The sequence below is a fragment of the Sphingomonas sp. PL-96 genome (assembly GCF_020707215.1).
In the GTDB taxonomy this organism is placed as follows: domain Bacteria; phylum Pseudomonadota; class Alphaproteobacteria; order Sphingomonadales; family Sphingomonadaceae; genus Sphingomonas.
This window is the reverse complement of the sequence record NZ_JAJFET010000009.1, coordinates 57,672-113,375: the sequence shown is the minus strand read 5'-3', so window position 1 is coordinate 113,375 and position 55,704 is coordinate 57,672. Positions and strand designations below refer to the sequence as shown.

Here is a 55,704-nt window from a genome sequence, read left to right as displayed (position 1 = left end):
CGGTCGGTCATGGACAAGCTCGTCAATCTGAAGGACCCGCGCGGTACCAGAACAACCGTCCAGTCGACCGACCTTACCCCGCGTGAGCGCGAGATCCTGGAACTCATCTGCGGCGGACAGGATGACCGAGTGATCGCCCAGACCCTGTCCTTGTCCAGGAACACGGTCCGCAACCATGTCGCAAGCATCTATGGCAAGATCGGCGTCAACCGGAGAGCTGCAGCCATCGCCTGGGCGCGGGAGCGTGGTCTGACCTGACGGTATTCCGTTGATGCGGGCGGCTCTCACCGCGACCCTGGTTGGCTGGCGCACAACGGACGCCCCATCCTTGCGGCGGCGACCTTGAACGGGTCGCGCCATGACCTGTCCAACCGGGATGCCGGCCGCTGTTCAGCGGCATGGCGAGCCGGTGGCCCTGATACAGGAAACAGATCCGGCCGTTACGCGACCCCTACCAGGGTGCTGCGACGCTCGACAAGCTGCGGCGGGATCAGCTGCTCGGCAGGGCTCGCCTCCAGGTCGCTCACGGTTGCCACCACCAGCGACGTCAGCTGATCCACCTGTTGATCAAAGCTGGTTAACGCATAGCCGGGCCAATCGGCCTGGACGATATTGTCGACGCCAGCGATCCGAAGCCCGGCGGGCACGGCGAGCTCAGCCTGATGGGCTGCGTCGATCGCGCCGCACGCTACCAGGTCGTTCACGCAGAACAGCGCGTTGATCGGCTCCGCTGAGAGCAGGCGCGTTGCCGCGTCGAACCCGCCTCGATGCGTGAACGAGGCGCTGCGCCCGACCACGACGGCATGGCCGAGGTCGCGAAGGCGCGCCACATACCCTTGCTCGCGGCGGCGCTGCGTCGGCGTATCCGGCCCAGCAAGGTAGCCGAACCGGGAGCCGCCACGGGCGAGCAGCAGATCGGCTGCCTGTCGGCCGACCGCGTGATTGTCGACGTTGACCGTCCAGATGCCCTTGCTGCGTACCCCATGCGCTAGCTGGATCACGGGGGTGCGCATCGCCGCGATCGTGTCTGCGGCAGCCCTGGTCTGCACGGCGAGCGCGCTCACCACGGCGTCGACGCGGTAGCGGGTCAGGTCCGCCACGACTGCGTCGAGGGCGGTGTCGCTGTCGACATTCACCAGCATCACCATTCGGCCCGCCTGGCGCAACGCCGCGGTCAGCGTTCCCAGCACCTCGGCATAGAAAGGATGGCTCAAGTCGCCGGTGACGATGGCGACGATCCCCGTCTGCTCGTTCTGCAACAGGCGAGGCAGCATATTGGGTTGGTAGCCGAGCTTCGTTGCGGCCGCGAGCACCTTGGCGCGGGTGGCAGGCGAGACGCTGGCGCCCGGCGTAAAGGTCCGTGAGACAGCCGACTGCGAGACCTGAGCCTCTCGCGCTACGTCGATCGAGGTGGGCCGCCGCAGGCTCATCGCGCCGTTGCCTCCGATCGCCGGACCATTTCCTCACCCCTGCATTGCATAGCTATGCAACTTCTCCGCCGTCTGGCAGTTCATTGTCAACCCAACCCTTGTTCGGAACCCTCCTTGCCCGCCCTGCTGATCGCGTTTTTGTCCTATGCCGCCTTCGCGATCAGCGATGCCTCGGTGAAGCTGGTGGAAGGCAGGATCAATCCGTTCGAGGCCGCCTTTGTTGGCGCATTGCTGGGCTTTGCGGCCTTGCCGTTCATCCGCAAGCCCGACGAGCGGCTGGGCGATCTGCTGCGCACAACCAACCGGCCTCTGTGGCTGCTGCGCGCTGGCGCCAGCGCCGCCTGCACCGTTTGCAGCGTCATCGCCTTTACCCGGCTGCCCATGCCCGAAGCCTTTGCGCTGATCTTTCTGATGCCGCTGTTTGTCACGTTGTTGTCGGTGGTCTTCCTCAAGGAAATCGTCGGTCCATGGCGCTGGGCGGCAGTGGTGCTCGGCTTTGTCGGCGTGCTGATTGTCCTGCGTCCGGGGTTGCGCGCGATCGGCCCCGGCCATGTTGCTGCGCTGGCAGCGGGCTTCACCTCGGCGCTGTCGATCATCAGCTTCCGGCTCGCCAGTCCCCAGGAGAAGCGGATGTCGCTGTTCGGTGCAGGGCTGATAGGTCCCTTGCTCGTCAATGGCGTGCTGATGCTGCCGGCCTTCACGGTTCCGGCACTTGCCGATCTGGTGCTGCTGGCCAGCTATGGGCTGTTAGCAGCGGCTGGTCAGGCGTTGCTGATGACGGCGACGCTCCGCCTCCCCGCCAGCCAAGTGGCTCCACCGCAGTACAGCCAGATGATCTGGGCAGTGCTGTTCAGCTATTGTCTGTTCCGTCAGCCGGTGGATGCGGCAACCTTCCTCGGCATTGCGGTGATCGTCCTTGCCGGCCTGCTCACCTGGCTCCGCGAGCGCGTGCGCCTGCCCGCATGGCGGCGACGCCTGCCGATGCGCCCGCGCTGATCCTTTCTTTCGTTTCCAACCAGGAGCTTCGACCCCTCTCCATGCAGATTGCTACGCCGCGTTCCACTGATCCTGTCCAACCGGCCGCCGCGGATGGCGCGCCCTCCCGCTTCTGGCTGGTTGCGGCCATTGCCTCGCTCGGTGGCCTCCTGTTCGGCTACGACACTGGGATCATTGCCGGCGCGCTGCTGTTCATCCGTGAGGACTTCGCGCTGTCGGAGTGGATGGAAGGCTTGGTCGCCGGGGCAGTGCTGGTGGGGGCGGTCGGCGGTGTTGCGATCGGCGGCCAGCTTGCCGACCGGTTCGGCCGGCGGCTGCTCATCTTCGCCTGTGCTGTGCTGTTCGTGATCTCGTCCGCGCTATGCGCTGTGGCCCCGGGTATCGGGATGCTGGTGGCTGGGCGGGTGCTTGTCGGCATGGCGGTGGGTGTCGCGTCGATGGTGACGCCGATCTACCTTGCCGAAATTTCACCACCGGCGCAGCGCGGCACCATCGTCACCTTCAACTCGCTGTGCATCGTCACCGGCATGCTCGGCTCCTACCTGCTGTCCTGGTCGATTGCAGATTGGGCGTACAGCTGGCGCTGGATGCTGGGTTTCGGTGTGCTGCCAGGCGCCTTGCTGGCGCTCGGCATCCTGTTGCTGCCGGCGAGCCCGCGCTGGCTCGCCGCGCAGGGGCGGTTCGATGAAGCCCGCGAGGTGCTTGCGCGAATGCGCCCGGACGATGCCATCGACGCGGAACTGAGGCTGCTGCGCCGCGATGCACGCGCCCAGGGCACAGAGGCACGCTGGTCGACGTTGTTGCAGCCGCGCTATCGCCGTGTGCTGCTGGTCGGCCTGCTGCTTCCCTTCTTCCAGCAGGCGACCGGGATCAACGCGGTGCTGTACTTCGCACCGCGCATCTTCGAGCGCGCCGGAGCCGACACCCCGGCGCGAGCCATCCTCGCCACCGCCGCGGTGGGCGCGGTCAATGTTCTCTTCACGCTGGTGGCATTGCGGTTGATGGACCGCGCCGGGCGCAGGCCGCTGCTGCTGTGGGGGATTGGAGGCATGACCCTCATGCTGACAGCCCTGTCCGTGGGCTCGGTCGCCGGAGCGTCGTCGCTGGTATTCGCGGCCACCTGCCTGTGTGGCTTTATCGCCTTTTTCGCATTCAGCCTGGGCGCCTGCTACTACGTGCTCGCCTCCGAGATTTTCCCGCAGGCGATCCGCGGCCGGGCAATGAGCCTGTCGGCCGGCATGATGTGGGTGACCAATCTCGCGGTTACCGTAAGCTTTCCCGTTCTCAACGACGCGCTCGGCAACGGCGGCGCCTTCGGGCTGTTCGCGGCGATCGGCGTCGCCGCCCTCCTGTTCGTGTGGCGGCGCGTACCCGAAACGCGCGGGCGATCGCTCGAACAGATCGACCGCCTGTTTTCCACCAACCCTCAAGCGAAGGTGTAACAATGACCGATGATCGTCCACGCGGAATCGAGCATGTCGGGATCACGGTGCCCGATCACGACGCCGCGATCCACTTCTTCAAGGAGGCGTTTGGCGCCGAGCCCCTGTTCTCGCTCACCACGCGTGATGGCGATCCGATGCGGGCACGGGAACTCGCGCCCAAGAACGGATTGGCGCAGGGCACCGCGATCGTCGCAGTGACCATGCTTCGGCTCGGCAACGGCGCCAACCTAGAGGTGTTCGAGATCGATCATCCGACAAGTCGGCGTTCGAGCGGCATCGCCGATCAGGGCATCAGCCACTTCAGCCTCACGGTCGACGACATCGATGCGACAACGGCACGCTTCGTGGCAGCCGGGGGCGCATTGCTGGAGGGGCCCTACGACCTTACGGGCCAGGAGGCCGGACCAGGCAATCGCGGCCGTTTCGGCCTGACGCCCTGGGGATTGTTGATCGAGTTCGAAAGCTTGTCGAGTGCAACGACCAGCGACACGGGAACAGACACTCAGCGCTGGCTGCCCGATTGACGCGACGCAAGCCACCGCCTGATCAATGCCGCGTCCGATGAACCCGGCCCAAGGACGACCGCTCTCGCTAGTCCCTTTCCGCAAGCAGACCGACCGCCAAGTCCCCACAATGGGCGATCCCAAGCGGCTGGCTGGGCTCGCCCAAGCGGTCGGTCCGCTCACAGGAACGAGCGGCAGGCTTCCACTGGCGCAATGGGACGCGTGAATGGCCGGGATTGGGTCCTTCTTCGATGTATTGCTGAGATCTGGCAGCTGCCATGCAGCCGACGTCATTCCGCTGCGCAACGGTGTCGAACTCGGCCCGCTGGTCTTGCAAGCGATGCAGCGTGTCCCCCAACATCCTGAATTGCGCGCCTTCGACGTGGAACTTGCGGCACCGCTGCGAGACGTGATCACTCGCTCGCCGAAGCTTTCCCCCGATTCCCGCTGCCTTTCCCGGATACCTGTTTGCACCTTCCTGCGAAATCAAGGTTAGCATGGCTGAGGCAATGGAGAAAGGACTTGCGTCCTCTTGTTTTCGAATCTGTTGGTGCAGATCAAATGTGATATGACAGAGATATTGCAATTCAAGACGGACTGAAAAGCAAGATAATGAGATACTTTGTCGTACTAACGGTCGCCGCACTCATAGCTGTTCCTGGGTGTGCGACAGCGGCTGGACCCGCGAGCGGACAGTTCGAAATGTTCGACGTAGCTGTACAGGGAAGCCGCATCGTTGGTCGCTACCTGGAGGAGCAAGGCCATCTTGGACCAAATGCGCCGGCTAGAACCTGTTCCTTCACCTTTTCAGGTACACTCCGTCCAGATGGGCGCGCCAACGTGACTGCAAAGGGGTTGGGCGCGCCCCCAGCGACAGGGACGCTCAGCTTGCGCGACGATGAACTCACGCTCGACGTACCTGACGTCAACCGGTTCGGCGGGTGCTTCGTGCCGAAGGGCGAGGCGTTGACGGGCTCCCGAACGTTGACCGCCGGATGGACCGACCTCGCGCAAGTGGCCGTCCCGCGCGCCAGGTTCCGCGCGTCACCTACTGGCAGACCGGGGGCCCGCTATGTGGTGAAGGGCGATCTGGTCGGGGTAATCCGCCAGAGCGGCAACGCGATGCTCGTAGAGTACGCCTCAGGCGAGGGGCCGACGACCAAAGGCTGGATCGGCACCGACGAAGCGCGATCGATCGGCGCAAACTGATTAGTTGAGCAGCGGCAAAGAGCATGCCGGGAATTCATTGCTGGCAACCACCCCGCGTCACCGCCCCATCCCTCCCGTGCGCCCTCAGATGGCGCTACCGCTGGGTCAGTTACCGTAGCATGCTGGCGGCCGATCGCGGGTGGATTTCGGGCGGGCAGCTTTCAGGCAACGGGGCACCGAAAGCAGGATAAGCGGGGCACAAGCTGGTAGTTTCTGGGTTTTGAGCTACCTTGCTTGAAACGGAGGTTGTCGAACACTTGTTGACGCTGGCTTCCTTCTGCGGGAGCCTCTCGGCGGGAGGACGAAGAATGCGCGCTCTAATAGCCGGGTTGGTTACGGCCTCTTGCTTGAGCGCCTGCGCGCCCGCGCCGGCAGATCCGCCTGCCGAGGCCGCCGTAAGCTCCATGGAACTTGATCAACTCGACCTTCGCGATGGCGGCGGCGTGTATAAGTCGACGCGTGATGGAGTGACTGTCGAAGTGCCGTTCGCGATCGACATCAGCAAGATCGACCCTGCCCGGCGGCACGACAGCGAGCGGATCGGGCAAACCGACGATGGCGTTATCGTGCTGCTCGACCGATACGCCAGCAGAGCGAGCCCGGATGGACATTGTGCCAATGGCATCGAGAGCTACGTGCGTGCGTTTTCTTTGCAAGAACGCAAGGAAGTGTTCGCAGCACTCGCGGAGAGTTGCTTGAGTGATAAAGCGGGACCCGACGCGGAGGTCGCGTGGGAGGCGCCCAGCGGCTTCCGCGTCGGCGAGCAACGTTACGCGGTTCAGGCACAGAAGGTCGTGCCGCTTGCAACCTGATGACTCGGAGTAGTTAGAGCATGCAAGATCAGCAGATTTACGTTCTCGACCGCGACGCAATGATGCGGCTTTGGCTGTCTGCAAAGGTGGCAGCCAATCAGGTGACGCAGCTCCAGGCTAACTAACTTTGGCGCCGCTACAAGACCGAGAGCCGGTTCGCAGCGAACTACTTCTCGACGGCGACTGACCTTGCCCTTCTGGCCAAGCTGGCCAAGGATTTGGGGACACCGATTGGGCGCGTCTATTTCAAGAACTATGGGGGCAAAGCGCACATCGTGTTTAAGGGGCATCCAGGATTGCGGCGAATCCTGACCGGCACCCGATACGGGGTGCAGAACGCGAAAGTGGTCAACATGGGGCTGGGGCTCGCCGGCGTCAAAGCATCGGCCAGGAGCGGCGGCATCGTATCGATTTTCCTGCTCACGGCTTGGAACATCGCCGACTATGTCATGCGGGACGAAGCCACACTGGGAGGTCTGCTCGGGGCCATTGCTAGCGATGTAGTGAAGGTTGCGATCGGCAGTGCAATCGGCGTTACCGCAGGTGCACTAGCCATGGGTACCGCGATCGGCACGTTTGCACTGGGTCCATTGGCGGTGGCGGTAGTCGTCGGCGTAGGCGCCGGTTTGGCGCTCGATTGGATAGACAATCGCTTTCAACTCACTGAGAAACTTCAGAACATGTTGGACCAAGGCATCGCCAGACTTCATCAGCGCTTCGAGCAGACGAAGGACAACATGATCGAAGTTGGAGTTGGCATTGCGGCTTCACTTGCCAGTCGAGTAGTCGACCTAGCTGTCGACTACGCAACAGACGCAGCGAAGCGCCAGCTTGACAAGCTGACCTGGCAATTCCTTCCCCGCTTTTGACGCCGGTGGGGAACAGCGACCGACGTGCGTCGGTGATCCTCGCATTGGCGATGACGTTGCTGGCCTTGGCGCTGGCGTGGGTGGCCTGGGACGGCACCGCTTCGTTTTGGCGGGAGCTGGGAGATCGTCGTTCTGTCGAAGTTCGCACCGGGGTCGGTGCTGCGGCCGTCGGCACGGTGCAACTTGCGCTGCTGGTCGGCATGCTTGCCCACACTTCGCCGAAGCGACAGGAGGGGTTTTTTCGCGCTATCCTGTGGCTCTCACCTCTCTTGGTACTGTTCCCATTAGCTATCTTGGTTGCTACTGACATTTTCCTGCCGCGTCAGGGTTACCATCGCTGTATGCCGATAAGCGGTCAGCGTTTTCTCAACCTGTTATGGGCACCAGCCGGAGCTACTTGCCCCCACATGATTACCGATGTGGGGCAGTAAGGCTCGCAGCGAATACATGTCAGCCTCAAGTATCAAGGCGGCACTGGTCTCTGCCAGAGGACGCTGGGGTTGCCGTCGAGAAGTGGAGAGTGATGCCGGTGGCAGGCGGTGAATGTCCGCTTCTAAGCATTGCGGCGAACACGTGGAATGGCAGTTCTTGGGCGTTTCCTGCCGCTGCCGTTCGGGGTTAAACATCACCCGCGGGGTGCTCCAGCAACGATGTATAAACCCGAGACCGGTACGCCTCCCCGGTGGACGCGATCACAGCAAGTTCGAAGGTGGCATTGCCGCGCGAGCTTTTCATCGCCGCGGTTGCGCGCGTGAATGAGTGGCGCGGCCGCTGCCTCGACGCCTTCACGCGAACCGAAGAGGCCGTAACCGAGTGCCTGGCATGCTTGGCGGAGGTGGAAGGACGTGGCGCTGATGTGCGCCTCCCTCACCTCGTCGGGCAGCGATTCGAAGCGCTGGCATCCGCGATCGGTCCAGGAGGTCCATTCGAGAAGGAGGCGGGCACCACCGCGGCGACGCTGGAGCAGTGTCGGGCACATGCAGAGGCTAGGAACATGCTTTGCCATGCGACGTGCAAAGTGACGCTCGACCCGTACGGGCAATGGACTGCGGTGTTTCGGCTGGTGTCTTTGCGGTCAAAGCGCCTCCAGCGGGACACGCTCGTTCTGACGGAAACAGAGGCAGAGCAACTACGGGAGAGCATCACCCGCAGCGGCAAGGACCTTTGCTCCCGGTTGGGTCAACTGAGATCGCGGTTCAGAAAACCGGCGACCGAGTAGGTGCTGCCGCGAGAAGTTGCCGCACGAGTGTCGTTCCCGCTGACACGAATGACCCATCAGCGGGGCGCATCCGCTCAGGCTTGTCGAATCGTTCCTGTTGTGTTCTCATGCGCTACATGGAACCAGCCGACCCCGCCGCGATAGCAACTGCGATCCTTGAAGCACCGGGATGGTGCCGCGTGGGCATCACCGCGCCCGGCGAGCATCTGCGGAAGCAGGCGGCGAAGGAACTCGCGCTGTCGATCGCCTCCTCGCTCGACGCGCAAGCCGCACCCGATCGCAATCAGCTCCTGCTCCCTCTTTGAGGTGTCGGCCAACACTCGGCTCGACAGCCTCACCGACTTAACGAGCCACAAGGCGAATCTCCGTGCCCGCTGCTACTGCGGCGCGGAGCACGTGTTCGATGCAAAGCGACTCTGGCGCTATGCTCTGCTTAAGGGTTGGTCGACGCAGCTCGGCGCGCTGGGTTACCACATTCGGTGTCAGCGCTGCGGCAAGCGCGGACCACGCCTGAGTGCCACACCCGAGCCGGCAACGCTGGCAAACCCATTTCCGCGATCAGAAGCGGAGTGGAAGCAGCTACGGCGGCGTATGCGTGACTAAGGAGGGCGGACATCGCAGCACGTTCGAGCGGGAGCCTGGTTGACGGAAAAGAGCGACGACGCCCGTGCTCGCGTAACAGCCAATATCAGTGTTCGTCTGAGCCGACGGATTGCTTGCATCGCGCGATTGATCGTGCAGTTTGCGCTTCTCCAAGCCGTCGGCGCGCTTTACGCTGTTCGAATGAGAGCCACTCCAATGCTGGCCCTAGCGGCTATCTTTCCGATCCTTGCCGGCTGCAGTTCGGCCGATGGGGCAGCGGAGAACACCGGCACGCCAGCGGTGGCAATCCTGGCGTCCGATGCCATCGAGGTGACCGGCGCTACGGGCATCTACACCTACGGCGACGACGGCGCGAAGACGCAGATCCGCTTCCCGATTGCCGCCGAGCGCGCCGACCCCGTCCTCTATCACGATGTCCAACGAGTCGGCGAAGGTGGCGGCGTCGTGGCGGTGCTCGACAGCTATGGAAGCAAGATTGGCGGGGAGCGTTGCGCCAATGGGCGGGAGTCATGGGTGCGCCTGTTTTCGGTCGCACAACGTAGCTTGACTGACTCCATACTTGTGGAGAGCTGCCTTGATCAACTTACGGCGGGCGACCCGTCGGTGACATGGCATGGTGACGGCTTCACGATCAGCGGCAAGAAACCTCGCGTGTTCAGGATCGTGGAAGGTAGGGCTCAGAGGACCGAGGAGCGCTCATGACCGAGCAAACCGATCAAGTCATCATCGCTGATCGCGACATGCTTGTCCGTATATGGCTGACAGAAGCGGTCGCGACGGGCAAGATGCCACAGGTTACCGCCGACAAGCATTGGAAGGGCTACTCAGAAAACTGGCACACTCTCGCCAACTACTTTTCCGCCTCGGACGATGTAATGCTGATCCGTAAGCTGGTCAGGGAAACTGGAATACGAGGTCGTTGCTACTTCAAGACCTATAACGGCAAGTTGCATGTGGTGTTCAAGGGATATCCCGGACTTCGTCGCGTGCTCACTGGAACAAAATATGGTGTCCTTCATCCCAAAGTCTTAGGTTTGGGGATAGGCAAGGCGGGGGTGGCCAAGTCAGTCAAAGGCGGCACGATCGTATCTGTCGTATTGCTGACCGCATGGAACATCATCGACTACGTCATTCGCGACGACGCCACGCTGGGGCAGATGCTGGGCGGCATCGCCGGAGATGTGAGTAAAGCGCTTATCGCCGGTGGTGTCGGCTATGCTGCGGGAGCGACAGCCGTTGCGCTTGGCATGACAGTGGCGGCAGGGCCGCTCGTGATCGCGGTGGTCGTGGGGCTGGGTGTCGGCTGGGTGCTCGACGCGCTCGACAAGAAGTATGGCTTCACGGAGCGCCTGCAAAAGCAGCTTGATGAAGGCATCGTCGAATTGGAGCGGCAGAAGCGGGCACTGGTCGCGCGCGGAAAGAACACTGCATATCAGGCCGCCGGGAACGTGGTCGACCTGATCCGCGACGCCGCTGTTGCCGAGGCGAAGCGACAGGTCCGGAACATGGTCTGGAAACTTCTGCCCCGCTTTCCCACCCTGCGATGAGGAGCGAGCGGCGTCGCGCGGCGCTCTTCATGGCAGCCATCGGACTGACGTTATCGGTGCTGTGCGGATGGCTGCTGGCGGACTCGTTAGCGGCGTCTCTTGCTGCGTGGCGAACCGGTGCATCGGAGGTGCGGGTATCGGGTGGCGATTTCGGGATGCTTGCGTTGATGCCGATCTTTGTGGCGTTGGCGGCTTGGGGAACGCTGGCACTGCTTCGCGATGACGCAGCCGTGAAGCGGATCGGTAACAGGATCGCGATGGCGGCCATGATTGCGGTGCCCGTCTCGCTCAGCGGATCGTGGGCGTTGCAGGACCTGGCGGAACGGAGGCTTGCAGCAGACGGATATGTGCGGTGCGGGGCGGAGCGCACCGGCCGCTTTCCATCCTTAACCCTGTGCGCCCGCAAGACGCCACCAGCGCAGACGTCACCTGATGCCGGCGATGCGGCGGATGCTGGCTCGGTCTAAGCGCCACACCTGAGCCGGCGACCCTGACCGACCCCTTCCCTCGATCGGAAGCGGAGTGGACAAAACTGCGGCGGCAGGTGCGGAATCGACGGGGCCTGATGCACGCGCGGTTCACGAGATTCGATTTGGGCCAAGGCAGGGAGGGCCGCGACTGGCTGCTAGGCGCGCAGGTACCGGGCGACGGTCAGCGGGGCCCGGCGGGCCTCTAATGGCCACCTCGACCAAAAAGAAAAAGTGGGTATCAGCCCCGCCCCGCGTACCAGCCGAAGCCAGCGCGCGAAGCGGGGTTGAGACGATCGGATGTTAGGACAGCAACGTGTAGGTACCCGCCGCATCTCGCCGCCAGCGATGGACCTCGCGGTTTGTGCCCGTCCCCTCCGCCAGGAGCATCGCGACATGGCCACGCTTGAAGTCGAGGTGGCCAAGCGTGCCGATGATCTGGCCCCGGGTGTCCACCCCTTCGGTTATGCAGGCCGAAATCAGTACGAGTACCTGATCATGCCGGTTCGGCCTGCGGAAGTCCCTGGACCAGCGAGCGCAGAACCTGCTCGGAAGACAGCGCCTTATCGATGTCCCCCAGAGTCTGTTCGTAGTCGCGTGCCTGCCGGTCGTTGGCGACCAGATTCCCATTGCGCATGATCATAGAAGAATATGTCAAATGTCAAAGCTCGCGGCAGGTACCCCCGCTGAGCACTGGCGGGGCGCACCAGCCCAACGCACCGCACCCTTCGACTTGAAAGCTCCCAAGCTCTCAAAAGGAGCGTCCGCTTATCGGGTTTGACGTCCCTAAGCTGCCAGTCCGCCACCGGCCCAGTTCCAGCCGTTCCGGCACCCAGCGATCCAGACGCGCATTCGGAAGGAAAGCAGAGCCCCAGCTTCTCGAAGAGCGGCAGCGTAGGACCAGTGCGCGGTCCTATCAAAGCGCCCCAGCCAAAACCCACACGGGCCACCCACGCCAAGGCGCTTTCGCCTCAGTCGCCGCCGTTATCCTGCTGGAAGTGCGTCTAGGAGGATGGTGCGCTTACAGGACTCACATCCATCGCCGTATGCCGCAGAAAACCTGCTGTTTTTCCTGCCCTTCCAATCCGTGGCCCCTGCGTGGCCCCGCGGAAATTCGGTTCCCTTTCCGGCTTCGAACCTATGCCTAAAAGGACACCGTGCGTTGCTTTGAGCGCGTCTGCGACGGATGATTCGTCTGCGCTCTCGCCAGGCCAATGAACCGCAACGGACGGGCACTTAGATTGCTCAGTTTAGTAAAGCGGTTCTCATACCCCCGAAGGTGAACATTAGAAGGCGGTCACCAACTCGCAGAACCGACCGCTCATTCATATTGCTCATCGCTCGCCGGTTTCACCGAATCGCGATCGGTAGATCGCGCCCGGCCATCGCCACATTGCCGATCCGGTCGGCAGCAAGGATACGGATGACATAGTTGCCCACCGGCAGATCGGCCGGGTTCCAGCCGGCTTTCTCGGTTCGGCCATGACGCGTCCAGTTGCTGACGACGTATAGCATGCGGGTGCGCTGATCGCTGTGGACGGTATCGCCACTGGCGAGCGCGTAGACGATCTTCGCGGCGTCGGGCGCGAGCGGCATCCGGTCGAACTCCAGCGTGATCCGCGGCCGTTCGAAACCGCGCACCGGCGTGCCATCCGCCTTGAGGATCTGGAAGCCCGCCTTGTAGAGGCCGAGGCGGCGGCGGGCGGCATTGCCGTCCACCTGGTCCCAGGCCTCGGCCACGATATCCAGCGGCCCGCCTTGCCGGGCGACGAGCAGGTGCCCGTCTCGTTTCTGGTCCAACCGCCGTCCCTGCGCATCAAGGAGATGCACGTCGTCGATCCTTGGCGGGACATGGTCGGACAGACCGGAGAATGAGAGCGCCAGCGCGTTCACCTTGCCGCGTGGCGGTCCCAGTTCCAAGTGAACATGCGCCATGCAGTTGATCGTCCCGATCCGATCGCCGACTGCAAAGCGCGCCCCGCGCCGGACTCGCACTCGTACGACTTGCCCAAGGGCATCGCGGATCAGCTGGAAGCGGGCTTCGTCCAGCGGCTGGTCATCGAGCGTGCGGCCGACGCGCATATGGACATAGGTCATCTGGTCGATCCGCAGCGTCTCGTTCAGGCCGCCGATATCGCGGGAATTCGGCAGCGGATCGCGCACGGTCTCCGCCGCGACAGCGAGCACGGTCGTACCCATCGGCTTGCTGATATCGAGGCCGGCGTGGAGGTGATGGCGGCTCTCCCCCTCATAATTGCCGCGCACCTCGCCCAGGACGCCGACCACCTCATGCGAAACGTATTGTGGGGCGAACGGCCAAGGGAATGGTCGAGTGCGGACGAGTGCGGGAGCCTGGCTCTCAGCTATGACGGCGTCGGGAGCCGTGTTGGCGGTGCGATGGTCGAGCTTGCGGATAGCGAAAGCCGAGGCGTCCGCGACATAGAGCGCGCCCTTGCGATCGACTGCGATCCCGGAGGGGCCGAGCAGGCGCAAATCGGCATTGCCTGGTGCCGTCGCACCCTGACCCGCCAGGACATCCAGCGCGCCCTGCGGCGACATCTGCAGGATGCGGCCGCGCTGATAGGAAGCGATGTAGACAAAGCCCTCCCATGTCGGCGCCAGCCCGATCGCGCCCCTGAGCAGGCCGGCGGCGTCGTCTGGATCGGTGCGCGCCAGAGTCGAGACGAAGCCATCCGGTGTCACCTTCCGGATCGCATCGTTGCCGGTATCTGCGACTAGGATCGCGCCGTCCGAGGCCAGCGCTATTCCAGTCGGTGTATCGAAGGCAGCGATTGCGCCCGGGCCATCGGCAAAGCCTGGCCGGTTCTGCCCGGCCACCGTGCGGACCTGCCCATCGGGGGTGATCAGGCGGATGCGGTCGTTATAGCTGTCCGTGACATAGACATTGTCCTTGGCATCTACCGCGACGCCGATCGGGCCATCGAACTGTGCGCCCGATGCCGGGCCATCGCGATAACCCGGTGCGCCCGTGCCCGCGAGAGTCGTGACCGCGCCTTCCGGGCTGATCATCCGGATCGCATGCGCCCCCGTCTCCGCAACGATGACATTACCCTTCCTGTCGACCGTAAGGCCGGAGGGCGTATCGAACGATCCGGGCAGCGTCGTGACCACGCCATCGGCATCGATCCTGCGGACATGGCCGCGATCCGCTGCGTCGGCGACATAGAGCACCCCCTGCCCGTCCATCGCCACCGCGAACGGATCGCCGAACCGTGCCGCAGCGCCCGCGCCATCGGTCTGCCCGCGAACCCCGTCACCGGCGACAGTCGTGAGCGCCGCCTGCCAGCCGAAGTCGGTCGGCGCCGGTTGGAGCCGACCGAGCAGGGACGACAGCCAATATCCCGCGCCGGCCGCAACGAGGACGAGAAAAGCGAGGATCGGAACGGCGCGGGAAGTTTTGCTGAACATCGCGGCTGCTTTAGCCGTAATCGACCAGACTAACACAACGGCGGCTCGCGGACATCGAGCGGTTCGGCACGTGTGCTACGAGTAAAGCAGAGACGCCGACGTTCAGCAGGCGGCTGTCGTTCACCCTTGGGAGATACGCGTTCACCCCGCGAGTGAGGCGCTGAGCACGCCACCATCCCGGCAGGAGGATACGTCGGCTATGAGCACGCTGAAATCTAGCTGCTAGCGGAAGCGACGGATCTTCCGCTAGCCAGGCGTAATGACCTCCGCCGACGGCCCGCACCGAACACTGCCGCGCGCGTCGACGGCGATCGCCGCCTTCTCGACGGTGGTGGAATGGTACGACTTCACCTTGTACCTGTACTTCGCCACCGTGCTCGCCCGCGTATTCCACGGCGGCGGCGGGGGTTCGCTCGCGGCGACGCTCGCCGGCTTCGGGCTCTCCTACCTCATGCGGCCGCTGGGAGCGGTCGTGTTCGGGCAGCTGGGCGACCGCCGCGGCCGACGGCCGGCCATGCTGATCTCGATGGCGCTGATGACCGCCGCCATGCTCGCGACCGCGCTGCTGCCGACCCATGCCCAGATCGGCCCGGCGGCCGGCGCGCTCCTCTTCCTGCTGCGTTGTGTCATGGCGTTCTCCGTGGGCGGCGAATACACCGGCGTGGTCGCGTATCTTCTCGAAGGCGCACGTCCCGAACGGCGCGGGTTCGTGACCTCCTTTGCGTCCGCGGCAAGCGAAGTCGGCGGACTGCTCGCGGTCGGCGTGTCGGCGCTGACGGTGGCGATGCTCCCCGCAGTCGAGCTCGATGCGTGGGGCTGGCGTATCCCCTTCCTGGTCGGCGCGGCGCTCGCCGGCGGGGTGCTGCTTGCCCGTGCGACCATGGAGGAAAGCCCCGAGTTTCTGCGACAGAAGGCGGTCGGCACGGTTCCGGACCGGCCGCTGCGCCACGTCGTTCGCCATCACCGTGCAGGGATCGCGCGCTCGTTCGCCATTTCCGCTCTGGGATCGATCACCTATTATGTCGGCATCACCTACGTTCCCGTATTCCTGACCTCGGCCGGGGGGATCGGGGAGCAGCAAGCACTGATGCTCTCAACCCTCGCCGCGGTCGCGGTCATCGCGACGACCCCGCTCACCGGGGCGTTCTCCGACCGGGCGGGACGACGGCCCGTGCTGATCGCCCTGGCGATCGCTGCTGCCCTGCTGCCTATCGGCGCGTTCGCGGTGATGGCGGGTGGGTCCCCACCGCTCATCATAGCGGGCGCGATGGCACTCGCATGCCTTGGCGGCGGCGTGAGCGCGGTGGGGGCGGTCGCCACTGCGGAGCAGTTCCCGGGCGAAGGACGGCTGACCGGCCTAGCGCTCGGCGCCACCGCCGCCACCGCAGTGTTCGGCGGCTTCACGCCCTGGCTCGCCCAAATCCTGATCGAGCGCACCGGATCGGCGGCTGCGCCCGGAGCGATGATCGCGGTGGTTGCGCTCGCCGTACTGCCGGTCCGGCTCGGCCTGCCGGATCGCCGCCGGGAAGCTCGCGGCGCTAGCGGGTAGCTCTTTCTCAGTTCTAGGACGGAAACACTGGTGTTAAGCACATGCGCGGCTCAACTGCGTTCGGCTATGCGTCCGTCACGACCCACTTCCGGTCATTCGCGACATATTTATCGCGTCCCAGCTGCGGTCATTCGTTTATTTCAATCTCTGATGCTCGTCCAATTTTGAGGACGAACCGATGGCGATGCGGACTGTGCAAGCAGGCACTGAGGTCGCCCTAGGCGCCATCGTCTACAAATCTATAGGATCAGAGGCCGAGTAGACGCCGATATTCCGCCTCGGCGAACCCGTATGTGTCGCCAGCGAGCCGCAGCAGCCGCTCGCGATCGCGGACGATGACACGTCCGCGTACGGAGCGGACAGCCTCATCCTCTTCGAGCTTGTGCAGGGCGTCGGTTACGCTGCTGCGACGGACGCCGAGCATGAGCCTGAACTCCTCGTGCGTCATGCAGATGTCGTCCTCGCGTACGCGGTCGTGGTAGAGCAGGATCCATCGCGCCATCCGCCGCTCGATCGAGTGTGCGAGCGACGAGACGATCGTCCTGGACATCTGGGTCATGATCACGTCGACGAAACGGAGCAGGACGGTTCGGATCTCCGGACGTTCGGCCAGTATCCCGTGCAATGCTGTGGCCGACAGCCTCATCGCCGTGCCGTGTTCGGCCCGCATCACCACGTCGTGCGACCAGCGCTCGTTGCCGAGCATCAGCTGCCAACCCATGAACCCTTCGCTGCCGACTAGCGCGACCGCGTAGCGGCGGTCGCCCTCGAGCGAATCGAGTATCGCAGCGATTCCGGTCAACGGGAAGCAGATGCTGTCTGCCGCATCGCCGGCGCGCGCGATCATGTCGCCATTGCGAAACGGCACCAGTTCCAGATGCGGCGCAAGGGCGGCGCGGTCAGCGTCATTCAAAAGACGTAGTAGCGCATTCGCTTCACAAGGCAGCGCGTTAGACCTGCGCGTCCCATCTACCATCGAAGCCATATCATCCATGCCGTCGCCCCTACTACCCAACCTCGCTGTCCGAACGCTTGGGTCTACTTTCGTACCGAAACGCTGAAGGTCGTCCGATGGTTGAGGATCGGACAGTTAAAGGAGGGATATTTGCGCAGAACCATTTCCATGCTGATCGCCGCATCGACCGCGATCGCAGGCGTTCCAGCTCTGGCCCAGTCGACACGCTCGGTCACGGCCCCTCCTCCGCCACCGCCGCCCGCGACATCCGTGCAGCCCCCGAAGGCCGCACCCGACATGCAGTCGGTCCTGGATGCGCTCGCGTCGCTCGGCGGCAAGCCGATCGAAACGCTCACGCCTGCGGAAGCCCGCATCCAGCCCTCGGTCGCAGACGGAGCCAAGGCGGCGATGCAGAAGAAGGGAATGTCGACCGCACCTGATCCGTCGGTGACGACGCAGGACCTGCCGTACGGCAGCGACCCCAAGCAGTTCGCGCGCATCTACAAGCCGGCCGGTGCACCCGCAGTTGGCAAGCCGATGCCGGTCATCGTCTACTACCACGGCGGCGGCTGGGTCATCGCCGACGTCGACACCTACGATGCTGCGCCGCGTGCCATGGCGAAGGCGCTCAATGCGATCGTCGTATCGGTCGAATACCGCCATGCGCCCGAATTTAAGTTTCCGGCGCAGCATGACGATGCTGCTGCGGCCTATCGCTGGACGCTGCAGAATGCGGCAAGCTGGGGCGGCGACCCCGCACGGATCGCGACGGTCGGTGAGAGCGCCGGCGGCAACCTTGCGGTCGCGACCGCGATCTACGCGCGCGACAACGGCCTGACGGTGCCGCGGCACATCGTGTCGGTCTATCCGATCGCGAATAGCAGCATGACGCTGCCCTCGCGGCGGGACTCGGCGAATGCCAAGCCGCTGAATGCCGCGATGCTGCCGTGGTTCGGGTACTATTACCAGACGAGCCAGGCCGATGCGCAGGATCCGCGCCTGAACCTGGTCGCCGCGAACCTGCGTGGTCTGCCGCCAACGACGATCATCAACGCGCAGATCGATCCGCTCCGCTCTGATGGCGAGACGTTGGCGGCCGCGATGCGGGCGGCCGGTGACAAGGTCGAGCAGAAGACCTTCCCGGGCGTGACCCATGAGTTCTTCGGCATGGCCAAGGTCGTGAACGGCGCCAAGCAGGCGAACGATCTCGCAATCGCACGGCTGAAGACGGCGTTCGAAGCGCCTGCAGTCCGCCGCTGAGCGCGACGGCGGCGGCGTCTAGCCGCCGCCTCCTTGCCGGAGAGGACCAACGACCATGACCCAGACCCTCGTCCTTTATTCTCCCGACGTGGAGGACGTGCAACCCGACGAAGCCGAGACGATCACGAAGCTCAACCAGACTTTCGACAAGATCCTCGAGACGACAGCGGAGGACTATGGTCACGCGGTCCGTTCGGTCCACGCCAAGGCGCACGGCTTCCTCGAGGGGGTACTGACCGTCCATGACGGGCTTTTCCCTGAACTGGCCCAAGGTCTATTCGCCACCCCGGGCGAGCACAAGGTCGTCATGCGTTTCTCGACCAACGCAGGCGACATCCTGCCGGACACCATCAGCCTGCCGCGCGGTCTGGCGCTGAAGGTCATGGACGTCGAAGGTGAACGCCTGCCCGGTGCCGACGGACGGACGCAGGACTTCGTCATGGTCAACGGCCCGGTTTTCCAGAACAAGACCGCAGACCAGTTCCTGGGCAACCTCAAGCTCTTGGCCGGCACCACCGACAAGCTCGAGGGCACCAAGGAGGTTATGTCGAAAGTGCTGCGCGGCGTGAACACCGTGCTGAGCGCAGTCGGTATCGAGAGCCCAAAGGTGCAGACGCTCGGCGGCGCACCCAATTCCGATTCGCTCGGCGAGACCTATTTCAGCGTCACGCCGTTCCGCTATGGCGATTACATCGCCAAATTTGCTGTTTTTCCCGTGTCAAAGGGTCTGGCCGATCAGACCAGCACCACGATCGACGCCAGCACCCGCCCCGATGCGCTGCGCGACGTCATCCGATCGGAGGCCCAAGTGCTTGAGATGGAATGGGAGGTCCGGGTCCAACTCTGCCGGGATCTCAAGGAGCAACCGGTCGAAGATCCGACCGTCGAATGGAAGCAGGACGATGCGCCCTTCCAGACCGTGGCGACCATCCGAGCAGCCAAACAGGACAGCCTGAGCGAGGACAAGGTCCAGCGGATCAACGAGGAGATGCGCTTCTCGATCTGGACCGGGCTTGCCGCACACCGTCCGCTCGGGAACATCAACCGGGCACGCAACGAGACCTACCGACACTCCGCCGATTTCCGGGCTCGCGTGAACGGCTGCCCCTACCACGAGCCTTCTGGCGGTCGTGCCTGACCGGCGAAGGTGGCGTGCGACCCGTCGACGCTCGACGTTGGCAGATCGTCGCGGAGATTAACGGGGCGCTGGCCGTTCTGAGCGTGATCCTGTCGGCGCATCCAAAGCATTGATGGAGCGGCAGAGTCCACCACGCCACGCAAAAGGTTGCACCGCCAGGAGGCTAACGAATGCCGATGATTACCTCTGGCGACCTGAACATGGAGGTGTCGCTTTACGGCGCGGAGGAAGGGCAGCCCTTGCTCCTCATCCACGGCTGGCCGGATGACGCGTCGACATGGGATCAGGTAGCACCCGCGCTGGCTGCGGAAGGGTTCCGCGTCATCGTCCCGACGTTGCGTGGGTTCGGTGCCACGCGCTTCCACAACGACGACGCCCTGCGAACCGGCAACAGTGCGATGCTCGCGATCGACATGATCGCGCTGCTCGACGCGCTCGGCATCGACCGCTTCATGGTCGCCGGGCACGACTGGGGATCGAACACCGCCGAGGCTCTGGCCGTCGGGTGGCCCGATCGGGTCGAGCGGATGGCGATGCTGTCGACCCCGCCCCGGCTCGGCGGCATGCCGACGCCACCATTCGAGCAGACCCAGCGGCAATGGTATCATTGGTTCATGGCGACCGCGCGGGGCGGAAGCGGTACGTGCAGGCCGGCGCGGGTTCACCCATCTGCACTGGATCAACTGGTCGCCACCGGGATGGTTCGACGAGGCCACGTTCAACTGTGTCGCCCGGTCGTTCGACAGTCCCGACTGGGTCGACGTGACGCTCCACAGCTACCGCGCGCGCTGGGACGAAGCGGAGCCTGATCCACGAAGCGCCTAGCTGGAGGACAAGGTCAAGGTGACCAGAGCCTTGTCTCTGCCGACTCTCTACATCCACGGCGATGCCGACGGTGTGAATCCGCCCTCGACCGCGGCGGACGTGCGAGCAAAATTTGCCGGGCCGTTCGCGCGCATCACCATGACCGGGGTCGGCCATTTTCCGCAGCGCGAGAACCCGCAAGCGGTGGTGCGCCACCTCCTTACCCTCTTCGCCGGCGACCCCGCCGCGCTCACCGATACGATCGACAGGAGCCTGACCATGAAAAAAGCCGCACCTTATGCCGCCGGGATTGCCGCCATCGGCCTGGTTGCCGCTGCCGCAGCCGGCGTCGCCCATGCCCAGGGACGCAGCGCGCAGCTGACGCAGGTGGCACAATTCGATCATCAGGCGACCGGCGTTGCGGTGACCGAGGATGGCCGTCGCTTCGTCAACTTCCCCCGCTGGACCGACGACGCGCCCATCTCTGTTGCCGAGGTGATGAAGGACGGATCCTTGCGTCCCTATCCCGACGCCAAGTGGAACAGCTGGCGCAACGCTCGCGCCAACGAACTGCCGGTCGGCGACTATTTCGTCTGCGTGCAGTCGATCGTCCCCGATGGCCATGGCAACCTCTGGGTGCTGGATCCCGGTGCGCCGGGCAACGAGAAGATCCTCGAAGGTGCCCCGAAACTCGTCCGCATCGATCTGGCATCGAACAAGGTGACGAAGAAGATTCTGGTTCCTGGCGACGTGGCGCTGCAGGGCACCTACCTCAACGACATCCGCTTCTCGCCCGACGGCAAGACCGGCTACATCACCGACAGCGGCACGCGCGGCGCGATCATCGTCATCGATCTGGAAAGCGGCAAGAGCCGCCGCGCGCTCGACGGGCACGCCTCGACCCAGATCGACAAGACGGTGAAGGTGACGCTCGACGGCAAGCCGCTCGTCCGCCCCGATGGCCGTCAGCCTGCCTTCGCCGCTGACGGCATCGCCATCTCCAAGGATGGCAAGACGCTCTACTACCAGGCGTTGACCGGCAAGACGCTCTACGCGATCGACACCGCCAAGTTACGGTCGGACGTCAGCGAGGCTGACCGGGCGGCATCCGTGAAGACGGTCGCGCAGACCCACGTCGCTGACGGCCTGTGGATGAGCAAGGCGGGCGTGCTCTACCTGACCTCGCCGACCGACTATGCGATCAAGCGTCTGAACGGCGCGACCGTCGAGACGGTGCTGACCGACCGCCGCCTGCGCTGGCCCGACACCTTTTCTGAAGGACGCGACGGAACGATGTACGTCACCGCCAGCCACATCCAGGACACCAACTGGTTCACGCCCGGCGCACCGCCGTCGATCAAGACCCAGTTGTTCTCCTTCGCGCCCGCCAAGTGATCGGACATCCCATGGCCTATCTGCGCTATTCGCCCGACATCGAAACACGAGAGCCCGACGAACAGGGGAGCATCGACAGCATCATCCAGGGCATGACCCAGGAAAGCCAGACGGTCGAGAAGTGTGACGGGCACGCGGTACGGGCGAGCCACGCAAAGAGCACGGCTTGCGTGATCGGCAAGCTCATCGTCGCGCCTGGGTTGCCGCCCGAACTCGCCCAAGGCCTCTTCGCGGAGCCGGGCACGTTCGATGTTGCCGTCCGCTTCGCGCAAGGACCCGGTGAAAAGCTCGGTGATCGCGTTTCGACCCATCGCGGCATGTCGATCAAGGTGTTCGGCGTCGAGGGCCCGAAACTGCCCGGCTATGACGCACCGACGCAGGACTTCGTCCTCGCCAGTGGCACGACCTTCCCGGCGGGGACCGCCGCGGGCTTCCTTTCCCAAGCCAAGAAGATAGGCCTGACAGTTTCCATGCCAGAGGGGGTAAAGAGCGCGGCCGCCTCTGTCGCTCGCAACATCAATAAGGTGCTGAACGCAGTTGGTGCGGGTCCAAGCCCGACGCTGGACTTCTATGGCCACCCCTTCAGCCACCCGCTGGTCGAGGAATATTTCAGCCAGTGCCCGGTGCGCTTCGGCGATCATGTGGCGAAGATCGGGGTCTTTCCGATCGCGGCCGAGCAGAAGGCGCTCGCCGATTGGCAATTGAACCCGCATCAGGATGAGGATGGCTTTCGCCATGCCGCGGTCGATTACTTTGAGAGCAACGATGCGGTGTTCGAGCTTCGGGCGCAGCTTTGGACCGATGCCGGAACGCAGCCCATCGAGGACACGTCCGTCGACTGGCCGACGAGCGAGAGCCCGTATCGGACCGTCGCCACGATCCGACTGCCGCGACAGTCAGCCTATGGGCCGGACCGCGTCCGCTACTTCGACGAGGTGATGACGTTCCGCCCGGCCCATAGCCTGGAAATGCATCGCCCGCTGGGCGGCGTGATGCGCGCGCGCATGCAGGTATACCAGGCGCTCAGCGACTTTCGCCATCGCGAAAACGGCATCGCCGCTGCCAACACCGCCGACATCCAGGACATTCCAGCCTGAGCTGAACGCCAGCGCTAACGATACTGAGAGGACAATCATGAAACTGGAAGGCAAGCACGGCGATCAGGCGGAGAACGCGTAATGGCGCGCTTTTTCAACAAGGTGATCGTCATCACCGGTGCCGCCTCAGGGATCGATGAAGGCGCTGCGCGCCGCTTTGCCGAGGAAGGCGCAACGCTGGTGCTAGGCGACATCGACAAGGCCGCGCTCGACAAACTGGCGGGCGAATTGCAAGCCTCAGTCAAAACCCGCGAGACCGACGTGTCGGACCGCGCTGCATGCGAGGCGCTCGTCCAAGCTGCGATCGATCGCTTCGGTCGGATAGACGTGCTGGTCAACGACGCCGGCGTCGATCATCTGGGCAAGGTCGACGAGGGCGACTTCGCCGAGTTCACCAAGGTGATCGAAACCGATCTGTACGGCGTCGTTCACATGAGCCGCGCGGCCATCGCGCACCTGCGTCAATCGAAGGGCTGCATCATCAACGTCTCGTCGGTGTCCGGGCTGGGCGGCGACTGGAACCACAGCTTCTACTGCGCAGCGAAGGGGGCCGTGAGCAACCTCACCCGTGCGCTGGCGATGGACGAGGCGAAGCACGGCGTCCGCGTCAACGCGGTCAACCCGTCGCTCACCTACACCGCGCTGACCGCGGGCATGAAAGAACAGCCTGAGCTCATCGCCAAGTTCGAAGAGCGCATCCCGATGGGCCGCGGCGCCGAGCCCGCCGACATCTCGGGGGTGATAGCGTTCCTGGCGAGCGAGGATGCGCATTCGTGACGGGTGTAAATCTGCCGGTCGATGGCGGCCTTACCGCGTCAAACGGGCAACCGCCGCTGTCTTAATGAATGTGAGGCGGGCCCTTGCGCCCGCCCAATGTTTGGGATTGGACCATGCCGCTAGTGCCAGGTTCATCGCGGGCAAATTGCTCAAGCCGATGGAGTCACGTCGCAGCAATTTGACCCACTTCCGGCCGCTCAGGGACGACGAGGCGCCGCCAGAAACCCGCCGCTCGTTCATCATCACTGACGTTAGATCCACCACATTTCCGAACCACCGGTTTACCAGGTCTACATGCTCTCGATTGGCTGATCCGGCTCGATGGAGAAGATCGATGGGTCACTCGTCGATGGACCCCGCCTTTCACGAACTTCACCCCTGGAACGAGGGTCGGCTTATCGGTGCGAAGCGGGCGCTAAAGCAGCAACAGGTCTGGGCCATTCGCTTCTGGCTCGACCAGCATAACGCTGTTCGACTTCGCCATCGACAGCAAGCTGCGCGGCTGCGATGTGGTCAAGGTGCGGATCGGCGATGTAGTTTCCGGCGGGTGCGTCCGTGACCGCGCCGTCGTGGTTCAGCAGAAGACCAAACGTCCGGTCCCGTTCGAGCTGATGGACACGGCCCGGAAAACGATAGGCGCGTGGCTGGAGCGTCGACGCGGCACCCTCAACAACTTCGTCTTCCCAAGCCGAAACGACTACATGGCTCACATGAGCACGCGGCAATATGCCCGCCTCGTACACGAGTGGGTGGTCGGCATCGGCCTTCCGGCTCAGGATTACGGGACGCATTCGCTTCGGCGCACGAAAGCATCGATCATTTACAAGGCAACTGGAGCCGCGGCCCTGCAAGTCGGTCGGCAGCCACAGCAGCAGATCGAAGTTGACGAAGCTCCATGACAGCCCGGTGATCACCAGTGCCCCGGTCAAGTCGCGTTGGTGAGCGATCGCTGGCGCCGTGTCCGTAGACGCCCCGGCGGGCAGTCGACGGAGCCCGTCATATCAAGCGCTTAACCAATGTAAAAAAGCACGTCTTTTTTGGACGCTTGTTCAAGCATGCCATGGATTATACCATGGCTTCAAAATCTACCCTGTCCATCTACCCTGTCCAAAAGCAAGATTGGGATTTCGACATCAGCGGGCCTACCCGGATCGTAGGGCGATGGGTATCATGCCTGCATGCGCAAGATGCTGAAGCAGATCAACGCCGCACCGCTTACGGTCGAACTGATGCAAGCCGCCATGGAGGCTGTCGCTGACCTGCCGGAGGAAAGGCGTAGCGACTTCATGGCCCGCATGATGGGCGTCATGGCCGGCAAGGTGTCGCAGGAGGATCATTGGGCGGTCAGTATGGCGATCCACTCATGTCTATTGGCGCTGGCGCGCCTGATAGGTTCAGAGCAGCTAGACGGCTTTCGCCTGCCTGCGCATGCCGACGGCCCAGATCTGCTCCACGAAGATGCTGTTCGCACAGCTACCGAAGTCCCGCTGCATGAGGACGGTGACGACCTGATCTTCGATGCGGCCGAGTTCCGTGAACACCTGCTTGCGATCGCGTCGCCCGCTGGAAGCGCTTAATCCGGGACGACTACGTCACCAGCCGGATAGGCCCACACTGGCCCGGAAGGTCGGGCGCTCCCCTTCATTACCTGGCGCCGTGATGCTGAGCCGGATCACAAGCCCGAGCGTTGCGCCGTCGAGGTCGATGCCCTTCACCCGCTTAGCAATAGCGCGGACGTCATAGCCGCGATCGATCTTGCTCCCGATCATTGCGCTCAATCGCTACGCAGATAGCCGACGCAGACGCCCCGGGCGCTGATGACCGCGACCGGCATATGATCGTGCGGGTTCTGCGGTTCGCGAACCAGATCAACGATCTCACCGGGCTCGCACCGGCGCAACTTGTCGGGGGGGGCTGAACCATGCCACCACCGGGCAGCTGCCGGTGCTGCCGCTGCCCGATCCGCGTTCGCACCGGATCTCGGGCCACTATATCGACGAATTCGCCGAGCCCAAGGCATCCAAGCTGGAACCCATGCCCCACGATCGAGGCGAGGGTCAGCGTCGCGCCCGCGCACGCCCCGGAACTGCGGGACGCTGAAGCCAGCTATGGGGCGAAGCGAAGGCAGAGCGCTTGAACGGCCGAGCGAAGGACCGCGAGCCGTGCCTCGGAACCGCCAGCGAAATGCTTCGCAGCCTCCAGGAAGAGCCGCTCCTCCCCGATCGCTTCACCCTGGACGTTCATGGCGAGCGCGATTTCGAGTACGACGTTCGTTATCAGGTTGAACTCATTCGCTTTACTGTTCGCCTCGACTTGCCGCTCCAAAATCGCGAGACGGATTTCAAGCGCTGCGTTTCCGGACGTGGCCACCTTCTGATCCCCTCCACCTCGAGCACACATCATGCTCGCACCAGAGCCCCGGGCGAAGCACAATCGCTGGGCCGATACGCCAGCGCCGATCTTCTTCGAGCAGGGCGATCAACGCTGCACCTTCCAACCATTACGGCAGAAGCTTGCCCGCTACGTTCTGGTCCATCCGCTCTGCCTCTGCGTCGCCCTGTTTCAAGATTTTATCCGCGGCCTGACGATCGGCAGCAGCCCGGTCCCGACGAGCTTTGCCTGGACTGGCGCCAATGCGGTTCGCGCCCACGGCGAACTCGTCGGCCACTTCGCTCAGCCGCTCGGCGCGGACCTCCGCATCGTGTCGAACAGCATCGGCGGCCTGGATCTCATTGATTGCTGCCCGCTCACCGTCTTCAGGCTGGCAGGCGGCGAGCATCGCCGCAGTTGCGAGGGCTGGCCCCCGCCAGGTTAAGTGCCTCATCATCTCTCCATTTTCAGGGAGAGTGTGGGCAGAAGGTGTTTGCAATCTGTTAAAGCTGGCGCACCGCTCGCTTGCACACGCTTCACCATCTCGGCGACCTCGGAACGCCGCACGCACCGACGTCACTGGTCATCGACGTGCCTCGTCGAACAATGTTTCGCGGGCCGGTGAACTCCGCTCACCGAATCAGTAATATCGAAACGGCCTGTGCGATGATCGCCGCTATATGGCCGAACGTGTAGCCGGAGATCTCTCACCGCGGCCACGCCTCCGCGAGCAGCCGGCGCTTCGCCTCGCACGCGGCCAGGTCGAAACGACCATCCCGGATAGTCGCGTCGTCGTCGACCACTGTCGCGCTACCGTCCGCCTGCCGGCGCTGCGGCCTCGGCAGGCACGGCTCCAGCGCGGCCGGCGGCGGATCCGGCAGCTTCGGCAAGCTCGGCGTCGAGGGCGTCGGCTGCGCGCACCCGGTCAGCATCGCGGCACAGCCCGCCCCCAGCATCAGTCTGCGCATATTCCCTCACGGTGTTGGTGGATCGAACGATGATCGGCTCGCGCGCGGCGAGCCCAGCAGCATAGTTGGTCGCCGCCAGGGCGAGGTTGCTGGCGTACCGGCGCTCTGCCGCCAACCGTGCCTTCCGCGTCGTCGAGTGCAGACGTCCAAGCGGAGCGCTCAGCCCGCAGGGTGGCGGTGCGATCCGCCAGCGTCGCGGGCGCAGCGAGCAGCGCGGCACCGAGCGCCAGCATCTGCACCGCCCACCAGAAGCGGCGCAGCAGCGCGAGGGCGGCGGTCATGCCGCTTCTCGCACCTGGCGAGCGACCCAGCCGTACAGGAACACCTCCTGAGAACCGTTCGCCTCTGCGATGTCAGCATAACGGCCCGTCCGAAAGGCCCGCGCGAACCACAGCAAGACACGACCGCCCTCGTCCCGGCCCCGGCGCTGCTGGTAGCTGTCGAGGGAGAACAGCGACAGCGGCCCGAAGCCGCCGTCGACCGCAATGTCGGGATAGTGCTTCGCCTCGTTGTTGAGCAGGTTCAGCGAGCGCTGCACGAACTTGGCCGCTGCGCCGGCCCCATGTTCACGCCCGCGTCGAACATCTCGGCCGCGAGTGCTGGGTCGCGCGTCGCCACCTTGTCGAAGCCGGGGCTAGTCCAATACCTCTTGAGGTAGATCTCGACTGCCAGCGCGCGCGGCAGGGCGCGCATGTCGCCCTTGTAGCCGTAGGCGCGCGCCACCTGCTCGGTGCCCCCCCCCATCGCGTGGGGCCGCCTCGATCCGCCGGGTCGTTCACGTAATCGCCCTCGCGCGCGATCACCTCGTCGACCATCTGGGTCGCCGTCTTTGCCATGGTTGGTCCTTTCATGTGGGATAGCGGCCCGGGCGGCGTGCAGAGTTGCGGCAGCGCAGCATTCACTTTCTCGCAACCATTGAGGTCCAAGCCTCTGAAGGGCTGCGGATTTTCCCCGGCACCGTCGCCCCGGCTCACGGGCAGCAACACGAAGGGCCGGGGCGACATCTCGCCAGCGCTTGCTCGGAACCAAGACAGCGGCCGAAGGTTATCCGCACGTCCGGTTACGCATGGGACCCCATACCCCGCCTGCCTCTCTCCCCCGGTGCAGGCGGGGTTTTTCTTGAACATCACCGCTGATCGAGCGTCGTGCAGCCACGCGGCGCCGCTCCGTTGACGCACGAAGCGCATCATCGCGCCACAGTTCGGCAGGATTGATCCAGCCGAGCGCGATAAGTCCTACGCGCGCTCGCGCCCCGGCTGTCGGACAGCAACATGACAGCCGGGGTGACTTCTTCGGTTTTAGTACGCGGGCAACCCAGCCCGTATACGGCCAGCAGCCGTCCTCTCGATAGAACGGCTTGCCGCTCGCTCCGATCAGCTGTGGCATACCCGCCATAAGGCGCGGATCGGTGCAAGTCGCAGGAGGTTCAGGGTGCGGCGCGCAGCGTAAGCGCGTCGAAGCGTACAGGTGCCTTATGTCGTTAACATTCTTCCTAGTGGCAGCGATCGCTGCCACCTTAGCCGCGCTCCTTTGGCAGAAGCGGCAACGGGACCGTAAACTCCAGAGGCGGGAGGCTCGACGTCTCCGGCACGAGGCTCAGGCTCGAGAGTGGGAAAAGATGCTGAGCCGGCAGCGCAGCTGCCGGCGCCACTCGGACCGTCAGAGCAATTCGGCTGCGCGATCACAGCCTCGGAAACTTGGTAAACGTCGAGCGGATTGGGGGAAAAGTACGGGATCCTTTCACTAAAGTATTCATCTTAGCGTAATAATGCCCTGTCAGAATAACTTTTGTCCGGCTTTCTTTATGAAACCGGCCCTCCTCTCCTAGAACCTGCTCCGCCTGCCCCTGCAGGTGGGGCATTTTCTCATCCGTGCCTGTGCGGCTCGTCGGTCAGCCGCTCGATCTCGGCCGCGTCATCGCCCTCTGCCGACGTGATCGGCGGTTCTGCTGGAGCCGGAGCTCCGAGCGCCTTGATCATCGCCTGCTACTTGCGCGGGTTGAAGAAACCGTCGATCGCGCCGCGCAGGCGCTCTGAGAATTGCTCGGCGATGAACTCAAGCGGGCCCAGCCCGATGAAGCCCGCAGCTGCTCCGACGCCGAGCGCGTGGAATGGCGTCAGTTGCATGTAGGCCGAGATCGCGACCATCGCCATGCCGAACAATGCGGTCAGCGCGATGCTGGTGCGGCTGGTGACGCGCTCTTCGCCCTCGCGGCGGACGGACTGCGCAATGCATCGCCCCAGCACCACGCCGGAAACCCCGAACAGCGCGGGCATGATCGCCACGTTCAAGCCGAGCAGAGCTACGGCTGCAGGCTCTACGGCAGCCGCGACCATGTTCTGCCCAGCCAGTGACGGACATTGCCCACCCGCGCCGGGCTGTTGTGACCGATGTTGGCCGCGTCGCCTTCCTCGGCGAGCTTGTCGAGGATCTTCTCACGGGCGGCAGCGAGCTCCGGACCATCGACGACCAGACCGTCGATGAAATCGGCGGGAAGCTTGTGCTTGGTGGCGAGCGCGCGGATGCCGGCGACGCGCTGGCGCTCCGCAACCACAGCGGCGTCGGCACGCGCCTGCGCGTCGGCTGCGGTGATGATGTCGGCGGGCGGCTAATTTTCGCCGCCCGGCTGGGTACCCTGAGGCATGGTGGTTTCCTTCTGCGGGGGCGGAGCGGCGGGAGCCGTCCGGGTGCTCGCCAGCGCCAGGGTGGTGACGAGAGGGCTGTCCGGGATCTTGCGAAACCCGAATGCTTTGACGTTGATCGCGGCCGACGCGGTAGCGGCCTCACTGATCGGCGTGATGAAGTTCTGCTCGAGCGCCTGCTCGGCCGTGAACCAGGTCTCGGCATCCAGCAGAAGGATGAGATTCTCCGCGGACATGCCGGTGCGGCCGGCGTAGATGCCGACCAGCTGGTCACGCAGCCGATCGAGCTTGTCGGCAGCGCGGCGCAGTTCGGCCGCATCGTCGCAGGCACAATCCCACGGATTGTGGATCATCATCAGGGCATAGTCGGCCATGATGATTTCCTCGCCAGCCATGGCGATGATCGAAGCCATTGACGCAGCAAGTCCGTCGATGTGGCAGGTGACCTTGCGCCCCTTCTTCTTCTCACGGATGACGGCGTTGAAGATCGCCAGGCCTTCCATGACGTAGCCGCCCGGGCTGTTGATGCGCAGGCTAAGGTCGTCGTCGCCGTCCGAGATGAGCGGGACGAGCGTGTTAGCGTCGAGACCGTCCCAGCTGTCGCCGACGATCCCGTAGATCAGGATTTCAGTCATTCAGGCCCCCTGGGGTTGCGGGCTGGGCGGAGAGTTCTTGCTCCGCAGGGTTGCCGACAGCGGTCACGTGCCGCGGGTCGCAGTCGAAAATGAGCCCGAGCTTGTCGATCTTCTCGGCATCGGCCTTCCACTCGGCGAGGAAGGTGTCGGGATCCTCACCTCAGCGGCGTGCCGCGGCGGAGATCGTGTCCTGTGCAGAGCGGATGGCGTTTCGGGTCGCCTTCACCTCTTCGGCAGGGTTGATCATCTCGCGACCTGGAGGCGTCCACCGCACGGTGACACCCTCGACATCCTCACCGATCATCGCAAAGGCGTCGATCAGCCAGACCGCCACGGCGCCGCAGAACTGCGGAATAAACATCGTCCACTGCCAGGCGGCGAGCGACCGTTGGTATTCCAGCCACCCCATGCGCCCGGACGAGAAGTTCACGTTGGACAGGTCGCCGGTCAGTGCCTCGTAGGGTACACCCAGTCCGGCGCTGACCGCGCGCAGCGACACCTTGGTACAGTCGGCGTACCCGTCGACGCCCGGCGGGCTGGAGAAGGTCAATTCCTCACGGCGGCGGGCATACTGGAAGGTGCCGGGTTCGATGTAGTCGAGCGGCTCGCGATCGTCCGGCCCTCCCTCCTCCTGCGCGATGCCGGGGATCACCCCGTCCGGATCCTCGCCCGTCACGACGCCCACGAAGGCACTGGCGAGCTTCTGGCGCGTCAGCTGCGCATCCTCGAAGTCGCCGAAGTCCTTCATCCGCAGGATGACGGGTGCGAACCAAGTAGCGCCGTGCTCCATCTCCGGGCGATCGGCGCGGAAGATGTGCGCGACGTCCGCGGCCTTCACGAAGGTCGAGCCCAGCGCGTCGGTGCGACCGCCCCCCAGGATGGCCGTTGTAGAGCCAGTACCCCTCGCGCCCACCCAGCGGATTGAACTGCACGCCGTTAATCAGGTATCCGCCTGTACGCCCGGCGCGGTCGACAGCGGCCCATGCTTGGACGGGTCGATGTAATCCGGCTCGATCACCTGCAACTGGAACGGCAGCGGCAGCCGATCGGAGGCGCGGCGCCAGCGCCGGCGCATCACGACCGCGCCGCTCTCTACGATGGTTCCCGCCACCGGTCGACACCCAGCGAGAAGGCGCTGGCGCGGGCATAGACCGCGTTATCCAGCGCCTCGTTCTGATTTCGGACCTTGTGCCATTCCCGACGGAAACCGCCGCTGCGCAGCCGGATGATGCGGAGTTCCTCCGCCACCAGCTGCTTGACCCATTCATCGGTGGTGCCCTCCGGCGGGTAGACGTACCCGTCGGGGTAATCCTCGCCGTCGACCGGTTTGTCCTTCTCCAGGTCGCCGAACAGTTCGAGCTTCAGCATCGAGGTGCCGATGTTCCACAGCCGCACGCCGCGCTTGAGCTTGCGGCCGTTCAGCGTGACGTCCTGCCAGCTCGGTGAGCCGATCGGCTGGTTGGCGCTGATCTGATGGCGGCCCTTCACCGCCATCGCGAAACCGGGGTGGCGCCGGGCCCAGGCGTACACCTCCATGGTGTTCTCGCCGTCGCCAGAATCGATCGCGACCGCGCAAGCCGCATCGAGCGACCGTGCTCGGTCTCCCAGGTGCGGGCAACCTCCACGTCGAGCTTCTTCCAAGTCTTCTTGTCCGAGATCGGCCCAAAGACCTCGATCCGCTCCACAAACTCGCGCCGGCCGTTCGGTCCGAAAGCCCAAATGTCGAGATCGATGCGCCCGCCACCGCCGCGCTGCACGTCGGCAGCGCCGACCAACAGCCCAGCCTTCGCCGATGGCGTTCCCAGCCGCATCGCCTTCTCCCGGCGATCGTAGAGGCGCTGCCACTCCGGAGCCTCGCCGCGCTCGGCCCATGCCTCGCCGAGCACCTGGTTGACGAAGGTGCGCAGCAGGTTCGGATCCTTGCGGACCTCCATGAACTCGCGCGCGATCTCCAGCCAGGCGGCGCCGGGGTGCTGGCTGTAGGCCGCCCAGATGTGGAACGAGCGGTGCCGCGGGAACGCCGCGGGGTTGTGCGCCCGCCACTCACCGGCTTCGTCCATCGCCGCCTTGTCGGCTTCGTCGATGTCGCAGCCGTTGACGCACCGGTACCAGGCGCGGGTCGGATTCTCCTTTGGCTCCCACCGGATGCCAGCGCCCGTGCCGTCGCCGAACACCAGCTGCTGCATCTCGCCGCAGTGCGGGCATGGGACGTAACGAAACTCCTGGCTGCCCAACTCAAACAGATCGTCGATCCGGCTGAAGCCCTTCACCTTCGGCGTCGAGCCAGCCGCGCTGAACCGGCGGGGCGATGTCAGGTTGCGCTTGTACGCCAGCCGGGCCGGGTCGCCCTCTTCCTTCGACGCCCACGGATAGCCGTCGCATTCCTCAAGGAAGACGTCATCGGAGGTGACGCGCCTGAACTCCTTGGGGCTGTTCGCGCCTTTGATCTGGATCCAGCCGCCCTTGTAGCGCTTGGCCCGAATCTGGTTGTCGGCATGCCGCGGCTTGAAGGTCGCAACCGAACGGACGACCGGCCATTGCAGCACCGGGTCCAGATCGTCGCGACTGAACTTCTCCGCGTCGTCGATGGTCGGCTGGTAGATCAGCGTGCGAGCGGGGTCGAACTTGATGCGCCAGGCGACGAAGCACTGCAGGATCGTCGAGTAGCCAATGCGGCTGCTCTTGCGCACCGACAGCTGCGACGTTTCCGGATCGGTGAACGCGTCGGCGATGTCCGCCTGGAAGGGGAACGGCCGGATGCGAGCACCATCGTCGGAACGCGCATGCTCGACCATGAACTTGGACAGCGGGGGCCGTTCGCGCGGCTTGCATGCAGCCAGCCACGCGCGGGCGAGCGCTACACCATGCGCGCCCGGTGCCTGGTAAGGCTCAATCGCCCCCTTCTTCTTCGGGCTCGCTGTCATCGAAGCCCCCGCCCCGCGCCTCCTCAATCCGCGCCATGCTCAAGTCGGTGAGGACGTTGTTGATCTCGGCATCGACCCGGGCGCGCAGCTTCGTGTCACCCTTGGCAACGCGGGCGCCAACCTGTTGGAGCTGGGCGACGATCATCACGATCACGCCAGCGCCGGCAGCGATCATGTCCGGCAGCGATGCGAGTTCGCGGCGGCGCTCGGCATTGTCCATCGCCTTGGCGTCGGCCTGCTCTTTGGCCAGGCGCGCCTGCTCCCGTTCCTTGTCGAGCGCTTCCGGATTGTTGTTGCCCCCTGAAGACCTGACGGGGCCTCGCGGGTTTGCGCGATGTACTCGCGGGGTGAACGATAGCCCAGAGCGCGATGCGGGTGCACCTCGTTGTAGTGGGCGAGCCAGCCTGGCAGCTGCGCCATGACGGTCTGCGCATCAGGCCTGGGGTTCACGCGAACGTAGTCGCGCTTGAGGGTGCGGACGAACGCCTCTGCCATGCCGTTGGATTGTGGGCTGCTGACAGGCGTCGTTCGCGGGACCAGCCCGATGTCACGGGCGAAGGTGCGGGTGTCGCGAGCAGTGTAGCGCTGCCGTTATCCGTCAGCCACTCGATCGGCTCGGGCACACGGTTCACGCGGCCGTAGCGATGCTCGACGGTGGCAACCATCAGGTCCTGAACGCCCTCGGCGGTGATGCCGCCCGTCGTGGCTACTTGCCCCATCGCCTCCCGGTCGCAACAGTCCAGCGCGGAGGCGACGCGCACCTTCTCGCCGTTGTCGCACGCGATCTCCAGCCCGTCGGGAACACCAGCGGGTGTTGCGCTGGTCGACGGCGCCCCGCCCGTGGTGGCGCCGTTCCTCGCGATGTTCGCCGTCCCGCCGGAGCAGCAGCCCGTGCACCTTCATGACGCGGTAGACGCGCTTGGCATTGGGCGCTGCGCGTCCATTCTTCTTCGCCTTGCGGCGCAGCAAGGCATGCACGCGACGATAGCCGTAGGTGGGCAGGCCGGCGATGAGCATGCGGATGTCGGCGACCAGCTCGGCGTCCGGCAGCGGCGGTCGTCCACGCGGTCGTGGAGGCGGCCTGTTGCGCATCGCGGATAGATGCTGGCGGCTGATGTCGAGCGCGTCGGCAACGGCGGTCACAGACCAACCCCCGGCAACGAGGTCGAGCGGCAGCAACAGTTTTTTTTGGCCTGCGGCCCGGAACACGACCTCGCGGAGCAGTTCGTTCTCCATGGCCTTCTTGCCGAGCAACCGTTGCAGCTCGCGCACCTGCGCCTCCAGGGCGCGATACTCGGACGCCGGCACCACTTCTTCGCCAGCTGCCGCGGCGGTCAACGCGCCCTGGCTCATCAGCCTGCGCCAGGTGAACACCTGGCTGCCGCTGATGCCGTGCTGACGGGCAACGAGCGACACGCTCATCCCCGGCAAATACGTCTCCTCGACGATCCGGACCTTCTCCTCCGGTGTCCATCGCCTCCGGCGCTGAACACCTGAGAGAACCTCCCCGTCATTGTAACGCCTGGTCGGGCCGTCAGTCATATGCCTCACTCTTATCTAAGAGCGAGGTCCTGCCAGGTCATTTAGGGGGCCATCTCACGGATCAGCTGCTGCGCCGTCGTATTTGATGGCGGCCCAGGCCTCGATGTTCTCCAGCAGCGAACCGTCATCCGCCGGCATCTTGCCCTGGTACCGAAGCTCCCCGATCCAGCGGCTGGAGACCTGAAACACGGCCGCGAGCTGCGGCCGGCTGGGTTCTTCGAGGTCGATTTCCATCTACTTCCCTGCTCCAGAGCCGAAAAGCCGCGGGAAACAGCCGTTTTTGAGGTCTAGAAGGAAGAACTAAGGCGACTTTCGTGCCTAGAAATTTTCCGGGCCTTTGCCCCCCGTATTACCCTGCGGCGCTGGAAGGACTCAAAGGGGGGCATGGTGGCTGCATTGATGCGACTAAGCAGCAGCTAAAAGCAAAGCAACGCTCTAGTCGAATCGGCTAATACCAAGCACACTCTCTCCTGAGCCCAGTGGCTTAGGAGAGAGAAATGGCACGCGCAATTTACTACGTTCTCAAATCAGGTACCGGCTGGAAGGTAAGGCACAGCGAGACGGATTATGAATATCCCACGCAAGCGGCCGCAATGAAGGCTGCTGTAGATGCGGCCAATAGCAGCGGAAAAAAAGGCCACGATGCACAGGTGCTTGTCCAAGGCCATGACGGCAAATGGCAGACAGAGTGGACCTATGGGCATGATCCCTACCCGCCAAAGGGATAGCACCTCGATTTCGTAGCAAGGCTGTAGCACAGATGGTCGGCGCTTGTCGGCCGTCTGTCCCGCCTTATGCTCTTCGCAACCACGTGCGCATCGGCAGAGTGGCGCTCGAAGTCGGCAAATAGTGTATCCGAGCGTCCCGTCGTGCGAGGTCGCTCTATAACAACAGCGCTGTGTGTCCAGCTAAACGGTAAGCTGCCTGAAGCGGTCAGAGGTAGAGCCTACGCTGATCGCCGCGCATACCTCCAGAAACGACAAAGCCCGCCAGATGGCAGGCCGTGCGCCACAGACCCAGCTGTCGCAGGGATTATTTGGCACCTTTCGTGGCCGCTTGCAAGGCTTAGTAGTATCCGAGGCAAGCAGAGCCGCTGTCGGTTAAAGACCGGCTCAGGCGCACTCAAGCAGAGGCAGTTCATCCAAATGCCTTAGCCGCTCCAGTTCGGCTGCTGGCATGGGCTTCCCGTACAACCACCCCTGCCCCTCATCACAGCCTTTCGCGTCTAGCCAGTGCGCTTGCACGGCGGCCTCGATGCCTTCTGCGATGACAGGCAGCTGAAAGGCGCGGCCGAGCGCAAGGATGCTATCGACTACCGCCGACTTATCCGCGGTAGCTGCGATCTCGGCAACGAAGCCCTTATCCACCTTAAGCCGCGTAATCGGAAACTCTTTCAGAACGTTCATCGAGGCATAGCCGGTGCCGAAATCGTCGAGCGCGATGCCGACGCCTAGTTTACGGAGCCCCTTCAGGGTCTCGGCAACACCTCGGATATTCCGTACTGCGAGATTTTCGGTCAGCTCAAGCTCGATCAGCTCAGGCCGCACACCATGTCGTGCGATCAACGCGGCGACCTGCTCGGGCAATGACGATGAGCGAAATTGTGAGCCGAACAGGTTGATCCCGACGCGCAGCGGCCGACCACAAGCCGCCCAACGAGCGGCCTGAGCGAAAGCAGTATCGAGCGCCCATTGGCCCACGCTTGTCGCCAGCGGCATCATGTCGAGCACGGGAAGGAAATGGCCCGGCGTCAGCAAACCAAGTTTGGGATGGTGCCAGCGTAGCAGGGCCTCGACGCCGACGATGCTCTCGTCAGACAGGCGAACCTGGGGCTGGTAGAACAGCTCGAACTCGCCCCGGTCAAAGGCGCGGCGTAACTCGTGCTGCAGCTGCTGGCGATTTTCGACCTCCCGTCGCAGGTGGGGCTCGTAAAAAGCGATCGCACCGCCACCTTTCTCCTTAGCCCGGTATAGGGCCAGATCTGCATGGCAGACGAGCTTCTCGATCGTGTCGCCATGGTACGGCGAAAGCGCAACGCCGATGCAGGTATCCAGCCTGAGCTCCTGGCCATCGACCTGGTAGCCGCTGTCGAAGCCCGACCCTAAGCGATCGGCGACAGCCCAAGCAGCTCTCGGATCCGTCACGCCGGGCGCGAGTACGACAAATTCATCGCCTCCCAATCGCGCAAGCAACTGATCAGGCTCCAGAAGGCCCGTTAGCCGCTCGCCGATGGCGCGTAGAAGCGAGTCGCCGGTCGCATGACCGAATACGTCGTTCACGTCTTTGAAGCCATCCAGATCGAACAGGAGAACCGCGAGTGGCGTGTCAGCCGCCAGGTGATCGCGAGCATGCTGATGGAGCTGCATTCGGTTCGCCAAGCCCGTCAGTTCGTCGTAGTAAGCTTGGCGAGCAAGCTGGCGCTTCTGCCGGCGTACTTCGATGCGATCGACGACGATCTGACCGAGTCCCTGCAGCAATTCGCAGTCATACGCGCTGAAGCTTCTCGGCTCGGTATCGATGATGCACAGCGTCCCGAGGACCTGTCCCGAAGCAACCTTAAGCGGAGCACCGGCGTAAAAACGAACATGTGGCGCGCCGAGCACCAGCGGGTTGTTCCTGAATCGAACATCGCGCCAGGTGTCCTCGATGACCAGCGGCGTGCTCCGGTCCAAGGCGTGAGCGCAGAAAGCGATCCTGGGATCCAAGGTGCAGACGTCCAGACCAGCACGCGCCTTGAAGTGGAGCACGTCGCTCTTGACGATCGAGATCATGGCGGCAGAGGCTCCGAAGAGCTTCTTCGCAAGGTCAACGATGTGATCGAAGTCTGCTTCGGGGATGGAGTTCCCGATGTCGTAATCGTCAATCGCCGCCGATCGTTCTGCATCACGATCGGCGGTCAGCAGTGCTGCGACCGGGTTCATGTCCAAAGCTATCCCTGGTCCGGCGCGTTGATCCGAACCGGTGAAGAGGGCGCTGCTATCTTCCCGAGGGTTAACAAGCCATGAAAGTCGATTGAAGTCAGTCCGTTACGGCATCGTAACGTAACGCACCCGCTGTAGGTCAGGTGAGACGCTCAATTTCCTCAAGCACAAAGCGAGAATCGAAGGGCTTGGCCAGAAACATGGTTCGGCTCGGCAACTCTTCTGGCGAGAGCCTCACAGCGCCCGAAGCGATTACCAGCAAAGTGGGCGAATACCGGTCACGAACGCAGTGGGCGAGCTTGATGCCATCCATAGAGCCCGGCATCTGGACGTCCGTTATCACGATCTGGATGGATGGGTTTGCCTCGAGAGTAGCAATGGCAGCATCGGCATCCTCAGCCTCGAACACGAGGAAACCCTCGTCCTCGAAGAAGTCCGCCAGGTTGATCCGAATCAGCGGTTCATCATCAACGACCAGAATCGCGCGTTTGGATCGACCTGTTTTCTGCACCACACCTACTCGTAAGCAAGTTGCGCCGCCCCCACGGGAGCATCGATCCGAAACACCAGTCCAGCAAGATCATAGCTGACCGAAGTCTCGCCGCGAAGGTATGAACCAAGAGAACGTTTGATCATGACCGACCCGAAACCGCGCCGAGTTGGGACGCTTACAGTGGGGCCGCCTGTCTCCCGCCAGGTGAGACGGAAACGAGGCTGATCCAGGTTGGCTCCCTGTTCAAGCGACCAATTCAGCTCAACATGGCCGGTATCGTTCGACAGAGCGCCGTATTTTGTGGCGCTCGTCATCAACTCGTGAAGGGCAAGCGTCAAACCCAGCGCCACCTGCGGGTTGAAGCGAACAGACGGCCCTTCAATCCGCACACGATCTGCGAGGCCCGCATGATTGGTGAGAGCAGTGCGCGCGAGCGCGTGGAGATCGGCCGAGCGCCATTCGGCCGCGGTCAGCATGTCGGTTGCTTGAGCAAGAGCCGCCAGCCTGAAGCTCAGGGCACCACTTGCCGCCTTCAAGTCGGTTGATTGGCGCAGCGTCTGAGCGGCGACCGCTTGCACCACAGCGAGCTGGTTCTTCAGTCTGTGCCCTAGTTCCTGCTTCACAAGCTGCAGCTGCTGCTCGCGCTCACCCAGGCGCTTGTTGGCTGTCTCCAAGCCAGCATTCGCTTTAGCCAACTCGGCCGCGAGCCGCGCCGATCGTTGAAAGACTGCGCGCAGTTCGGCAGCGACCGAAGCAACGCCGGTCATAACGGGCGCGTAGAGCAATGTCGCGCCAAACTGAGCTGGAGTGAGGCCCCAGCGAAAGGTGGGCTGAAACAAGGTGAGTCCCGCCAGCAACGCCGAGAACCAGGTCGCGTAGATGCCCGTCTGCCTGCCCATAAGCAGAGCGATGAGCAGCACCACAGGGATAAACAGTAGATACGGAAGCAAGTTGGTGATCAACAGGACGCGCAGCATCGCAGTGCCCGCCAACAGCAGAGTGGCGACCACGTATCTTGCCGGAGCGGAAAGGGAATGAAGAAGCGACCACGTGAAAAAGCGGTCGAAAGTCGAAGAGGCCTGTACTCTGTCCATTCGCGCCACGTGGAAGACGCAAGCCCCCTGCGGCGCGTTGGCGGTGCGCATAGCTGCAACGGAAGTGGAAGGCGATCCTGTTCCGGCTGCGTTCTCTCCACCGGACGGAAATTTCCCGCCCAATCACACATTTGATGCGATCTCGGGAGCCAGCCCCATGGAGGCGCATTGGTCCGCTCCAGGATGAACTCGTGCCATGTGTCATGTGTTGATTATCGAGGATGAGCCATTCGTCGCGATGACCATCCAGGCGATGCTCGAAGAAGAAGGCGCCACGACTGTCGACTTCGCGGTGACCGAAGCTGAAGCGATCTCGGCAGCGCTGGCGAATCCACCGAAGCTCATCACCTCGGACGTCCGGCTGATCGAAGGAACCGGCCCCTTGGCTTTGGAGCAGATCCACCAGCACCTGGGAGAGATCCCGGTAATCTTCATCACGGGCTCACCCGACGAGTGCCAACCGTGCAACCCCGGGTGTCGTTCTAAGCAAGCCTCTGCGGCACCCGGCGTTGAGGGACGCTTTCCACCAAGTCGTCTAACATGCTGCCGCGTTGCACTTCCCAGTGCTGCCGGGTGCGGGTTCAGTTTACCCACGCAACATCTTGGCTTCCTCGCAGTTCAGAGCGCGCCGCCGAATTGTTGCGTCGTAGCAGGAAAGTCACTCGTGCGCAGTAGCCCATTATGTTCGCGAAGCTGATCTGCGTCCTGATCCTCGCGACGGCGGCAATGACAGCCTGGGCGATCGCGCGGTCATTTCATGCGCAACCCACAACAACGCCCCTCGCCAGCCAATCCCTTCCCGAACAGGCGGCACATGGAAGCCAGACGAGATGACGAAACCCAGCCAGAGCTCGCCGCGGTGGGAGCGGGATCAGCTCCCTAAACAAAGAAGGGGCGCTCGAGTCAGCTCGAACGCCCCTTCCAACATGCGCTTGGGAGCAGTTCAACCTGCCCCAAAAGCTCTGTCGGTGCTAGATGCCATTCGACAGGTTCGTGTCCGGATCGTTGGTCCGCATATCGTCGGCCTGGTTCTGACCGGTCGCGCGAACCGCATCAGCGCTGTTCTCGAGGCTGTCCTCGCCCGCTTCCGTGGTCGCGTTGTCAGCGGCGTCCTCAAGGTTGTCGGCGTATGCCTCTGCATTCGCTTCGATATTGTCAGCGGCCTGCTCGCGCGGGCCGGAGTTACAGGCTGCGAGAGATGCCAGGACAGCTGCCGCGGTGGCGAGAGCGAAAATCTTCTTCATCGTGTTCATCCCCTTGGATAGGAAACCGAGTTCACTGTAGGCGAGGGCGTTGGAGCAGAGTTCGTCAACAGTAGCAAGGTTGAGACGCTGAGGCCTCCGAGCCCTGCGCGGCCTTGTAAGCGCCGGAACACCTGCTCAATCAGCATGAGGTTTACCTTACCGCCGCATCTGCAGCAGCCTGGATGTCAGCCTCACTGTGCACGCGGTACGCCCGCCCGACGCACGGCCAAGCATTGATCGCGTCCAGCAAAAAGCGCTTGGCCTTGCGGTTGTGCACGCCATAGCGCTTGGCTGCGACCGTGTAGCCGCGAGAAGCGCGGCATGAGAGTGCGGTGTGCTTTCAACATCCGGCATATCCGTGCCGAAGCACACAAACCGACTCCCCTTAAGCAGCGTGTGCGGGCAGAACACGTGAAATCCAGGCAAGGACATCTCTCTGACGTTTCGCGACTTGGCTGGCTGGGGGTTGACCGGATCCGTCGCGTTCGGGTTGGTCGCAGAGTGGTTCGTCAAGGTCGCGGAAGACAAAGGTTGGTACGCGAACGCTGGCAGGAACTGGGGATGTCGCAATGACTCTTGGTCTTGCGGCCGTGACCTCTGCCTGGTTACAGACCATCGCAGCACTGGTCGTGGGATTTGCCGTGGGCCTAAGGGTGGACACATCTATCGCCCGTAGGGAGCGGCGGCTTGATAATGAGCCTACCGTACCAGCCATCACCGTTGAGGCAGCGCGAGAACCGGAGCAGGGCGTCACGACCCAGCCAGATTGGCCCCTCGTCGATGTCATCGAAGCCTTGCTCAACGCAGCCCGCCCGTCTAGAGTAAGTCATTCTGACCTCCTCGTGAAAGCCTTTCGCGACGTTTCCGATCGGATGTCGCTTCACCATTTGACCCTTTGGGGTAGGCTTGGAAACAGAGCAATACAGAAGATCAACAGCATGCACGTGACCTGTGGGGAGCTTAAATTTCTGGCCAGTCAGTTAGTTCTTCACAGTCACGCTGGCGATTCGCTTTACGGTCAGGTCTTCGTTGATCTTCGTCTTAACAGGAAGCAAGCCGAGCCCTACTTCTCCGAAGCCACCGCGCTCTCCTCCTAGGCGGCGTGGACAAATTTGCTGAGCACGAGACTACCGCGGATGTCGGGCAAGCTCGACGGCGGCTTCGATGAGGTCCACGGCAACCTCGTTGCCGAACGTGTTGATGGCGATGTGCCCATCATCTCGGATGCTGACATCGAAGAGTACGTCCCCTTGGTCTGAGAGCACCTCCAGGCGTATGCCGTCGAAGTTCACGTCCGTCGCCCACTGATACTCTGTGGTGCGATCTTCGAGGTTCAGCGTGCCCATAGCGGGAGCTTACTGTCTGCCAGTCCAATTTGCCATCGATCCGCGCTATAGCTGCCGACAATAGTCGAGGCGATTGACGTAGCGAGAGGGGATTGATTCAAGGCTGCCTTTTGGAGGCAGGCTTGAGCCGGGGCGATCTCACCGAGGCGGAATGGCGCATCCTGAAGGATTTCCTGCCGATCGAGCGCAAAAACCGGGGCCGGGGCAGACCTCCCGAACAGAACCGCTCGATCATCAACGGCATACTCTGGCGGCTGCGGTGCGCCGTGGCGCGACGTGCAGCCCAAATACGGAAGCTGGAACACCATCTATCGCCGGTTCCGCCGATGGAGCGGGGCTGGCGTCTGAGAGATCCTGGCGCTGACGCTGGCCGAGATCATGGCAGACACCGGCCACTACAGCATCGATAGCACCACCGTCCGTGCCCACGTCTCGGCAGCGGGCGGAAAAGGGGGGCTCATCGACGCGCTCTTGGCCGCTCGCGGGGCGGGTTCACCAGTAAGCTTCACTGCCTGGCTGACGCCCTCGGGCGGCCGATCGCCTTCCACCTCACGGGCGGCGAGGCGGCAGATTGCAAGGCGTATCACGCACTGATCGTCCTGCCAGAGCGCACGCCCGATGCCTTGCTTGCCGACAAGGCCTACGATGCCGACGCGATCCGTGCCGACCTCGCGAAACGGAACATCAAACCCGTCGTACCCGGCCGCTCAAACCGCCGCGTGAAGATTGAGCATGACCGGACGCTCTACAAGCAGCGCAACCGCATCGAACGCATGTTCGGCCACCTCAAGATCAACCGCGCCGTCGCCACCCGCTACGACCAACTGGCCAGCAGCTTCCTCGGCATGGTCCATCTCGCTACCGCCAAATACTGGCTCAAATTTGTCCACGCTGCCTAAGGAAGTGATTAGCAGTGTCCCTACAACACTCGCCAGAGCCAGAGGAGACTATGCGCAGATCACTTCAAGCAATCAGGAGGCTATATGCAATTTTTTAAGACGATCAACGGCAATTCCTACCCCGTCAGCGCGATCACCCAGATACGACACCGAGCGGTGACTTTCACTCCAGGTGATCGGCCGGGGCGCGTAGCGATGGTGGACATCGGACAAACGAAGTCGACGTGCACGACCATGGGGTCTGACGTGACCTCCGTTTCTTCATCCATCTGGAACTAGAGACCGGCCCCTCGAAGGGACGGACAGAATGAAGCGAAGCAGTTTTCGAAAGAGCAGATCATCGGCATCCTGAAGGAGGCCGAGGCGGGTACGTGGTGACGGAGCTGTGCCGCAAGCACGGGATGTCGAGCGCGACCTACTGCGCATGGAAGGCTAAGTTCGGCGGCCTGGAGGTGTCCGACGCAAAGCGCCTGCGGTCGCTCGAGGAGGAGAACGTCCGGCTCAAGCGGCAGCTGGCGGACACGATGCTCGACAACGCGGGTCTGAAGGATCTGCTGTCAAAAAAATGGTAACGCCCGCCGCGAAGCGGCAAGCGGTCACGCATCTCCAGGCGACGTTGGGGATGAGGGAGCGGCGGGCGTGCATGGTCGTCGGGGCGGACCGCACGAGCATGCGGTATCGCTCGTGTCGGGGAGATGATGGCGACCTACGGTCGCGTTTGCGTAGGCTGGCGCAGCAGCGCAGGCGGTTCGGCTATCGGCGTCTGCACATCCTGCAGCGCCGGGACGGCATCACGATCAACCACAAGAAGACCCAGCGGCTCTATCGTGAGGAAGGACTGACGGTCAGGCGCCGGAAAGGACGAAGGCGCGCGGTTGGCGCGCGAGCGCCCGCGCCGGTGCTGGCGCTCCCCAACCAGCGCTGGAGCCTGGACTTCGTGCACGACCAGCTCGTCACCGGCCGGCGGCTCCGCGTGCTCAACATCGTCGACGATGTGACGCGCGAACGCATCCGGGCGGTGGTGGACACGTCGATCTCGGGCCGGCGGGTCGTGCGCGAGTTGACCGATCTGATCGCCGAGCGTGGCAGGCCGAAGATGATCGTTAGCGACAACGGACCGAACTGACGTCGAACGCGGTGCTCGCCTGGTCGGGAGATGTCGGCGTCCAATGGCATTACATCGCGCCGGGCAAGCCGACGCAGAACGGGTTCGTCGAGAGCTTCAACGGTCGCATGCGCGACGAGCTGCTCAACGAGACGCTGTTCTTCACCATCGGCCAGGCCCGCTCGATCCTGGCTTGCTGGGTCGACGACTGCAACACCGAGCGGCCGCATTCCTCGCTCGGCTACGCTACCCCGGCCGCATTCGCTGCCGGGTTCGAACAGCAACGGGCGGGGTAACCCCGCCCGTTGCTTCACCTGCGCTCATGCGCGACAACACCGGTCGGTCTCTGGTTGCCGCTGGATGAAAGACCGGGGTCACGTCAGCTGCAGTCCAACTACGAGGGTATCGGTCGCCCGATGAACGAGGGGCCGCTTACGCGGGCTCGACGCCCGAAAGCGGTCAGGCCGCAATCCCCCCGTTTGCCCGAAAACCGGACGGGCCACATCCGAAAACAGACAGGATTCCGAGTTGATACGCTGATCGCCGGGGTTAGCAACCAGTCGGTGATTGGGCTGGTTATTTCGTTTTCGAACGTCGGCCTGTTTGTCTCGAATTCGGTATGCGTACATCAGAAACAGAACTGGTCGGCGGGGACACGTCGCGAACGACTGGCTCGGCCCGTGCCGGCCGTGCTGCCGATAACAGGCGTTTTGCTGCGTCCCTCTCTTCAACCCGCATTGCCCGAGTAGCCATCCATTCAGGACCATGCCAACTCACCGGCAGCGACCGCATTACCGCACCCGGCAAGATTGCCCAGAGCAGGATGCCTATGACCAACCCGGCACCGGCGGCCCACCGAACCTCGATCGCCTGATCCCTGGCCACGCGCACCTGCGCGATCCCAAGCCGCAGCTGTTGCATCAGCGCCGTGGACGTTGCTCCGGCAGACCGTAGCATTTCGGCGTCGGCCGCCCGCGCCTGGTCGCTCGCTTTGACGATCTCCTGGGTCAGGCTCTGCGGCGTAAGGCGCATGGCAGGGCTGGTAGCGATCGTTGCGAGTGCTTTGTTGGCTGCGGCCAGTCGATCGTCCAGCGCCTTCAGCGTGTCGCGGTAATCCGGCTGATCGCGATGCTCGGCGGCCAGCCCCTGGATGGCGCGCAACGCGAGGCTGACCTCGCGACGCAGATCGTCAAAGGCGCGGGCCGGGTCATCGAGGCTGTTGGTTCGCTCCATGCCTCGGACGTTAACGCCCGAGGCCACGGCTGCGCGAGACGCCGAGCCAGTTCTGGAGCTCATGGGATATCGACGCGCCCTCCAGTCGCTTCAGACCAAGCTCACGGGTGCGGTTGCGGAGCAGCGACTCGACCTGCGGGTCGTGCTCGAGCCCCTTGGCCATCGCACGCATCTGCTGTCGAACGCGGGTGGCGGCATCAAAGCCCTCGCCACGCTCCAGCGAAGCACGGCGACGATCGAGCGCCTGCCAGTCATCGACGAAACGGTCGGCCCTTCGCATCGGATCGGTGCGCATCTCGCGCTCGAGCGCCATCGCCTGGACAAGCGGGCTGGTCCGTCCGTTCCGTGCGTCTTCGATCAACGCCGGGTTACGGCGCAGCGCCAGACGCAGATCGGTCGTGCCGTTCGGTTGTGCCCGATCCAGCCGATGCACTGCCTTTTCAAGGTCGACACGCATATGCGGCAGCGGCGAACGCCCTGCCCGTTCTGCCTCATCCACCTCGGCGAAGGCGACGGCATAGCGACGAACCGCCGCCCCAAGATCCGCGGCGGGATCAACCGCCGGTGTGGGGTCCGACACGCGCAACCGCAGGCCATCGAACATGCTGCGTCTGGGTTCCGGCGACGGCGCCGCGACGTTGAGCTTGAGCCCGTCGAACATGCTGCGACGGGTCGGCGCCGGCGTGTCGCGTGGATCGCCGATGCCGCGTCGCTCCGCAAAGGCGCGGGATACTCGGATGGCCGGCTCCCGCACATAGTCCGATACCATGTCCTTGGCCCGCTCGCGCGACAGCGTCGCGGCAAGCCGGTCATGATCGGCGAAGTCGTCGCGGCCATAGTGGAGCTCGACCGCGTCGCGATGGCGGGACAGCGCCACATAGCTGGCGTGCCGGTCGAGGCCGGGGGTGGCGAGCACCTGTACCCGATCGACGGTCATGCCCTGTGCCTTGTGGATCGTCGCGGCATAGCCGTGATCGACGGCGGCATAATCCTTGACGTCGAAGCCGACGCTGCGGCCATCGTCGAGCAGCACCGTCATGCGCCCGGCGGTGACACTCTCGACCCTTCCCAGGCTGCCGTTCTTCACGCCCAAGCTGCGCTCGTTGCGCAGGAACATGATGCGGTCGCCGCTGGCGAATTGGCGCTCTCCCCGCTCCGTGGCGATGGCGACATCGTCGCCAAGCTCCCCGCCTCGCTTCAGCCGCTCGCGCGCAAGCTGGTTGAGCAGGCGCACTTCGTCGTTGGTGTGGGTGAGGATGATGCGGCTCGCCTGCGGTGCATCCGCACGATCCTGGTCCCAGCGGTCGACCAGCGCGACGCGGGCGGCTTCGCGGGTCGGAGCGGCATGGACCGCACCATGGGCGACATAGGCGTCGAGTGCTTCGCCGGGGCGCTCGGTGGCGAGCTGGCGGGTGGCATCCCGCTGCCAGTCCTCGCGCTGGCGCCGGATGTCGGTGATCTCGACATGGCCGTAGCGCTCCACCGCTGACCGGAACGCAGCACCGGCTTCGATCGCCTGGAGCTGCTCGGGGTCGCCGACCAGCACCACCTTGGCGCCGTGCTTCGCCGCCTGCGACAGCACCCGCTCCATCTGGCGTGATCCGATCATCCCGGCTTCGTCAATCACCAGCACATCGCCGGCGGAAAGCAGCTCCCTGCCCTGCTCCCATTGCCGCTCCAGGCTCGCAAGCGTGCGTGACGCGATGCCGGAGCCGTTCTCGAGGTTCTCGGCGGCGATCCCCGACAGCGCACCCCCTTGGACGCGGTAGCCGGCCTCTTCCCACGCTTTCCTTGCCAGCCCGAGCATCGTCGACTTGCCGGTGCCGGCATAGCCGACGACGATGCCGAGATCGCGCCCCTGCACGACATGGCGCAACGCCGCCTGCTGCTCGGGCCCAAGCACCAGACCGGCACGTGCCGATCGCTCCAACATTCGATCACTCGCACCATCGCCGAGCCGATGCGCGACGCTGCCGCCGAGGCGGTCGAGCGCCTGCTCGAGCCGCTGCTCGGTGGCGAGCATCTCACGACTGGTGAAGCGCTCCTCTCCGCGACTGTCACGTCCCAGCTTCACCAGCTCGGGCGAGGCACGCGCCGCCGCCATGACCTTGTCGAACTGTTCCTTGCCGTCGCTGTGGCGGTGGACGAACTTCGCCAGGTCGCGGGTAGTGAAGGTCGCCTGCCCGTGCGTGATCCCGTCCAGTGCCAGATCGGGCTTGGTGAGCAGCTTCTCGCCATTGGATCGCGCGATCGTGCGATGCTCGTCGACGCGCTCGATCTGCAGGCCCTGCGCGGCCATCCGCGACGCGGCCGGCCCGATCTTGTGCTGCGGCTCGAGATCGATGCCCTGAGCCTCGAGCGAGCGGTGGTCGACGCGTGCATCGATGTCGAGCTCAGCAAGCCGCTGGTTGACGTGTTCGGCCCAGGCTTCGCGCCAGTGCTCGAGCAGGTCGGTGCGGTTCCAGTCGCGCACCTTGGCGCCGAAGCCCTCCTCATCGACACTGCGTGTGGTCAGCATGACATGCGCGTGCGGCTTGGCCTCGCCGTCGGCGCCGACATCCCAATGCACGTTGAGATCGGCGACCATGCCACGTGCGACGAACTCACGGGCGACGAACTCGCGCGCCAGGCGAATACCCTCCACTTGGTCCAGCTCGCGTGGCAAGGCGAACTCCACCTCGCGCGCCAGCTGCGCGTCCTTGCGCAGTTCGGCTGCCTCGACTGCATTCCACAGCGTGGCACGATCCGAGAGCTGCTCCGGCGCGCCTTCGGGTAGCAGCACCTCGGAGTGGACGACGCCGGCCTTGTTGGAGAAGTCGTGATGGCGATCGAGGCGCCGGTCGTGCAGCCTGGACGCGGAGCGATAGGCCGCAGCCGCCAGTGCCGACGAGCCGGTGGCACGCGAAATGATCTTGGCCGAGAAGTGGTAGATCGCCATGGCGGCAATCCATCTACACTTCATGCGCCACGTCGGCACGACGTATAAGCGCGCCCTCGAAAGATTTCATCTGTCTCGGGACGGCTGCGTCTCACTGCGTACCACACCATGGCCGCTGTCCGAAGCGCACGATAACTGACATGCCCGCCACAGATGGAGGACACATCATGCGCAAGCCGCGCGACATCGACTCGGAACTCAAGATGCTCGCCGACAAGGCACGTGCACTGCGCGCCCGCAAGCTCGTGCAACTGGGCGAACTGGTCACCGCCTGTGGCGCCGACACCCTGCCGGTTGAAATCCTCGCTGGCGCGCTGCTGCAGGCCGGCGCCACCAAAGACGCCGCAACGCTGGAAGCATGGCGCACGGCCGGAGAGCGCTGGTTTCGCGGCAAGGCTCGCAGCACTTCGGCAAAGCGACGCGGCGCTGCACCGATTGCAGGTGCAGCGCCGCCGCCTGGTACAGGCACGGGCGCGGCATGATGCCCGCACCTGGCAGGTGAAGCGCCGCGAGCGCACCCGTCAGTTGATCGAACTCGGCGGGCTAGTGGCGAAGGCCGGTCTGGTCGAGCTCACCGACAATGATCGCGCGGTGATCTTCGGGATGTTGGTGGGCGGCGCCGCGACACTGCGCAGCGAGCAGCGCGAACAGGCGCTCATGCTTTGGCGGCGTCGCGGCAGGCGTGCGTTCGAGAACAGCGAGGAAGACGGGGCCGCCGAAACGCCCACGGGTGCGCCGCGCAAGAAGGCCGAACCCGCTGCCTGAGCGCGCGCCAGCTCAGGCCTGCGAGAGCCGCTCCTCGCAGGCCTGCTGCACCAGCTGCTGGAGCAGCGCCACGCGCTCGGCAAGCCATTCAAGCTCGGCGGGGCTGATCTTGTAGTGCGGCGAGTAGCGCGCGTTGACATAGGCCTGGCGCAGCAGCTCGAAGCAGCGCTGCGCGAACTTGGTGTCGCGCGGCCAGACCGTCATCAGCTCGGGCACGAGCGGCTCGGCCTGGCTGCGCAGGAAGTTCAGCTTGTGCGACTTGGGGCTGTAGAGCGTCAGCGTCAGCAGCAAGCAGTGGTACAACTGCTCGGCGGTCTGGTGCAGATCGAAGGCGGCTTGCTTCAGGTACCCTCTGTCGGTCGCAGTACGGGCGAGATCAAAACGCATCTCAGCGTTTCGAAACCATTGGTCGAAGTGCTTGCGCGCCTCCGCCAACGCTGCCGCCGGCTCCAGCGGCTTGGGCGTGACAAAGTGGGAATCCTCCACCCCATACAACGCGATCCCTTGCTCGATCGCGTCGATGAAAAATGGCCGGCCTTGGGTAAGCTGGTTGTTCACGTCCGCAAGGCTGTGGACGATGAACGCCACCGGTGCACTGATGCGCCTGGCGATCGTCACCTCGCGCACGAACTGGTCGTCGGCCTTGGCCCAGAACTCCCCCAGATCGGTCAGCCGCTCGTCGCTCACCACGACAAGAATGTCATAGTCGGACTGATAGCCGCCGACAGGATCGTCGACCCAGTCGCCACGTGCATAGGAGCCGTAGAGGATCACCTTGAGGATGCGGCCCTGCCGCCGCCAGTTCTGCGTCGACAGCGAGGTCGCCTGCTCGAACTCGGAGAACAGCACCTCCACGATGCGTTCGAGGTCGCGTCGCTTGCGGTCGGGCAGATGATCGAGATCGCTGCGCATCTTGTCTTCCTATCGAACCGTTACGGCTGCGTACATCCTCGCCCGGAGCAGCGCTCCGGGCGAGGATGTCGGGTTCACTCTTGCGCGCACTCGGCGGCATCATCGAGCGCAACGAGCACGCGGGCGATGACGCGCTCCACCTCGTCGGTGGTGCAGCCCTGACGCTCGGCGGCTTCGTCATAGTCGAGATCTTCGAACCGCACGGCTGCGAAGACCGCGCGGTCGCGCTCGGGCAGCGCCCGCCACGCGCGTGCCATCGCCTGCAGCGCTCGCGCGCAGCTCACGGCTGCGGCTCCGCCTCGGGTGCGAAGGCGAGCAGATAGTCCGCCGCCTTGCTTGCAGCACTCGCCGCCCGGAAGATCGCGCGCGCATCCTCGCGCAGCACGTCGAGCCAGCACGCGACATAGTCGGCGTGCCGAACCGTCGGTTCGATGCCGAGGCTCGCACAGCTGAACGCCGCGCACAGCTCGGCGACCAACTCCTCGCGCGCATAGGCGTTGCTACCGTACTTGCCGGTCTGGTCGCGGTCGAGCCGGCTGCGGTGCCCGGTCCAGTGGCCGAGCTCGTGCAGCGCCGTCCCGTAGTAGTTGACCTGGTCGCGGAACGCCTGTTGCGGCGGCAGCTGCACCGTGTCGAGCACGGGCGCATAGAAGGCGTGGTCGCCGCCGATGCGGATGCTTGCCCCGCTCGCCGCCATCAGCGCTTCGGCACGTGGGATCGCCTCCTGCTCCGGCAGCGGCGCTGTGGGTGCGGTGATCTTGTCCGGCAGCCCGTCACACTGGTCGATGTTGAAGACGGTGAAGCGCTTGAGAAACGCCACCGTGCGCGCCTCGCGATCCTCGTCGGCCGCGCGCGCATCCTCGCCCTTGGGGGCGAAGCGGTCGGCATAGCAGACGGTGGTTCCCTTCTCGCCCTTGCGGACGCTGCCGCCGAGTGCCTGTGCCTGCCGGAAGGTAAGCCAGCGCTGCGACGCATAGCCGCCTTCGACCGCCGCTGCCCACAGGATGAGGATGTTGATCCCCGAGTAACGCCGCCCCGTGCCCGCGTTGTGCGGCAGGGTACAATCGCACGCCGCGCTGTCCCAGGGCTTCACCCAGGGCAGCCGCCCCTCTTCCATCTCGGCGATGATGCGGTTGGTGACCTCGCTGTAAAGATCCTGCCGGTTGGTCTCGCGCGCCATGTCCTCTTGCTCCTTCCAGACCACCGCAACCGGCGCCGGAAGTGGCGGAGGTGGGCGGCAGGAGCGCACCCGGCAGGCCCGCACGAGCGGCGGGGAGCACCCCTTGGGGCCGCAACACCGTGCAGGAGCCGCGCCAGCGGCTTGCTGCCCGCCGCGGCGGGACTACGGGCAAGCGACGCCCACCCCCGCCACCTTTCGATGCCGGAGGCACGACGCCGCCCGCACCTGCGGGCGTCCGCCCGCCGCGGCACCGCGGCCCCTCCGTCAGCGATGCACACCCGCATGGGCCGGGACGGCACCGCCGGCCCGGTGCGCAGCATGGCAGCGCGGCCCCGCGCAGCGGGGGACGGCAGCCCCCTGCCCTTCTTCCTTGAAATCGATCGAGCAGATTTTGTGGTGCCCCTCGGCACCTTGCTGGTGACCTTAAGAACCGGCTCCATTGCAGCCGCAGGCGAGACGATCCCACCCCGGTCGGCAGACACTCACATCATCCAACCGGAGACCTGCCATGACGGAGTCCGACCGCATCCTTGGCCTGAACGCCGTGCTCGATCTCACGGGCCTCAGCCGCTCGACGCTCTACCGCAAGGTCGCCGACGGCAGCCTCCCGCGCCAGGCCCAGCTCAGCACCCGCTGCGTCGGCTGGCGCACCTCCGCCATCGCCGAATGGCAGCGCAACCCCATCTTCTACAGGGTTGACGAGGCCAATGAGCCGCGATTGCGATGAGGCTGTTCGGCAGACCGAGGCTAATCTCCCGAAGCCGCCGCTCTTTCCAACAGCGCGGGCCGACACGGCTGATGATTTCACGGCATAGGAAGGGCCCTGCGCGAATTGGATCAAAGGGGAACATAGGGCTATGATGACGCCCGACCCCTCCAGCCTCGCCCAGACCCTCCTTCACGCGCCCGGGTGGGCACGCATGGGGCTTACCCCTCCTAATCAGCGCCTGCGCGAGCAGGCTGTGACCGAGCTGGCCGAAACGATCATTGACGCTTTAGCGCGTCCGCAGTCGGTTCCCGACGCACGGCAGATGCCGCTTCCGCTTTGAGGTGGCCGCCAACACTTGGGTCGACAGTCTGAGCGACCTGACGCAGCACCGTGCCAATCTACGCGTTCGCTGCCCATGCGGTGCAGAGCACATCTTCGATGCTAACCGCTTGGAGCGCTACGCCATGCTCCGTCGCTGGAGCACCCAGCTAGGCGCGCTCGGCCATGACCTTCGCTGCCTGAGCTGCGGGAAACGCGGGCCGCGCCTCAATGCCAGGCCGCAGGCACCAACACTTGCGGATCCCTTCCCCCCGCACGGAGGCCTCATGGATGGCTCTTAAGCGGCAGTCGAGAAGCTAAAGGACCTCCGGTCGAGAACGGTCGAACGCGCGCTCCGACCGTCCGTTCTACGCCTTCAGCCGTTCATCCCGTCTGGGCTCGACGGCAGCTAAGCGCCCAATCTCAGACCTTCAGCCTGGTTAGGCGCGATCCTGAAACCTGCCATTCGTTCGCCCAGCTGTGAGCTGCGTGTGGAACGACCGACATTGGGGGAGCATTCCTGTCATCCCCAGTGCACTCATCGAATGGCGGTTCTAAGCCGGTGCGAGCGTTCAGACCAGCAGAAGGCCGCTGTATGCGACGTGACCTGGGCAGATCCCGGAATGGCGCATCGCGCCGCTACGTGCAGGTGTCCAACGTTGCTGCTCGGATTAGGGCACGATCGCGAGCGTAAGCCTTCATGAGATCCGGTCGGGTGCAGTGGCTTCGCACGAGACATGTCAAAGCCCTCGACATCCGATATTCCCACAGCGGAGCTTGATATTGCGAGTATGTCGCATTAGCAGAGAGCCCTCTATGGATGGGGCTATGGGGACGCCATGCGGAAGTTTCTAACTGGTTGGATGTTACTCGCGAGCTCGGCGGTGCCTGCTGTAGCGCAGACGGCAAACAGCCAAACGCCAGATCAGGAGCCGCACGAGATCGTCGTCACGGCAACCGGCCAATCCTCGGCCACCTCGGCCACAAAGACGGACTCGCCGATCATCGAATCCCCGCAATCGATCTCGATCATCAGCCGCGAGGAGATCGATCTTCGCGCATCTCCGACTATCGCCGACGCGCTCAGCTACACCGCCGGCGTCCAGGCCGAGGCGTTCGGGATCGACAGTCGCGTGGACGAAGTCTCCGTCCGCGGCTTCGGTGCCGGCGGCTTTTCGTCCAACAACAATTTCGTCGACGGGCTTCGCCTGCCCTCCGGCGGGCAGTGGACCCGCCCCGGCTTCGACACCTTCGCGCTCCAGCAGATCGAGGTGCTGAAAGGCCCGTCGGGCGCGCTCTACGGCCAGACGGCGCCGGGCGGCGTGGTGAACATCGTGGCCAAGCGGCCGACGCGGGAGTTCCAGGCGCAGTTCCTGCTGCAGGGCGTCGGCGTCACCGATCTCGACAAGTGGAACTATCAGGCCGCCGCGGATATCAGCGGTCCGCTCAGCGGCACGCTGTCCGCCCGCGTCGTCGGGCTGACGCGCTATGGCGAAACCCAGGTCGACGGGGTGAAGATCGCGCGCCACTATCTCTCGCCCAGCATCACCTGGGAGCCGACGGCCAGCACGCGCTGGACGCTGCTCGGCCAGTATCAGCGCGATGAGGGCGGCGCGACGTTCCAGTTCCTGCCGGCGCAGGGGTCGCTGTACGAAAGCAACGGCGACCATATCGACAATGACGCCAACCTGGGCGAGCCCGGCTGGAACAGCTTTGACCGCAACCAGTATCTGGTCGGCTCCTTCTTGGAGCAGGATCTGGGCGACGCGCTGACGCTGCGCAACAACACCCGCTACACGCATCTCGACACCCTCTACCGCGTGGTCGTGCTTGCCGGCGACACGCTGACGACTTGTCCGCCGACGGTCAGCGGATGCATCCCCGGCCAGACCATCAACCGCCGCGCCGTGCAGGGTGTTGGCGAAAGCGACGGCGTGGCGACCGATACGCAGCTGGAGGCCCGCTTCGCCACCGGCGCGATCCGCCACACGCTGCTGGCAGGCGTCGATTACTTCCACACCGAATGGGAGCATTATCGCGATCTGGTCGCCTCCGCCCGGGTGCTGCCGCTGCTGGACATCTTCGATCCGGTCCCGCGCGGCGCCACCGGGTTCGCCAGCAGCCTCAGCCCGCAGGTCTATACGGAGACGGTCAGCGACCAGACCGGCGTGTACCTGCAGGATCAGGTCGAGTTCGGCCGCCTGCGGGTGACCGTCGGGGGTCGGCACGACTGGACTCAGGACGACACCTACAATCCGGTGAGCGGCCGCCGCTTCACCAACGACAATGATGCCTTCACCTGGCGCGCGGGCGCGGTGTACCTGTTCGACAACGGCCTGGCGCCCTATGCCAGCTATGCGGAAAGCTTCCTGCCGCAGGTAACCGATCCCTCGACCAGCCTGGACGGGCAGCCGTTCGTGCCGACCACGGGGCAGCAATATGAGGCGGGCCTGCGCTATCAGCGCGGCCGCAACACCTATGTGACGCTGGGCGCCTATCAGATCACGCAGCAGAACCTGATCACGCCCGATCCCGACGGCACGCTGTGCGGCACCAGCACCTGTTCGGTGCAGACGGGAGAGGGGCGCGTCCGCGGCGTCGAGATGGAGGCGAAGACGACGTTACCCTGGGGCACCGCCCTGATCGCCACCGCAACGCGCAGCGAGGGCGAGATCACCCGGTCCAACACGGCCGGCCAGGTCGGCCGCACGCTTCCGCAGGTGCCGGACTGGCTCGCCTCGCTGTTCGTCAATCACCAGATCCGCAGCGGCACCCTTGCCGGACTGGGGCTGGGCGGCGGCGTGCGCTACACCGGCAAGAGCTTTGGCGACACCAACAACACGCTGGCGATTCCCGACTACACGCTGTTCGACCTGTTCGTCCGCTACGACTTCGCCGAGACGAACCCGACGCTGGCGGGGCTGACCGCCTCGATCAACGCCCGCAACGTGGCGGACAAGCGCTATGTCGCGACCTGCACCGGCGCCTCGGCCTGCTATTACGGCCAGGGGCGCAGCGTGACGGCGCGGCTGGATTTCCGCTGGTGAAGCCGGTCCTCGGCCTCGCTCTGCTGCTGTCCGGGCTCGCCGCATCACCGGCCGGGGCCGAGCCGTGGCAGCTTGCCCGCTCGGATGTGCAGACGGTCGTGGCGGCAGATGGGCACCGCTATCGCGTGCTGGTCGCCTGGCCGGACGGCGAGCCGCCGTCCGCAGGCTGGCCGGTGCTGTGGGTGCTGGACGGCGAAGACCATTTCGCGACCGCGGCGCTCACCGCCCGGCGGCTGGCGCGGGCGGGCGCCCGGTCGGGAGTCGAGCCCGGCGTCGTGGTCGGGATCGACTCCGGTCCGCTGGGCCGCCGCGTGCTGGACTACACCCCGGCCGCCGACCGCTACGCCATCCCGGCCGGCGCGCCCGCGCATGGCCTGGCGATCGGCGGCGGCGATGCGTTTCTGGACCTGATCGAAACGCGCTTGCGCCCGTTGCTCGCCCGGCGCCTGCGGATCGATCCCCGACGGCAGGCACTGCTTGGCCACAGCTTTGGCGGTCTCCTGGGTCTGCATGCCCTGTTCACCGGCCGCTCCTTCTCCACGGTGGTCGCGGTCAGTCCGTCGCTGTGGTTCGGCGAGGGGCTGCTCGCGGACGAGGAGCGGCGCGCACCGCCCTCGACCGCCCGGCTGCTGATCGCCAGCGGAACGGACGAAGCCGGGCCGGACGGCCCGTCGGGCGTGGCGGCAGAGGCGCTGGCCAGCCGCCTGCGGGCCAGGGGCATGCACGCGCGCTACCTGCCGCTTGCCGGCCAGAGCCACGGAACGACCATGTCGGCGGCGATGGCACCGGCCATCGCGATCTCCTTTGCACAGGCCGGGGCAGCGCAATGATCCTCGCCTGGACAGGGGCCGTGCTGGTGATGGCCGGCGCCCTCGCCTGCTACGCCGCCGCCCCGCACCAAAAGCTGCTGGCACG

61 protein-coding genes and 7 pseudogenes (2 of these 68 running past the window's edge) are annotated in these 55,704 nt (G+C 64.4%); 37 read left to right on the top strand and 31 right to left on the bottom strand.

Features of this window, described 5'->3' with window-relative positions; genetic code table 11:
* Positions 1–258, top strand: partial view of a PAS domain S-box protein gene (locus tag LK533_RS15185; protein WP_229363921.1) — the end only. The gene continues 1,188 nt to the left of window position 1, outside the view; only the last 258 of its 1,446 coding nucleotides appear in the window; the start codon falls outside the window, past its left edge; it ends in the stop codon at positions 256–258.
* A gap of 182 nt (positions 259–440) precedes the next feature.
* Here the strand turns inward: LK533_RS15185 and LK533_RS15180 are convergent, their stop codons facing one another.
* The gene (locus LK533_RS15180) at positions 441–1,430 is read right to left on the bottom strand and encodes a LacI family DNA-binding transcriptional regulator (RefSeq protein ID WP_229363920.1); all 990 of its coding nucleotides are present in this window, start codon (positions 1,428–1,430) and stop codon (positions 441–443) included.
* Positions 1,431–1,544: 114 nt separating this feature from the next.
* Between LK533_RS15180 and LK533_RS15175 the strand changes: the two genes are divergently transcribed.
* The 13 genes from LK533_RS15175 to LK533_RS15115 all read left to right on the top strand — a co-directional run bounded on the left by LK533_RS15175 (position 1,545) and on the right by LK533_RS15115 (position 11,100).
* Complete coding sequence (locus tag LK533_RS15175) at positions 1,545–2,426, top strand: DMT family transporter (RefSeq protein ID WP_229363919.1); 882 nt, start codon at positions 1,545–1,547, stop codon at positions 2,424–2,426.
* A complete protein-coding gene (locus tag LK533_RS15170; protein ID WP_229363918.1) occupies positions 2,393–3,868 on the top strand; it encodes a sugar porter family MFS transporter in 1,476 nt (491 codons plus the stop codon). Before LK533_RS15175 ends, LK533_RS15170 begins: the two co-directional genes overlap by 34 nt.
* Before the next feature lie 2 nt (positions 3,869–3,870).
* Positions 3,871–4,395: a VOC family protein gene (locus LK533_RS15165; RefSeq protein WP_229363917.1), complete on the top strand. Its 525-nt coding sequence runs from the start codon at positions 3,871–3,873 to the stop codon at positions 4,393–4,395.
* Positions 4,396–4,600: 205 nt separating this feature from the next.
* On the top strand, positions 4,601–4,870 hold the full coding sequence (locus LK533_RS15160) for a hypothetical protein (RefSeq protein ID WP_229363916.1): 270 nt from the start codon (positions 4,601–4,603) through the stop codon (positions 4,868–4,870).
* A gap of 392 nt (positions 4,871–5,262) precedes the next feature.
* Entirely contained in the window at positions 5,263–5,583 is a 321-nt protein-coding gene (locus LK533_RS15155; RefSeq protein ID WP_229363915.1) for a hypothetical protein, read from the top strand.
* Positions 5,584–5,987: 404 nt separating this feature from the next.
* Complete coding sequence (locus LK533_RS15150; RefSeq protein ID WP_229363914.1) at positions 5,988–6,395, top strand: hypothetical protein; 408 nt, start codon at positions 5,988–5,990, stop codon at positions 6,393–6,395.
* Between the two features lie 218 nt (positions 6,396–6,613).
* Positions 6,614–7,264: a hypothetical protein gene (locus LK533_RS15145; protein ID WP_229363913.1), complete on the top strand. Its 651-nt coding sequence runs from the start codon at positions 6,614–6,616 to the stop codon at positions 7,262–7,264.
* Positions 7,265–7,296: 32 nt separating this feature from the next.
* Positions 7,297–7,695, top strand: a complete 399-nt coding sequence (locus LK533_RS15140) for a hypothetical protein (RefSeq protein WP_229363912.1) — start codon at positions 7,297–7,299, stop codon at positions 7,693–7,695.
* A gap of 251 nt (positions 7,696–7,946) precedes the next feature.
* On the top strand, positions 7,947–8,483 hold the full coding sequence (locus tag LK533_RS15135; protein WP_229363911.1) for a hypothetical protein: 537 nt from the start codon (positions 7,947–7,949) through the stop codon (positions 8,481–8,483).
* 116 nt (positions 8,484–8,599) lie between these two features.
* On the top strand, positions 8,600–8,788 hold the full coding sequence (locus LK533_RS15130; RefSeq protein ID WP_229363910.1) for a DUF6771 family protein: 189 nt from the start codon (positions 8,600–8,602) through the stop codon (positions 8,786–8,788).
* 337 nt (positions 8,789–9,125) lie between these two features.
* The gene (locus LK533_RS15125) at positions 9,126–9,788 is read left to right on the top strand and encodes a YgdI/YgdR family lipoprotein (RefSeq protein ID WP_229363909.1); all 663 of its coding nucleotides are present in this window, start codon (positions 9,126–9,128) and stop codon (positions 9,786–9,788) included.
* Positions 9,785–10,633: a hypothetical protein gene (locus tag LK533_RS15120; protein WP_229363908.1), complete on the top strand. Its 849-nt coding sequence runs from the start codon at positions 9,785–9,787 to the stop codon at positions 10,631–10,633. The genes LK533_RS15125 and LK533_RS15120 overlap by 4 nt, the downstream gene beginning before the upstream one ends.
* A 29-nt stretch (positions 10,634–10,662) precedes the next feature.
* On the top strand, positions 10,663–11,100 hold the full coding sequence (locus LK533_RS15115; RefSeq protein WP_229363907.1) for a hypothetical protein: 438 nt from the start codon (positions 10,663–10,665) through the stop codon (positions 11,098–11,100).
* Between the two features lie 303 nt (positions 11,101–11,403).
* Here LK533_RS15115 and LK533_RS15110 read toward each other — a convergent pair whose 3' ends face one another.
* The 3 genes from LK533_RS15110 to LK533_RS15100 form a co-directional block, all read right to left on the bottom strand.
* Positions 11,404–11,556 (bottom strand): hypothetical protein, encoded by a 153-nt coding sequence (locus tag LK533_RS15110; protein WP_229363906.1) that lies wholly within the window; start codon positions 11,554–11,556, stop codon positions 11,404–11,406.
* A gap of 40 nt (positions 11,557–11,596) precedes the next feature.
* Positions 11,597–11,743, bottom strand: coding sequence for a hypothetical protein (locus LK533_RS15105; protein ID WP_229363905.1), 147 nt, complete (start codon positions 11,741–11,743; stop codon positions 11,597–11,599).
* Between the two features lie 707 nt (positions 11,744–12,450).
* A complete protein-coding gene (locus LK533_RS15100) occupies positions 12,451–14,529 on the bottom strand; it encodes a hypothetical protein (protein ID WP_229363904.1) in 2,079 nt (692 codons plus the stop codon).
* A gap of 259 nt (positions 14,530–14,788) precedes the next feature.
* Between LK533_RS15100 and LK533_RS15095 the strand changes: the two genes are divergently transcribed.
* Positions 14,789–16,078: an MFS transporter gene (locus tag LK533_RS15095; RefSeq protein ID WP_229363903.1), complete on the top strand. Its 1,290-nt coding sequence runs from the start codon at positions 14,789–14,791 to the stop codon at positions 16,076–16,078.
* Between the two features lie 247 nt (positions 16,079–16,325).
* Here the strand turns inward: LK533_RS15095 and LK533_RS15090 are convergent, their stop codons facing one another.
* On the bottom strand, positions 16,326–17,072 hold the full coding sequence (locus LK533_RS15090) for a Crp/Fnr family transcriptional regulator (protein ID WP_229363902.1): 747 nt from the start codon (positions 17,070–17,072) through the stop codon (positions 16,326–16,328).
* Positions 17,073–17,116: 44 nt separating this feature from the next.
* Entirely contained in the window at positions 17,117–17,269 is a 153-nt protein-coding gene (locus LK533_RS15085) for a hypothetical protein (RefSeq protein WP_229363901.1), read from the bottom strand.
* Positions 17,270–17,330: 61 nt separating this feature from the next.
* Here LK533_RS15085 and LK533_RS15080 point away from each other — a divergent pair, with 61 nt between their 5' ends.
* The 8 genes and pseudogenes from LK533_RS15080 to LK533_RS15045 all read left to right on the top strand — a co-directional run bounded on the left by LK533_RS15080 (position 17,331) and on the right by LK533_RS15045 (position 25,081).
* Positions 17,331–18,293, top strand: coding sequence for an alpha/beta hydrolase (locus tag LK533_RS15080; RefSeq protein ID WP_229363900.1), 963 nt, complete (start codon positions 17,331–17,333; stop codon positions 18,291–18,293).
* A 55-nt stretch (positions 18,294–18,348) separates the two neighbouring features.
* Positions 18,349–19,431, top strand: a complete 1,083-nt coding sequence (locus LK533_RS15075) for a catalase family protein (RefSeq protein WP_229363899.1) — start codon at positions 18,349–18,351, stop codon at positions 19,429–19,431.
* Between the two features lie 170 nt (positions 19,432–19,601).
* Complete coding sequence (locus tag LK533_RS15070; protein WP_229363898.1) at positions 19,602–20,240, top strand: alpha/beta fold hydrolase; 639 nt, start codon at positions 19,602–19,604, stop codon at positions 20,238–20,240.
* A gap of 46 nt (positions 20,241–20,286) precedes the next feature.
* On the top strand, positions 20,287–21,630 hold the full coding sequence (locus LK533_RS15065; protein WP_229363897.1) for an L-dopachrome tautomerase-related protein: 1,344 nt from the start codon (positions 20,287–20,289) through the stop codon (positions 21,628–21,630).
* Positions 21,627–22,727, top strand: coding sequence for a catalase family protein (locus tag LK533_RS15060; RefSeq protein WP_229363896.1), 1,101 nt, complete (start codon positions 21,627–21,629; stop codon positions 22,725–22,727). The genes LK533_RS15065 and LK533_RS15060 overlap by 4 nt, the downstream gene beginning before the upstream one ends.
* Positions 22,728–22,829: 102 nt before the next feature.
* Positions 22,830–23,504: an SDR family NAD(P)-dependent oxidoreductase gene (locus LK533_RS15055; protein WP_229363895.1), complete on the top strand. Its 675-nt coding sequence runs from the start codon at positions 22,830–22,832 to the stop codon at positions 23,502–23,504.
* Between the two features lie 334 nt (positions 23,505–23,838).
* Positions 23,839–24,340: pseudogene (locus tag LK533_RS15050) on the top strand (tyrosine-type recombinase/integrase); the annotation flags it as partial.
* A 342-nt stretch (positions 24,341–24,682) separates the two neighbouring features.
* Positions 24,683–25,081, top strand: a complete 399-nt coding sequence (locus LK533_RS15045; protein WP_229363894.1) for a hypothetical protein — start codon at positions 24,683–24,685, stop codon at positions 25,079–25,081.
* 15 nt (positions 25,082–25,096) lie between these two features.
* On the opposite strand, the gene LK533_RS15040 is transcribed toward LK533_RS15045, so the two are convergent.
* The 3 genes from LK533_RS15040 to LK533_RS15030 all read right to left on the bottom strand — a co-directional run bounded on the left by LK533_RS15040 (position 25,097) and on the right by LK533_RS15030 (position 25,874).
* Positions 25,097–25,273, bottom strand: a complete 177-nt coding sequence (locus tag LK533_RS15040; protein ID WP_229363893.1) for a hypothetical protein — start codon at positions 25,271–25,273, stop codon at positions 25,097–25,099.
* 5 nt (positions 25,274–25,278) lie between these two features.
* Positions 25,279–25,524 (bottom strand): HIRAN domain-containing protein, encoded by a 246-nt coding sequence (locus LK533_RS15035; protein WP_229363892.1) that lies wholly within the window; start codon positions 25,522–25,524, stop codon positions 25,279–25,281.
* Positions 25,525–25,610: 86 nt separating this feature from the next.
* Positions 25,611–25,874, bottom strand: a complete 264-nt coding sequence (locus tag LK533_RS15030; RefSeq protein WP_229363891.1) for a hypothetical protein — start codon at positions 25,872–25,874, stop codon at positions 25,611–25,613.
* 31 nt (positions 25,875–25,905) lie between these two features.
* Between LK533_RS15030 and LK533_RS15025 the strand changes: the two genes are divergently transcribed.
* On the top strand, positions 25,906–26,319 hold the full coding sequence (locus tag LK533_RS15025; protein WP_229363890.1) for a hypothetical protein: 414 nt from the start codon (positions 25,906–25,908) through the stop codon (positions 26,317–26,319).
* A 262-nt stretch (positions 26,320–26,581) separates the two neighbouring features.
* On the opposite strand, the gene LK533_RS15020 is transcribed toward LK533_RS15025, so the two are convergent.
* The 12 genes and pseudogenes from LK533_RS15020 to LK533_RS14960 all read right to left on the bottom strand — a co-directional run bounded on the left by LK533_RS15020 (position 26,582) and on the right by LK533_RS14960 (position 34,819).
* The gene (locus LK533_RS15020) at positions 26,582–26,842 is read right to left on the bottom strand and encodes a hypothetical protein (RefSeq protein WP_229363889.1); all 261 of its coding nucleotides are present in this window, start codon (positions 26,840–26,842) and stop codon (positions 26,582–26,584) included.
* On the bottom strand, positions 26,830–27,123 hold the full coding sequence (locus LK533_RS15015; RefSeq protein WP_229363888.1) for a hypothetical protein: 294 nt from the start codon (positions 27,121–27,123) through the stop codon (positions 26,830–26,832). Before LK533_RS15015 ends, LK533_RS15020 begins: the two co-directional genes overlap by 13 nt.
* Positions 27,120–27,678, bottom strand: a pseudogene (locus LK533_RS18075) (glycoside hydrolase family 108 protein). Before LK533_RS18075 ends, LK533_RS15015 begins: the two are co-directional and overlap by 4 nt.
* A gap of 1,149 nt (positions 27,679–28,827) precedes the next feature.
* Positions 28,828–29,127 (bottom strand): hypothetical protein, encoded by a 300-nt coding sequence (locus tag LK533_RS15000; RefSeq protein ID WP_229363885.1) that lies wholly within the window; start codon positions 29,125–29,127, stop codon positions 28,828–28,830.
* Between the two features lie 32 nt (positions 29,128–29,159).
* Positions 29,160–29,396, bottom strand: a complete 237-nt coding sequence (locus LK533_RS14995; protein WP_229363884.1) for a hypothetical protein — start codon at positions 29,394–29,396, stop codon at positions 29,160–29,162.
* A 54-nt stretch (positions 29,397–29,450) separates the two neighbouring features.
* Positions 29,451–30,119: a head maturation protease, ClpP-related gene (locus tag LK533_RS14990; RefSeq protein ID WP_229363883.1), complete on the bottom strand. Its 669-nt coding sequence runs from the start codon at positions 30,117–30,119 to the stop codon at positions 29,451–29,453.
* Positions 30,120–30,279: 160 nt separating this feature from the next.
* Complete coding sequence (locus tag LK533_RS14985) at positions 30,280–31,032, bottom strand: phage portal protein (protein WP_324255319.1); 753 nt, start codon at positions 31,030–31,032, stop codon at positions 30,280–30,282.
* A gap of 27 nt (positions 31,033–31,059) precedes the next feature.
* Complete coding sequence (locus LK533_RS14980) at positions 31,060–31,230, bottom strand: phage portal protein (RefSeq protein ID WP_229363881.1); 171 nt, start codon at positions 31,228–31,230, stop codon at positions 31,060–31,062.
* Positions 31,212–32,914 (bottom strand): annotated as a pseudogene (locus tag LK533_RS14975) (phage terminase large subunit family protein). The gene LK533_RS14980 and the pseudogene LK533_RS14975 overlap by 19 nt, the downstream one beginning before the upstream one ends.
* 94 nt (positions 32,915–33,008) lie before the next feature.
* Positions 33,009–33,263 (bottom strand): hypothetical protein, encoded by a 255-nt coding sequence (locus tag LK533_RS14970; RefSeq protein ID WP_229363880.1) that lies wholly within the window; start codon positions 33,261–33,263, stop codon positions 33,009–33,011.
* 95 nt (positions 33,264–33,358) lie between these two features.
* Positions 33,359–34,585, bottom strand: a pseudogene (locus LK533_RS14965) (IS3 family transposase); the annotation flags it as partial.
* A 54-nt stretch (positions 34,586–34,639) separates the two neighbouring features.
* Complete coding sequence (locus LK533_RS14960; protein WP_229363879.1) at positions 34,640–34,819, bottom strand: hypothetical protein; 180 nt, start codon at positions 34,817–34,819, stop codon at positions 34,640–34,642.
* Between the two features lie 263 nt (positions 34,820–35,082).
* On the opposite strand from LK533_RS14960, the gene LK533_RS14955 reads away from it, so the two are divergent.
* Positions 35,083–35,313, top strand: coding sequence for a DUF2188 domain-containing protein (locus tag LK533_RS14955; RefSeq protein WP_229363878.1), 231 nt, complete (start codon positions 35,083–35,085; stop codon positions 35,311–35,313).
* A 384-nt stretch (positions 35,314–35,697) separates the two neighbouring features.
* On the opposite strand, the gene LK533_RS14950 is transcribed toward LK533_RS14955, so the two are convergent.
* The 3 genes from LK533_RS14950 to LK533_RS14940 form a co-directional block, all read right to left on the bottom strand.
* Complete coding sequence (locus LK533_RS14950) at positions 35,698–37,506, bottom strand: putative bifunctional diguanylate cyclase/phosphodiesterase (protein ID WP_229363877.1); 1,809 nt, start codon at positions 37,504–37,506, stop codon at positions 35,698–35,700.
* Between the two features lie 139 nt (positions 37,507–37,645).
* Positions 37,646–38,017: a response regulator gene (locus LK533_RS14945; protein WP_229363875.1), complete on the bottom strand. Its 372-nt coding sequence runs from the start codon at positions 38,015–38,017 to the stop codon at positions 37,646–37,648.
* 5 nt (positions 38,018–38,022) lie between these two features.
* On the bottom strand, positions 38,023–39,093 hold the full coding sequence (locus tag LK533_RS14940; RefSeq protein WP_229363874.1) for a sensor histidine kinase: 1,071 nt from the start codon (positions 39,091–39,093) through the stop codon (positions 38,023–38,025).
* A gap of 196 nt (positions 39,094–39,289) precedes the next feature.
* On the opposite strand from LK533_RS14940, the gene LK533_RS14935 reads away from it, so the two are divergent.
* A complete protein-coding gene (locus LK533_RS14935) occupies positions 39,290–39,790 on the top strand; it encodes a response regulator (protein ID WP_324255318.1) in 501 nt (166 codons plus the stop codon).
* A gap of 274 nt (positions 39,791–40,064) precedes the next feature.
* Here LK533_RS14935 and LK533_RS14930 read toward each other — a convergent pair whose 3' ends face one another.
* Positions 40,065–40,337: a hypothetical protein gene (locus LK533_RS14930; RefSeq protein ID WP_229363873.1), complete on the bottom strand. Its 273-nt coding sequence runs from the start codon at positions 40,335–40,337 to the stop codon at positions 40,065–40,067.
* A gap of 569 nt (positions 40,338–40,906) precedes the next feature.
* Here LK533_RS14930 and LK533_RS14925 point away from each other — a divergent pair.
* The gene (locus LK533_RS14925; RefSeq protein WP_229363872.1) at positions 40,907–41,434 is read left to right on the top strand and encodes a hypothetical protein; all 528 of its coding nucleotides are present in this window, start codon (positions 40,907–40,909) and stop codon (positions 41,432–41,434) included.
* Positions 41,435–41,464: 30 nt separating this feature from the next.
* On the opposite strand, the gene LK533_RS14920 is transcribed toward LK533_RS14925, so the two are convergent.
* Entirely contained in the window at positions 41,465–41,683 is a 219-nt protein-coding gene (locus LK533_RS14920; RefSeq protein ID WP_229363871.1) for a hypothetical protein, read from the bottom strand.
* Between the two features lie 92 nt (positions 41,684–41,775).
* On the opposite strand from LK533_RS14920, the pseudogene LK533_RS14915 reads away from it, so the two are divergent.
* The 3 pseudogenes from LK533_RS14915 to LK533_RS14905 all read left to right on the top strand — a co-directional run bounded on the left by LK533_RS14915 (position 41,776) and on the right by LK533_RS14905 (position 44,051).
* A pseudogene (locus LK533_RS14915) lies at positions 41,776–42,031 on the top strand (transposase).
* Between the two features lie 101 nt (positions 42,032–42,132).
* Positions 42,133–42,582 (top strand): annotated as a pseudogene (locus LK533_RS14910) (IS5 family transposase); the annotation flags it as partial.
* A 336-nt stretch (positions 42,583–42,918) separates the two neighbouring features.
* Positions 42,919–44,051 (top strand): annotated as a pseudogene (locus LK533_RS14905) (IS3 family transposase).
* Positions 44,052–44,263: 212 nt separating this feature from the next.
* Here LK533_RS14905 and LK533_RS14900 read toward each other — a convergent pair.
* Positions 44,264–44,920 carry a hypothetical protein gene (locus tag LK533_RS14900; RefSeq protein ID WP_229363869.1) on the bottom strand — a complete coding sequence of 219 codons (657 nt, stop codon included), beginning with the start codon at positions 44,918–44,920 and terminating at the stop codon, positions 44,264–44,266.
* Positions 44,921–44,930: 10 nt separating this feature from the next.
* On the bottom strand, positions 44,931–47,858 hold the full coding sequence (gene traA / locus LK533_RS14895) for a Ti-type conjugative transfer relaxase TraA (protein WP_229363868.1): 2,928 nt from the start codon (positions 47,856–47,858) through the stop codon (positions 44,931–44,933).
* A gap of 167 nt (positions 47,859–48,025) precedes the next feature.
* On the opposite strand from traA, the gene LK533_RS14890 reads away from it, so the two are divergent.
* Both LK533_RS14890 and LK533_RS14885 read left to right on the top strand, forming a co-directional pair.
* Complete coding sequence (locus LK533_RS14890) at positions 48,026–48,340, top strand: conjugal transfer protein TraD (RefSeq protein WP_229363867.1); 315 nt, start codon at positions 48,026–48,028, stop codon at positions 48,338–48,340.
* Positions 48,341–48,356: 16 nt separating this feature from the next.
* Positions 48,357–48,623 carry a conjugal transfer protein TraD gene (locus LK533_RS14885; protein WP_229363866.1) on the top strand — a complete coding sequence of 89 codons (267 nt, stop codon included), beginning with the start codon at positions 48,357–48,359 and terminating at the stop codon, positions 48,621–48,623.
* Positions 48,624–48,635: 12 nt separating this feature from the next.
* Here the strand turns inward: LK533_RS14885 and LK533_RS14880 are convergent, their stop codons facing one another.
* From LK533_RS14880 to LK533_RS14870, 3 genes are all read right to left on the bottom strand, one after another.
* Positions 48,636–49,535: a HEPN domain-containing protein gene (locus tag LK533_RS14880; protein ID WP_229363865.1), complete on the bottom strand. Its 900-nt coding sequence runs from the start codon at positions 49,533–49,535 to the stop codon at positions 48,636–48,638.
* Between the two features lie 74 nt (positions 49,536–49,609).
* Complete coding sequence (locus LK533_RS14875) at positions 49,610–49,819, bottom strand: sigma factor-like helix-turn-helix DNA-binding protein (protein WP_229363864.1); 210 nt, start codon at positions 49,817–49,819, stop codon at positions 49,610–49,612.
* Positions 49,816–50,715, bottom strand: a complete 900-nt coding sequence (locus LK533_RS14870) for an ArdC family protein (protein ID WP_229363863.1) — start codon at positions 50,713–50,715, stop codon at positions 49,816–49,818. Before LK533_RS14870 ends, LK533_RS14875 begins: the two co-directional genes overlap by 4 nt.
* A gap of 508 nt (positions 50,716–51,223) precedes the next feature.
* Between LK533_RS14870 and LK533_RS14865 the strand changes: the two genes are divergently transcribed.
* The 5 genes from LK533_RS14865 to LK533_RS14850 all read left to right on the top strand — a co-directional run.
* Positions 51,224–51,442 (top strand): helix-turn-helix transcriptional regulator, encoded by a 219-nt coding sequence (locus LK533_RS14865; RefSeq protein WP_229363862.1) that lies wholly within the window; start codon positions 51,224–51,226, stop codon positions 51,440–51,442.
* Positions 51,443–51,572: 130 nt separating this feature from the next.
* A complete protein-coding gene (locus tag LK533_RS18005) occupies positions 51,573–51,764 on the top strand; it encodes a DUF6771 family protein (RefSeq protein WP_324255316.1) in 192 nt (63 codons plus the stop codon).
* Positions 51,765–52,626: 862 nt separating this feature from the next.
* On the top strand, positions 52,627–54,789 hold the full coding sequence (locus LK533_RS14860) for a TonB-dependent siderophore receptor (protein WP_229363861.1): 2,163 nt from the start codon (positions 52,627–52,629) through the stop codon (positions 54,787–54,789).
* Complete coding sequence (locus tag LK533_RS14855) at positions 54,786–55,619, top strand: alpha/beta hydrolase (protein WP_229363860.1); 834 nt, start codon at positions 54,786–54,788, stop codon at positions 55,617–55,619. Before LK533_RS14860 ends, LK533_RS14855 begins: the two co-directional genes overlap by 4 nt.
* Positions 55,616–55,704 carry the 5' portion of a hypothetical protein gene (locus LK533_RS14850; RefSeq protein WP_229363859.1) on the top strand. The gene runs 178 nt beyond the window's last position, so only the first 89 of its 267 coding nucleotides appear in the window; it begins with the start codon at positions 55,616–55,618; its stop codon lies off the right edge, out of view. Before LK533_RS14855 ends, LK533_RS14850 begins: the two co-directional genes overlap by 4 nt.

Bases quoted from the DNA above. Each gene is read 5' to 3' on its own strand.
- LK533_RS15180 (WP_229363920.1), bottom strand. From the start codon at position 1,430: ATGAGCCTGCGGCGGCCCACCTCGATCGACGTAGCGCGAGAGGCTCAG.
- LK533_RS15170 (WP_229363918.1), top strand. From the start codon at position 2,393: ATGGCGGCGACGCCTGCCGATGCGCCCGCGCTGATCCTTTCTTTCGTT.
- LK533_RS15165 (WP_229363917.1), top strand. From the start codon at position 3,871: ATGACCGATGATCGTCCACGCGGAATCGAGCATGTCGGGATCACGGTG.
- LK533_RS15160 (WP_229363916.1), top strand. From the start codon at position 4,601: ATGGCCGGGATTGGGTCCTTCTTCGATGTATTGCTGAGATCTGGCAGC.
- LK533_RS15150 (WP_229363914.1), top strand. From the start codon at position 5,988: ATGGAACTTGATCAACTCGACCTTCGCGATGGCGGCGGCGTGTATAAG.
- LK533_RS15130 (WP_229363910.1), top strand. From the start codon at position 8,600: ATGGAACCAGCCGACCCCGCCGCGATAGCAACTGCGATCCTTGAAGCA.
- LK533_RS15120 (WP_229363908.1), top strand. From the start codon at position 9,785: ATGACCGAGCAAACCGATCAAGTCATCATCGCTGATCGCGACATGCTT.
- LK533_RS15115 (WP_229363907.1), top strand. From the start codon at position 10,663: ATGGCAGCCATCGGACTGACGTTATCGGTGCTGTGCGGATGGCTGCTG.
- LK533_RS15105 (WP_229363905.1), bottom strand. From the start codon at position 11,743: ATGATCATGCGCAATGGGAATCTGGTCGCCAACGACCGGCAGGCACGC.
- LK533_RS15100 (WP_229363904.1), bottom strand. From the start codon at position 14,529: ATGTTCAGCAAAACTTCCCGCGCCGTTCCGATCCTCGCTTTTCTCGTC.
- LK533_RS15095 (WP_229363903.1), top strand. From the start codon at position 14,789: ATGACCTCCGCCGACGGCCCGCACCGAACACTGCCGCGCGCGTCGACG.
- LK533_RS15090 (WP_229363902.1), bottom strand. From the start codon at position 17,072: ATGGATGATATGGCTTCGATGGTAGATGGGACGCGCAGGTCTAACGCG.
- LK533_RS15080 (WP_229363900.1), top strand. From the start codon at position 17,331: ATGCAGTCGGTCCTGGATGCGCTCGCGTCGCTCGGCGGCAAGCCGATC.
- LK533_RS15075 (WP_229363899.1), top strand. From the start codon at position 18,349: ATGACCCAGACCCTCGTCCTTTATTCTCCCGACGTGGAGGACGTGCAA.
- LK533_RS15070 (WP_229363898.1), top strand. From the start codon at position 19,602: ATGCCGATGATTACCTCTGGCGACCTGAACATGGAGGTGTCGCTTTAC.
- LK533_RS15045 (WP_229363894.1), top strand. From the start codon at position 24,683: ATGCGCAAGATGCTGAAGCAGATCAACGCCGCACCGCTTACGGTCGAA.
- LK533_RS15040 (WP_229363893.1), bottom strand. From the start codon at position 25,273: ATGATCGGGAGCAAGATCGATCGCGGCTATGACGTCCGCGCTATTGCT.
- LK533_RS15035 (WP_229363892.1), bottom strand. From the start codon at position 25,524: ATGCCTTGGGCTCGGCGAATTCGTCGATATAGTGGCCCGAGATCCGGT.
- LK533_RS15025 (WP_229363890.1), top strand. From the start codon at position 25,906: ATGCTCGCACCAGAGCCCCGGGCGAAGCACAATCGCTGGGCCGATACG.
- LK533_RS15020 (WP_229363889.1), bottom strand. From the start codon at position 26,842: ATGCGCAGACTGATGCTGGGGGCGGGCTGTGCCGCGATGCTGACCGGG.
- LK533_RS15015 (WP_229363888.1), bottom strand. From the start codon at position 27,123: ATGACCGCCGCCCTCGCGCTGCTGCGCCGCTTCTGGTGGGCGGTGCAG.
- LK533_RS14990 (WP_229363883.1), bottom strand. From the start codon at position 30,119: ATGACTGAAATCCTGATCTACGGGATCGTCGGCGACAGCTGGGACGGT.
- LK533_RS14970 (WP_229363880.1), bottom strand. From the start codon at position 33,263: ATGGACAATGCCGAGCGCCGCCGCGAACTCGCATCGCTGCCGGACATG.
- LK533_RS14960 (WP_229363879.1), bottom strand. From the start codon at position 34,819: ATGGAAATCGACCTCGAAGAACCCAGCCGGCCGCAGCTCGCGGCCGTG.
- LK533_RS14955 (WP_229363878.1), top strand. From the start codon at position 35,083: ATGGCACGCGCAATTTACTACGTTCTCAAATCAGGTACCGGCTGGAAG.
- LK533_RS14950 (WP_229363877.1), bottom strand. From the start codon at position 37,506: ATGAACCCGGTCGCAGCACTGCTGACCGCCGATCGTGATGCAGAACGA.
- LK533_RS14940 (WP_229363874.1), bottom strand. From the start codon at position 39,093: ATGGACAGAGTACAGGCCTCTTCGACTTTCGACCGCTTTTTCACGTGG.
- LK533_RS14935 (WP_324255318.1), top strand. From the start codon at position 39,290: ATGTGTCATGTGTTGATTATCGAGGATGAGCCATTCGTCGCGATGACC.
- LK533_RS14930 (WP_229363873.1), bottom strand. From the start codon at position 40,337: ATGAAGAAGATTTTCGCTCTCGCCACCGCGGCAGCTGTCCTGGCATCT.
- LK533_RS14925 (WP_229363872.1), top strand. From the start codon at position 40,907: ATGACTCTTGGTCTTGCGGCCGTGACCTCTGCCTGGTTACAGACCATC.
- LK533_RS14920 (WP_229363871.1), bottom strand. From the start codon at position 41,683: ATGGGCACGCTGAACCTCGAAGATCGCACCACAGAGTATCAGTGGGCG.
- LK533_RS14900 (WP_229363869.1), bottom strand. From the start codon at position 44,920: ATGGAGCGAACCAACAGCCTCGATGACCCGGCCCGCGCCTTTGACGAT.
- traA (WP_229363868.1), bottom strand. From the start codon at position 47,858: ATGGCGATCTACCACTTCTCGGCCAAGATCATTTCGCGTGCCACCGGC.
- LK533_RS14890 (WP_229363867.1), top strand. From the start codon at position 48,026: ATGCGCAAGCCGCGCGACATCGACTCGGAACTCAAGATGCTCGCCGAC.
- LK533_RS14880 (WP_229363865.1), bottom strand. From the start codon at position 49,535: ATGCGCAGCGATCTCGATCATCTGCCCGACCGCAAGCGACGCGACCTC.
- LK533_RS14870 (WP_229363863.1), bottom strand. From the start codon at position 50,715: ATGGCGCGCGAGACCAACCGGCAGGATCTTTACAGCGAGGTCACCAAC.
- LK533_RS14865 (WP_229363862.1), top strand. From the start codon at position 51,224: ATGACGGAGTCCGACCGCATCCTTGGCCTGAACGCCGTGCTCGATCTC.
- LK533_RS18005 (WP_324255316.1), top strand. From the start codon at position 51,573: ATGATGACGCCCGACCCCTCCAGCCTCGCCCAGACCCTCCTTCACGCG.